Origin of the sequence: Pseudarthrobacter enclensis (genome assembly GCF_030811655.1) — a bacterium.
Taxonomy (GTDB): Bacteria; Actinomycetota; Actinomycetes; order Actinomycetales; family Micrococcaceae; genus Arthrobacter; species Arthrobacter enclensis_A.
The window spans coordinates 283,768-339,794 of sequence record NZ_JAUSRE010000001.1 but is presented as its reverse complement, the minus strand read 5'-3'; the positions used below and the strand labels follow the sequence as shown (position 1 = coordinate 339,794).

Annotated in this window: 56 protein-coding genes (2 of these 56 only partly in view); 10 read left to right on the top strand and 46 right to left on the bottom strand. The window is 66.5% G+C overall.

The genetic code is table 11. The annotated features are described in order from the left end of the window. The 6 genes from priA to J2X98_RS01515 all read right to left on the bottom strand — a co-directional run. Window positions 1–415, bottom strand: the 5' portion of a protein-coding gene (priA, locus tag J2X98_RS01540; protein WP_141940799.1) for a bifunctional 1-(5-phosphoribosyl)-5-((5-phosphoribosylamino)methylideneamino)imidazole-4-carboxamide isomerase/phosphoribosylanthranilate isomerase PriA. 332 nt of this gene lie to the left of the window's left edge; only the first 415 of its 747 coding nucleotides appear in the window; its start codon is at window positions 413–415; its stop codon lies off the left edge, out of view. Between the two features lie 58 nt (window positions 416–473). Further along, window positions 474–632 (bottom strand): hypothetical protein, encoded by a 159-nt coding sequence (locus J2X98_RS01535; RefSeq protein WP_174237484.1) that lies wholly within the window; start codon window positions 630–632, stop codon window positions 474–476. Then, complete coding sequence (gene hisH / locus J2X98_RS01530) at window positions 633–1,400, bottom strand: imidazole glycerol phosphate synthase subunit HisH (protein ID WP_307303647.1); 768 nt, start codon at window positions 1,398–1,400, stop codon at window positions 633–635. Next, window positions 1,397–2,023 carry an imidazoleglycerol-phosphate dehydratase HisB gene (hisB, locus tag J2X98_RS01525; protein ID WP_141940797.1) on the bottom strand — a complete coding sequence of 209 codons (627 nt, stop codon included), beginning with the start codon at window positions 2,021–2,023 and terminating at the stop codon, window positions 1,397–1,399. Before hisB ends, hisH begins: the two co-directional genes overlap by 4 nt. A 61-nt stretch (window positions 2,024–2,084) precedes the next feature. Beyond that, a complete protein-coding gene (locus J2X98_RS01520) occupies window positions 2,085–3,203 on the bottom strand; it encodes a histidinol-phosphate transaminase (protein ID WP_307303645.1) in 1,119 nt (372 codons plus the stop codon). 107 nt (window positions 3,204–3,310) lie between these two features. Further along, the gene (locus J2X98_RS01515; RefSeq protein ID WP_141940795.1) at window positions 3,311–3,661 is read right to left on the bottom strand and encodes a LysM peptidoglycan-binding domain-containing protein; all 351 of its coding nucleotides are present in this window, start codon (window positions 3,659–3,661) and stop codon (window positions 3,311–3,313) included. 351 nt (window positions 3,662–4,012) lie between these two features. On the opposite strand from J2X98_RS01515, the gene lexA reads away from it, so the two are divergent. Next, window positions 4,013–4,747 carry a transcriptional repressor LexA gene (lexA, locus tag J2X98_RS01510; protein ID WP_307303643.1) on the top strand — a complete coding sequence of 245 codons (735 nt, stop codon included), beginning with the start codon at window positions 4,013–4,015 and terminating at the stop codon, window positions 4,745–4,747. Window positions 4,748–4,818: 71 nt separating this feature from the next. Here the strand turns inward: lexA and J2X98_RS01505 are convergent, their stop codons facing one another. Next, complete coding sequence (locus J2X98_RS01505) at window positions 4,819–6,879, bottom strand: ATP-dependent DNA helicase (protein ID WP_307303642.1); 2,061 nt, start codon at window positions 6,877–6,879, stop codon at window positions 4,819–4,821. Then, entirely contained in the window at window positions 6,872–8,452 is a 1,581-nt protein-coding gene (gene hflX, locus J2X98_RS01500) for a GTPase HflX (protein WP_141940792.1), read from the bottom strand. Before hflX ends, J2X98_RS01505 begins: the two co-directional genes overlap by 8 nt. 434 nt (window positions 8,453–8,886) lie before the next feature. Between hflX and J2X98_RS01495 the strand changes: the two genes are divergently transcribed. After that, window positions 8,887–9,510 (top strand): class I SAM-dependent methyltransferase, encoded by a 624-nt coding sequence (locus tag J2X98_RS01495; RefSeq protein WP_307303639.1) that lies wholly within the window; start codon window positions 8,887–8,889, stop codon window positions 9,508–9,510. On the opposite strand, the gene dapF is transcribed toward J2X98_RS01495, so the two are convergent. The 6 genes from dapF to J2X98_RS01465 form a co-directional block, all read right to left on the bottom strand. Then, a complete protein-coding gene (dapF, locus tag J2X98_RS01490; RefSeq protein ID WP_307303638.1) occupies window positions 9,482–10,426 on the bottom strand; it encodes a diaminopimelate epimerase in 945 nt (314 codons plus the stop codon). The genes J2X98_RS01495 and dapF overlap by 29 nt on opposite strands. 50 nt (window positions 10,427–10,476) lie before the next feature. Next, window positions 10,477–11,373 carry a tRNA (adenosine(37)-N6)-dimethylallyltransferase MiaA gene (gene miaA / locus J2X98_RS01485; protein WP_141940789.1) on the bottom strand — a complete coding sequence of 299 codons (897 nt, stop codon included), beginning with the start codon at window positions 11,371–11,373 and terminating at the stop codon, window positions 10,477–10,479. A gap of 3 nt (window positions 11,374–11,376) precedes the next feature. Continuing rightward, entirely contained in the window at window positions 11,377–12,936 is a 1,560-nt protein-coding gene (miaB, locus tag J2X98_RS01480; protein WP_307303636.1) for a tRNA (N6-isopentenyl adenosine(37)-C2)-methylthiotransferase MiaB, read from the bottom strand. 3 nt (window positions 12,937–12,939) lie between these two features. After that, on the bottom strand, window positions 12,940–13,440 hold the full coding sequence (locus J2X98_RS01475) for a regulatory protein RecX (RefSeq protein ID WP_307303716.1): 501 nt from the start codon (window positions 13,438–13,440) through the stop codon (window positions 12,940–12,942). Window positions 13,441–13,560: 120 nt separating this feature from the next. Beyond that, window positions 13,561–14,616, bottom strand: coding sequence for a recombinase RecA (gene recA, locus J2X98_RS01470; protein ID WP_141946226.1), 1,056 nt, complete (start codon window positions 14,614–14,616; stop codon window positions 13,561–13,563). A 197-nt stretch (window positions 14,617–14,813) separates the two neighbouring features. Next, entirely contained in the window at window positions 14,814–15,038 is a 225-nt protein-coding gene (locus J2X98_RS01465) for a DUF3046 domain-containing protein (RefSeq protein ID WP_141940786.1), read from the bottom strand. A gap of 41 nt (window positions 15,039–15,079) precedes the next feature. Between J2X98_RS01465 and J2X98_RS01460 the strand changes: the two genes are divergently transcribed. Beyond that, window positions 15,080–15,610, top strand: a complete 531-nt coding sequence (locus tag J2X98_RS01460) for a MarR family winged helix-turn-helix transcriptional regulator (RefSeq protein ID WP_141940785.1) — start codon at window positions 15,080–15,082, stop codon at window positions 15,608–15,610. A gap of 108 nt (window positions 15,611–15,718) precedes the next feature. Here J2X98_RS01460 and J2X98_RS01455 read toward each other — a convergent pair whose 3' ends face one another. The 7 genes from J2X98_RS01455 to J2X98_RS01425 all read right to left on the bottom strand — a co-directional run bounded on the left by J2X98_RS01455 (window position 15,719) and on the right by J2X98_RS01425 (window position 23,639). Continuing rightward, on the bottom strand, window positions 15,719–16,171 hold the full coding sequence (locus J2X98_RS01455; protein WP_018771597.1) for a helix-turn-helix domain-containing protein: 453 nt from the start codon (window positions 16,169–16,171) through the stop codon (window positions 15,719–15,721). Between the two features lie 166 nt (window positions 16,172–16,337). After that, window positions 16,338–16,817 carry a CinA family protein gene (locus J2X98_RS01450; protein WP_141940784.1) on the bottom strand — a complete coding sequence of 160 codons (480 nt, stop codon included), beginning with the start codon at window positions 16,815–16,817 and terminating at the stop codon, window positions 16,338–16,340. Next, a complete protein-coding gene (pgsA, locus tag J2X98_RS01445; RefSeq protein ID WP_307303634.1) occupies window positions 16,814–17,455 on the bottom strand; it encodes a CDP-diacylglycerol--glycerol-3-phosphate 3-phosphatidyltransferase in 642 nt (213 codons plus the stop codon). The genes J2X98_RS01450 and pgsA overlap by 4 nt, the downstream gene beginning before the upstream one ends. 17 nt (window positions 17,456–17,472) lie before the next feature. Next, the gene (locus J2X98_RS01440) at window positions 17,473–20,364 is read right to left on the bottom strand and encodes an FtsK/SpoIIIE family DNA translocase (RefSeq protein ID WP_307303632.1); all 2,892 of its coding nucleotides are present in this window, start codon (window positions 20,362–20,364) and stop codon (window positions 17,473–17,475) included. A 144-nt stretch (window positions 20,365–20,508) separates the two neighbouring features. Continuing rightward, entirely contained in the window at window positions 20,509–22,200 is a 1,692-nt protein-coding gene (locus J2X98_RS01435; RefSeq protein WP_141940781.1) for a ribonuclease J, read from the bottom strand. 40 nt (window positions 22,201–22,240) lie between these two features. Beyond that, a complete protein-coding gene (gene dapA, locus J2X98_RS01430) occupies window positions 22,241–23,149 on the bottom strand; it encodes a 4-hydroxy-tetrahydrodipicolinate synthase (protein WP_141940780.1) in 909 nt (302 codons plus the stop codon). 58 nt (window positions 23,150–23,207) lie between these two features. Next, window positions 23,208–23,639 (bottom strand): hypothetical protein, encoded by a 432-nt coding sequence (locus J2X98_RS01425; protein WP_307303629.1) that lies wholly within the window; start codon window positions 23,637–23,639, stop codon window positions 23,208–23,210. Window positions 23,640–23,761: 122 nt separating this feature from the next. Between J2X98_RS01425 and J2X98_RS01420 the strand changes: the two genes are divergently transcribed. Continuing rightward, the gene (locus J2X98_RS01420; RefSeq protein ID WP_307303626.1) at window positions 23,762–24,997 is read left to right on the top strand and encodes a heparan-alpha-glucosaminide N-acetyltransferase domain-containing protein; all 1,236 of its coding nucleotides are present in this window, start codon (window positions 23,762–23,764) and stop codon (window positions 24,995–24,997) included. A gap of 82 nt (window positions 24,998–25,079) precedes the next feature. On the opposite strand, the gene J2X98_RS01415 is transcribed toward J2X98_RS01420, so the two are convergent. The 8 genes from J2X98_RS01415 to J2X98_RS01380 all read right to left on the bottom strand — a co-directional run bounded on the left by J2X98_RS01415 (window position 25,080) and on the right by J2X98_RS01380 (window position 31,810). After that, entirely contained in the window at window positions 25,080–26,033 is a 954-nt protein-coding gene (locus J2X98_RS01415; RefSeq protein ID WP_307303624.1) for a TM2 domain-containing protein, read from the bottom strand. 196 nt (window positions 26,034–26,229) lie between these two features. Next, window positions 26,230–26,703 carry a hypothetical protein gene (locus J2X98_RS01410; protein ID WP_141940777.1) on the bottom strand — a complete coding sequence of 158 codons (474 nt, stop codon included), beginning with the start codon at window positions 26,701–26,703 and terminating at the stop codon, window positions 26,230–26,232. 3 nt (window positions 26,704–26,706) lie between these two features. Beyond that, the gene (gene dapB, locus J2X98_RS01405; protein WP_307303622.1) at window positions 26,707–27,477 is read right to left on the bottom strand and encodes a 4-hydroxy-tetrahydrodipicolinate reductase; all 771 of its coding nucleotides are present in this window, start codon (window positions 27,475–27,477) and stop codon (window positions 26,707–26,709) included. Between the two features lie 90 nt (window positions 27,478–27,567). Beyond that, the gene (locus J2X98_RS01400) at window positions 27,568–28,032 is read right to left on the bottom strand and encodes a molybdenum cofactor biosynthesis protein MoaE (RefSeq protein ID WP_307303620.1); all 465 of its coding nucleotides are present in this window, start codon (window positions 28,030–28,032) and stop codon (window positions 27,568–27,570) included. Then, window positions 28,022–28,546 carry a MogA/MoaB family molybdenum cofactor biosynthesis protein gene (locus J2X98_RS01395; protein ID WP_141940774.1) on the bottom strand — a complete coding sequence of 175 codons (525 nt, stop codon included), beginning with the start codon at window positions 28,544–28,546 and terminating at the stop codon, window positions 28,022–28,024. Before J2X98_RS01395 ends, J2X98_RS01400 begins: the two co-directional genes overlap by 11 nt. Next, window positions 28,543–29,034 carry a cyclic pyranopterin monophosphate synthase MoaC gene (gene moaC, locus J2X98_RS01390; protein ID WP_141940773.1) on the bottom strand — a complete coding sequence of 164 codons (492 nt, stop codon included), beginning with the start codon at window positions 29,032–29,034 and terminating at the stop codon, window positions 28,543–28,545. The genes J2X98_RS01395 and moaC overlap by 4 nt, the downstream gene beginning before the upstream one ends. Beyond that, window positions 29,022–30,257 carry a molybdopterin molybdotransferase MoeA gene (locus tag J2X98_RS01385; RefSeq protein ID WP_307303617.1) on the bottom strand — a complete coding sequence of 412 codons (1,236 nt, stop codon included), beginning with the start codon at window positions 30,255–30,257 and terminating at the stop codon, window positions 29,022–29,024. The genes moaC and J2X98_RS01385 overlap by 13 nt, the downstream gene beginning before the upstream one ends. Before the next feature lie 23 nt (window positions 30,258–30,280). Continuing rightward, window positions 30,281–31,810: a molybdopterin-dependent oxidoreductase gene (locus tag J2X98_RS01380; RefSeq protein ID WP_307303714.1), complete on the bottom strand. Its 1,530-nt coding sequence runs from the start codon at window positions 31,808–31,810 to the stop codon at window positions 30,281–30,283. A gap of 219 nt (window positions 31,811–32,029) precedes the next feature. Between J2X98_RS01380 and moaA the strand changes: the two genes are divergently transcribed. The 3 genes from moaA to J2X98_RS01365 all read left to right on the top strand — a co-directional run bounded on the left by moaA (window position 32,030) and on the right by J2X98_RS01365 (window position 35,188). Next, entirely contained in the window at window positions 32,030–33,157 is a 1,128-nt protein-coding gene (gene moaA, locus J2X98_RS01375) for a GTP 3',8-cyclase MoaA (protein WP_307303615.1), read from the top strand. Between the two features lie 5 nt (window positions 33,158–33,162). Further along, a complete protein-coding gene (locus J2X98_RS01370; protein WP_141940771.1) occupies window positions 33,163–33,429 on the top strand; it encodes a MoaD/ThiS family protein in 267 nt (88 codons plus the stop codon). Between the two features lie 91 nt (window positions 33,430–33,520). Continuing rightward, window positions 33,521–35,188 (top strand): HNH endonuclease signature motif containing protein, encoded by a 1,668-nt coding sequence (locus J2X98_RS01365; RefSeq protein ID WP_307303612.1) that lies wholly within the window; start codon window positions 33,521–33,523, stop codon window positions 35,186–35,188. 63 nt (window positions 35,189–35,251) lie between these two features. Here J2X98_RS01365 and J2X98_RS01360 read toward each other — a convergent pair whose 3' ends face one another. The 10 genes from J2X98_RS01360 to truB form a co-directional block, all read right to left on the bottom strand. Continuing rightward, window positions 35,252–35,764 (bottom strand): DUF1579 family protein, encoded by a 513-nt coding sequence (locus J2X98_RS01360; RefSeq protein ID WP_307303609.1) that lies wholly within the window; start codon window positions 35,762–35,764, stop codon window positions 35,252–35,254. Between the two features lie 64 nt (window positions 35,765–35,828). Then, a complete protein-coding gene (locus J2X98_RS01355; RefSeq protein WP_141940768.1) occupies window positions 35,829–37,172 on the bottom strand; it encodes a M16 family metallopeptidase in 1,344 nt (447 codons plus the stop codon). A gap of 112 nt (window positions 37,173–37,284) precedes the next feature. Continuing rightward, entirely contained in the window at window positions 37,285–39,543 is a 2,259-nt protein-coding gene (locus J2X98_RS01350; RefSeq protein WP_141946218.1) for a polyribonucleotide nucleotidyltransferase, read from the bottom strand. A 242-nt stretch (window positions 39,544–39,785) separates the two neighbouring features. Next, complete coding sequence (gene rpsO / locus J2X98_RS01345; protein WP_043452786.1) at window positions 39,786–40,055, bottom strand: 30S ribosomal protein S15; 270 nt, start codon at window positions 40,053–40,055, stop codon at window positions 39,786–39,788. 199 nt (window positions 40,056–40,254) lie between these two features. Next, the gene (kynU, locus tag J2X98_RS01340; RefSeq protein ID WP_307303607.1) at window positions 40,255–41,514 is read right to left on the bottom strand and encodes a kynureninase; all 1,260 of its coding nucleotides are present in this window, start codon (window positions 41,512–41,514) and stop codon (window positions 40,255–40,257) included. Next, window positions 41,511–42,365 (bottom strand): tryptophan 2,3-dioxygenase, encoded by an 855-nt coding sequence (gene kynA, locus J2X98_RS01335; RefSeq protein ID WP_141946216.1) that lies wholly within the window; start codon window positions 42,363–42,365, stop codon window positions 41,511–41,513. The genes kynU and kynA overlap by 4 nt, the downstream gene beginning before the upstream one ends. 40 nt (window positions 42,366–42,405) lie before the next feature. Further along, a complete protein-coding gene (locus J2X98_RS01330; protein WP_307303605.1) occupies window positions 42,406–43,389 on the bottom strand; it encodes a bifunctional riboflavin kinase/FAD synthetase in 984 nt (327 codons plus the stop codon). Between the two features lie 100 nt (window positions 43,390–43,489). Then, window positions 43,490–43,957 carry a hypothetical protein gene (locus tag J2X98_RS01325; protein ID WP_307303603.1) on the bottom strand — a complete coding sequence of 156 codons (468 nt, stop codon included), beginning with the start codon at window positions 43,955–43,957 and terminating at the stop codon, window positions 43,490–43,492. Between the two features lie 19 nt (window positions 43,958–43,976). After that, complete coding sequence (locus J2X98_RS01320; protein ID WP_141940764.1) at window positions 43,977–44,330, bottom strand: hypothetical protein; 354 nt, start codon at window positions 44,328–44,330, stop codon at window positions 43,977–43,979. Window positions 44,331–44,332: 2 nt separating this feature from the next. Then, window positions 44,333–45,280, bottom strand: coding sequence for a tRNA pseudouridine(55) synthase TruB (gene truB, locus J2X98_RS01315; RefSeq protein WP_307303601.1), 948 nt, complete (start codon window positions 45,278–45,280; stop codon window positions 44,333–44,335). A gap of 157 nt (window positions 45,281–45,437) precedes the next feature. Between truB and J2X98_RS01310 the strand changes: the two genes are divergently transcribed. Beyond that, window positions 45,438–46,592, top strand: a complete 1,155-nt coding sequence (locus tag J2X98_RS01310; protein WP_307303599.1) for a pyridoxal phosphate-dependent aminotransferase — start codon at window positions 45,438–45,440, stop codon at window positions 46,590–46,592. A gap of 29 nt (window positions 46,593–46,621) precedes the next feature. Here J2X98_RS01310 and trxA read toward each other — a convergent pair whose 3' ends face one another. Next, entirely contained in the window at window positions 46,622–47,059 is a 438-nt protein-coding gene (trxA, locus tag J2X98_RS01305; RefSeq protein ID WP_307303597.1) for a thioredoxin, read from the bottom strand. Between the two features lie 2 nt (window positions 47,060–47,061). Next, window positions 47,062–47,601, bottom strand: a complete 540-nt coding sequence (locus J2X98_RS01300; RefSeq protein ID WP_307303596.1) for a nucleoside deaminase — start codon at window positions 47,599–47,601, stop codon at window positions 47,062–47,064. Window positions 47,602–47,776: 175 nt separating this feature from the next. Here J2X98_RS01300 and J2X98_RS01295 point away from each other — a divergent pair, with 175 nt between their 5' ends. Next, window positions 47,777–48,904 carry a ScyD/ScyE family protein gene (locus J2X98_RS01295; protein WP_307303595.1) on the top strand — a complete coding sequence of 376 codons (1,128 nt, stop codon included), beginning with the start codon at window positions 47,777–47,779 and terminating at the stop codon, window positions 48,902–48,904. An 87-nt stretch (window positions 48,905–48,991) separates the two neighbouring features. Here the strand turns inward: J2X98_RS01295 and rbfA are convergent, their stop codons facing one another. The 5 genes from rbfA to rimP all read right to left on the bottom strand — a co-directional run bounded on the left by rbfA (window position 48,992) and on the right by rimP (window position 54,947). Continuing rightward, entirely contained in the window at window positions 48,992–49,501 is a 510-nt protein-coding gene (gene rbfA, locus J2X98_RS01290; protein ID WP_141940759.1) for a 30S ribosome-binding factor RbfA, read from the bottom strand. A gap of 254 nt (window positions 49,502–49,755) precedes the next feature. Beyond that, window positions 49,756–52,671: a translation initiation factor IF-2 gene (gene infB, locus J2X98_RS01285; protein WP_307303592.1), complete on the bottom strand. Its 2,916-nt coding sequence runs from the start codon at window positions 52,669–52,671 to the stop codon at window positions 49,756–49,758. 152 nt (window positions 52,672–52,823) lie between these two features. Then, the gene (locus J2X98_RS01280; RefSeq protein WP_307303710.1) at window positions 52,824–53,156 is read right to left on the bottom strand and encodes a YlxR family protein; all 333 of its coding nucleotides are present in this window, start codon (window positions 53,154–53,156) and stop codon (window positions 52,824–52,826) included. A gap of 196 nt (window positions 53,157–53,352) precedes the next feature. Then, a complete protein-coding gene (gene nusA / locus J2X98_RS01275) occupies window positions 53,353–54,333 on the bottom strand; it encodes a transcription termination factor NusA (RefSeq protein ID WP_141940756.1) in 981 nt (326 codons plus the stop codon). Beyond that, window positions 54,333–54,947 (bottom strand): ribosome maturation factor RimP, encoded by a 615-nt coding sequence (rimP, locus tag J2X98_RS01270; protein ID WP_141940755.1) that lies wholly within the window; start codon window positions 54,945–54,947, stop codon window positions 54,333–54,335. The genes nusA and rimP overlap by 1 nt, the downstream gene beginning before the upstream one ends. Before the next feature lie 106 nt (window positions 54,948–55,053). Between rimP and J2X98_RS01265 the strand changes: the two genes are divergently transcribed. Beyond that, on the top strand, window positions 55,054–56,027 hold the 5' portion of the coding sequence (locus J2X98_RS01265; protein ID WP_307303587.1) for a DUF4439 domain-containing protein. 211 nt of this gene lie beyond the right edge of the window; only the first 974 of its 1,185 coding nucleotides appear in the window; it begins with the start codon at window positions 55,054–55,056; its stop codon lies beyond the right edge, outside the window.

Sequence of the window (56,027 nt, the reverse complement as noted above, 5' to 3'; positions counted from 1 at the left end):
CGCGGACGTCGAGGCCGACGGCGATCTTGTCACCGAAGCGGTCGATGGCCCTCGCCGTCCACTCCGGGTTCTCCAGTGCGGCGGTTCCCAGGTTCACCCTGGCCACGCCCAGGTCGAGGGCTGCTTCCAGGGTGTCGTCATCGCGGAGGCCTCCGGAGAGCTCCACCTTGATGTCCAGCCGGCCCACCACCTCGCGGAGCAGGTCGGCGTTGGATCCGCGCCCAAAAGCGGCGTCCAGGTCCACGAGATGGACCCACTCGGCGCCCTGCTGCTGCCAGTTGAGGGCAGCTTCAAGGGGCGTGCCATAGCTGGTCTCGCTGCCCGCCTCACCCTGGACCAGCCGGACGGCCTGCCCGTTGACGACGTCGACAGCTGGCAGAAGTTCAAGGACCGGCAGGTCGTGTGCGGTGGTCATACTCATCCTCGGTGTAGGTTCTTCAGTTCGGGCAAGGGCCGGTGTTCCGCCGGAGCGGTCAGCTGGCCGGCAGCGTCAGCAGGTAGGCGGCGAGCAGCGACATGGCCGCCAGGACGTAAAAGACAACCTGCGTCCACAGGGACTTCCGTTGCTGCCGGAACGAGATCCCGCCGCCGATCAGGATACCCGCGAGGCCCGTCAGGAGTACGGACCACATCTAGGCGCCGCTGCCGGCGTCGGTTGACGCTGCGCCGGAACCCGGCGCCGTGCCGGCCGGCCTGCGCAGCCCCTCCACCCAGTTGCGGAGCAGGCGTGCGCCGGCATCGCCGGACTTTTCCGGGTGGAACTGAGTGGCGCAAAGCGGGCCGTTCTCGACTGCGGCGATGAAAGGGGCGCCATGCTCGGACCAGGTGACCAGGGGCGGTGCCATCCGCGGCTGGATGACGTCGAAGTTCCATTCCTGCACGCCATACGAATGCACAAAATAGAACCGCTCGTTTTCGACGCCGGCAAAGAGCTTGGAGCCCTCGGGAACCTTCACTGTGTTCCAGCCCATGTGCGGAACGACTTCAGCGGGGAGGGCCTCCACTTTGCCGGGCCACTCGCCGATGCCCTCGGCTTCGGTCCCGTGTTCCACTCCGGCTTCGAAAAGGACCTGCAGGCCAACGCAGATGCCCAGGACGGGACGTCCCCCTGCAATACGCCTGCCAATGAGCCGGATGCCATCCACGGCCTTGAGTTCGCGCATCACCGTCTCGAAGGCGCCAACGCCGGGAACAACCACGCCGTCCGCGTTCAGCACGTCCTCCGGCTTGGCGCTCAGGATTACTTCAGCGCCTGCCCTTTCCAGGGCGCGCACTGCTGACCTGACGTTCCCCGAACCGTAATCCAGCACCGTGACGGTGGGCTTGCCCTCGGGGGAGGGCAGCTTTTGCGACGCCGTGGGGTCAATGATGGCCCCGTCCTTGAGGACCTGCCCGCTCACAGCGCGCCTTTGGTGGAAGGGATGCCCTCAACGCGCGGATCGGGCTCCACGGCGGCACGGAGAGCCCGGGCGAAGGCTTTGAACTGTGCCTCGACGATGTGGTGCGGGTCCCGGCCGGCCAGCACGTTCATGTGCAGGCAAATGCCGGCGTGCAGCGTGATGGCTTCGAAGACGTGGCGGGTCAGTGACCCCGTGAAGTGGCCGCCGATCAGGTGGTACTCCTGCCCGGCGGGTTCGCCGCCGTGAACAAGGTAGGGCCGGCCGGATACGTCCACGACCGCGTTCGCGAGGGCCTCATCCAGGGGCACGGTGGCCTCGCCGAACCGGCGGATTCCGGCCTTGTTGCCCAGGGCAGTCCGCAGGACTTCGCCGAAGGTGATGGCCACATCCTCCACCGTGTGGTGGACATCGATGTGGATGTCGCCGGTGGCCTTGACCGTCATGTCGATCAGGGAGTGCTTGCAGAGGGCTGTGAGCATGTGATCGTAAAACGGCACCGAGGTGTCGATGTCCGATACACCGGTTCCATCGAGGTTGATCTCCACGAGTACGGAGGACTCACTGGTGGCTCGCTCCATGCGGGCGGTCCGGGCCGCGGCCGTATTCGATCCGGTTGGACTCATGGTGAAGGATCCTTAGTGGGAGAAGAAGTGGTTCAGGGCGCCCAGCGCCGCAATATCAAGTCTAGGCGGGAAGCGCGGCCCGGCCCGCAAGGATGCGTTCCAGGGAGGTAAGGAAGGCTGTGGTTTCCGCCTCAGTACCTGCAGTGACCCTCAGGTGCCCGGGGATGCCGACATCCCGGATCAGCACCCCGGCATCCAGCAGTTCCTGCCACACCTGGTGCGGATTCTCCAGTCCGCCGAAGAACACGTAGTTCGAGTCGGACGCAGCCGGCGTGAGCCCCATCCTGGTCAGTTCGGCCACGATCCGGTCCCGCTGGGCCTTGATGTCCTGCACGTCGGCCATCAGGGCTTCGCGGTGTTCCAGGGCGGCAAGCGCGGTGGCCTGGGTGATGGCGGACAGGTGGTACGGGAGGCGTACCAGCCGCAGGGCATCGGTGACTTCGGGCGCAGCGGCCATGTAGCCAAGCCTGGCTCCCGCCAGGGCGAAGGCCTTGCTCATGGTGCGGGACACGATCAACCGCTCCCTGCCCGGCAGCAGGGTCAGGGCGCTTGGCGTTCCGTCATGGGCAAACTCGTGGTAGGCCTCATCCACGATCACGATGGCCTGGCTGTCCGTGCCGGCCTCGTAGACGGCTTCCACAACGTCCAGCCCCAGTCCGGTGCCGGTGGGGTTGTTGGGCGAGCAAAGGAAGACGATGTTCGGCTGCAGTTCCCTGACCTGGCGGGCAGCTGACTCTGCGCTGAGGTCGTAGCCCTCGCCGCGCTCGCCGGTGATGTACTGGGTGTCGGTTCCGCTCGCGAGCAGGGGGTACATGGAGTACGTGGGCGGGAAGCCCAGCGCGGTCCGGCCGGGACCGCCAAAAGCCTGGAGAATTTGCTGAAGCACTTCGTTGGAGCCGTTGGCTGCCCACACGTTGGATTCATCCAGGCCGTGTCCAAGGTATTCCGCCAGAGCCTTCCGAAGCTTGGTGAACTCGCGGTCCGGGTAGCGGTTGAGCCCTGCAGCGGCCTCCGTAACGGCGGCGCTGATGGCGGCGCGGACGTCAGCCGGAACACCATGGGTGTTCTCATTGACGTTCAGGAGGATGGGGACGTCCAGTTGGGGCGCCCCGTAGGGGGTGAGGCCGCGAAGGTTGCTGCGGAGGGGAAGCCGGTTCAGACGTTCTAGCTGGTCGTTCACCTGAACAGTTTAGTTGCCTCGGCGACGACCGGAAAATGTGACGGTTCTCCGCCCTCCCCGGCGCCCCACCGCGGCCCAGGCAGGCCTCGCCCGAAAAAGGCGCATACTCAACGGGTGGGGACGAACAACTGCTGGCCAGGCAGCACGGACCCGGCCCTGAGGTTGTTGAGCTGGACGATGTCCGCCACGACGTCCCTGGCGTCCCGGTCCGGTGCCACCGCACTGGCAATCGCCCACAGGGACTGTCCCGGCTGCACGGTCACGGTGAGCGTGGGCGTGACCGCCAGGTCTGAGGCCGAATCAGAGGCCTTGGCCGGCGAATGGAAGATGCCGGCCAGGGACAGCAATAGCACGGCAATGACAACAAGCGGGACCCCAATCAGGACGATCCTGCCCCGTCGCGTTAGCCGCAGGGGTGCTGACGGGAGTGAAACCTGGTGAAGAGATATAGCTGACATGAACTGAGCCCTCCTGGACCTGCCGTGCTGCCCGGGTGTTCTTCCGGCGCCTGGGGATCCGGGGTACGGGCGGAAACTTTTCCGGCCACATCTTCGAATAACTGGCGCATCGGTTAGAACACGTGTTCGAACTTGCTTGATTCAGTTTTAGCACTTATCAACGAACATTGTCGAGACTCGCTAGAACAAATGTTTGAAAAAGCAGTGTGGCTGGCCTAGCTTTGAACCAGAGAACAACCACCCCTGAAGTTGAACAGCAGGGTCTGACAATGACAGTGGGAGTCCTTCCGGGCGGCGCTGCAGCACAGCAAAAGCGGAAGAACCGGCGGCAAGCGAAAGGCATCGGCGAATATGGCAGCAGCAGCCGCCGGGGGCAGGACCGCCCCGCAATCCAAGAGGACCGCCAAGGGGCTGACACCCCGGCAGAAAAAGATCCTCGAAACCATCCAGCGCTCAGTGAATGAGAATGGGTATCCGCCCTCCATGCGGGAAATCGGCGATATCGTGGGATTGGCAAGCCTGTCGAGCGTCACCCACCAGCTCTCGCAATTGGAGAAGCTGGGTTACCTCCGGCGCGACCCCAAACGGCCGCGTGCCATGGAAGTACTGATGCCCCTCACCCTGGACGGCGGCGGCAAAGCGGCCGGCACGTCCCCCGCACCCCAGGCTGCATCGGGCGGCGCCACCGTGGCTGAACTACCCACCGCACTCGATACGGCGATGGTCCCGCTGGTGGGCCGGATTGCTGCCGGCGGACCGATCCTGGCTGAACAACTCGTTGAAGACGTCATGCCCCTTCCCCGCCAACTGGTTGGTCAAGGTGAACTCTTCATGCTGAGGGTGGCCGGTGACTCCATGGTGGACGCGGCCATTTGCGACGGTGACTGGGTGGTGGTCCGGCGGCAGGCTGACGCTGCCAACGGCGACATCGTTGCTGCACTGCTCGACGACGAAGCAACCGTCAAGACGTTCCGGCAGCGCGACGGCCACACGTGGCTGCTCCCCCAGAACACCCAGTACGAACCCATCCTGGGCGACCACGCCACCATCATGGGCAAGGTCGTCTCGGTCCTGCGCTCCCTCTGACTGTTCGGGGAGCCGGCTGTTCCTGCGACGCTCCACCGGGCACTGCAGGAACCGTCTCCGGGCTCCCGCAGCTACCTCGACGCGTCGGCGCCCAGCCGGCTGAGCGCCGCCAGCGCCTTGCTGCGGTCGTTAGTTGCCCAGAACGGCGGCAGGGCGCCCCGGAGAAAACCGGCATAGCGCTCGGTGGCCAGCCGCGAGTCCAGCACGGCCACCACACCTTTGTCCCCCGTTGACCGGATCAGCCGGCCGGCGCCCTGCGCCAGCCGGATCGCGGCGTGTGTGGCCGAAACAGACATGAACCCGTTCCCGCCCGCCTGCGCCACTGCCCGCGACCGTGCCGTCATCAGCGGATCATCCGGCCGCGGAAACGGAATTCGGTCGATTACCACAAGGCGGCAGGAGCCTCCGGGCACGTCGACTCCCTGCCACAGGGACATGGTCCCGAAAAGGCAGGTATCGGGCTCATCGGCGAACTGCTTGACCAGGGCGGTCATGGTTGACTCGCCTTGGCACAGGACCGTCACGTCCAGCCTCGGCCGCAGGGCGTCCGCTGCTTCTTCAGCCGCCCGGCGGGAGGAGAAGAGGCACAATGCGCCGCCGCCCGATGCCTTGATGAGCGCTTCCAGTTCCTCCAGCGCCTCCGGAGACACGCCGCGCCCGGGTTTGGGCAGGTGGCCGGCCACGTAGAGGATGCCCTGTTTGGGATAGTCGAAGGGCGACCCGACGTCCACGCCCTTCCAGCTTGGCGCCCCCTCACCCAGGAGGCCCAGTCCACCCGCCGCAGGTTCGAAGGCCGAGCCGATCGCGAGGGTAGCGGACGTCAACACCACGGTGTGCCCCGCAAAGAGCCCTTCCCGCAACCTTCCGGCCACGGACAACGGCGCGATGTTGACCAGCACCGGCGCGTTCTCGTCCGGCGGCGAGTATCCCTGTCCGGGATCGAAGGTGCTGGCGCGGGAAAACCAGACCACTTCCCGGTTTTCCCTGGCGGCGATAAGCCGCTCGCACAGTTCCAAAATAAGCATGAGGCGGGACCGCGCGAGCTGCCGCCCGCCGTCGGCTGTGCTGTTGCTGTCCCCCTTGGAATCGGACAGTGCGGCCCGGCACGCCTCGCGCAACTGGTCCACGCAGTCAAGCTGCTCATCGTTCAGGCCGTTGGGAAGCAAGCCGCTTGGCGCCCCGGCGAGTGCCAGCTCAAGATTGGCGGCGGCCGCGTTCAAGGCGTCAACGGTGATGGCGGTGTGCTTCCGGGCGCCGGCAGCGGCAGCGTGGACCATGGCGACCGAGAGTTGCCCCGAGACTGCGCCGGTCACCCGGTCCTGCAGTTCGTGCGCTTCGTCAACCACCACGACGTCGTATTCAGGCAGTACTGCGAGTCCCTCGAAAGCGCTGACGGCAAGCATGGCATGGTTGGTCACCACCACGTCCGCCTCGGCCGCGTCCTGCCGCGCCAGTTCACTGAAACACTCTGCGGCCAAGGGGCATTTCTGGGCGCCCAGGCATTCCATGGACGTCACGGAGACCTGGCGCCAGGCCCGGTCGGTCACACCAGGCAGGAGCTCGTCCCGGTCGCCGGTGGTTGTCTTCTCTGCCCACTCGCGGAGCCGCACCACTTCCCTGCCAAGCTGCGACGACGGGCCCCCAACGGCAGCGGCGAAGTGCGGAACGCTGGTGTCCTCACCCAGTGAGAAGAGCTGCCCTTCCGACGGCTCCTCGGAGGGGAAACCGCCTTCGAGCTTGTGGCGGCAAACGTAATTGGACCGCCCTTTGACCAAGGCAACCTTCACGGGCCGCTCCAGCGCCGGCGTGATGTTCTTCAACAGCCGCGGCAGGTCCCTGCCGACAATCTGCGTCTGCAGTGCCAGCGTGGCCGTGGACACCAGCGCCGGTTTGTTGCTTTCCAGGGCGTGGGCAATGAGCGGCACCAGGTAAGCCAGCGATTTGCCGGTGCCGGTGCCGGCCTGGACCAGCAGATGGTCTCCTGTTTCGATGGCCCGGGCCACCTGCCGCGCCATCTCATGTTGTCCGGCGCGGCTCTGTCCGCCCATGCCGGCAACAGCCCGGTCGAGCAGTTCGATGACGAACTGCTCGCCGGGCGTCCCTGCCGCGTCGCCCGCCGCGGCCTCAGTCATTGACGGCGAATGGTTCCAGTTCGGACGCCAGGCCCTCCCGGACCTTCACCGCAGTCCTGGTACCTGCCTCGATATGGTCCACGCTCAGAATCTCGGCATCGGACTGGTGGAGCTTGCTGATCAGGTCTCCGCGGTCGTACGGGATGAGCAGGTCCATCTGGACGGACGGCCGGGGAATCGATTCGCTGATGAGCTTCAGCAGTTCGGGGATCCCCTCACCCGTACGGGCTGAGACCACCACGTGCCGCTGTTCGCGCTGCTTCAGCCGCTCAACGACAAAGGGATCAGCTGCGTCGGCCTTGTTCAGGACGATGATCTCCGGCACCTTGCGGGCGTCAACTTCGCTGAAGACCTTACGGACCGCTGCGATCTGCCCCTCCGGATCAGGGTGCGAAACGTCCACCACGTGCAGGATCAGGTCCGCGTCCGCCACCTCCTCGAGGGTGGAGCGGAAGGCCTCCACCAGCTGGGTAGGCAGGGAACGGACGAATCCAACGGTGTCCGCCAGGGTGTAGCCCAGGCCGTCGGGAGTCTCCGCCTTTCGGACGGTGGGATCCAGCGTTGCGAACAGGGCGTTCTCCACAAGGACGCCGGCGTCCGTAAGCCGGTTGAGCAGGGAAGACTTGCCGGCGTTGGTGTATCCGGCGATGGCCACGGAAGGCACTTCATTACGACGGCGGTTGGCCCGCTTGGTCTCCCGTGCCGGCTTCATCGCGGCGATCTCGCGCCGCAGTTTGGCCATGCGGGTACGGATTCGTCGCCGGTCCAGTTCGATCTTGGTTTCACCGGGGCCGCGGGAACCCATGCCGGCAGCTGCGCTGCCCACCTGGCCACCAGCCTGGCGGGACATCGATTCGCCCCAGCCGCGGAGTCGGGGAAGCAGGTATTCCAGCTGCGCCAGCTCCACCTGGGCCTTGCCTTCGCGGCTCTTTGCGTGCTGCGCGAAGATATCCAGGATCAGGGCCGTCCGGTCGATGACCTTGACCTTGACGATGTCTTCAAGGGCACGCCGCTGGGAGGGGGCCAGTTCGGCATCCACGATGACGGTATCGGCGCCGGTGGACATGACAATGTCCTTGAGCTCCTGAGCCTTGCCCGAGCCCAGGAAGGTTCCGGGGTCCGGCTTGTCGCGGCGCTGCACCAGCCCGTCGAGGACTTCCGAGCCCGCGGTTTCGGCGAGGGCGGCCAGCTCACGCAGCGAGTTTTCGGCGTCGGCAAGGGTTCCCTCGGACCAGAGCCCGGCTAGCACCACCCGCTCAAGGCGCAGCTGGCGGTATTCGACCTCGGTGACGTCCTCCAGTTCTGTGGACAGCCCGGCCCGGCGGCGCAGGGCGCGCCGTTCCTCAAGGTCCTGCTGGTCGCCGTCGTACGTTGAATGTTCTTCGTCGAGGCGGGAAATGGCCTGGGCCCTGCCGAGCACCGCTTTTCCATCACCGCTGCCCTCACCCCGGGGCGTGCTGACATTCTTGGCCGGTACGTCCTTGGCGAGGATCCGGTCGATAACAGCCTGGATTTCCTGCGGACTCATGTCCTGGGCGGCTGGATCGGAACCGGTATTGGGCTGGCTGGTCATGGTCTCCTTTGAAGATTCGGCACTTCCAGAATAATGCCGATTGGTTGGAAGTTGGAATGAATTCGCGCTGGGCTGACGGCCTGCGGTCATGCAGTTCTCCTCTTTGATCTGCTGCCGGCTGCGATGCCGGGGCGGGGATGCCGCCGGACGACGGCGGCAGGGCTGGAAAAGGCCGGAGAATGGCGGAAATGCAGCGGGAAGCTGGCTTTCGAGTATTGTCCGGCGGCCGGGCAGACGGAGTGGTCTGGCCGGTGCGCAAGCGGAAGGCGTGGAAACCTGCGTCGCTGCGGGACGGGCTGTCGCTGGAGGACAGGCTGCGGGACGGGCGTGGCCCGTGCCGGCTACTCGAAGATCAGGAACATGCCTTTCAGCGTAGCAGAGGGCCTCCTGCGCGGTTTCCCTTTACGCTGCAAGGGGAACTACTCTGGCCAGTTATGGAGTCCGCACACTATTTCAGCACGTCCCCCGCCGGCCCCTTCACCCGAAAGCCGCTAACCGTCGACCTGGCCGGTGAGACGCGCAGGCTCCAGACCTCCACGGGCATCTTCAGCCCGGACGGAATCGACAAGGGAACCGCCGTCCTCCTGGCCGAGGTCCCGGACCCGGCTCCCCAGGGCAACCTGCTGGATATCGGGTGCGGCTGGGGTCCTATCGCCCTCACGATGGCACTGCGTGCACCGGGGTCGAAAGTCTATGCCGTGGACGTCAACGAGCGCTGCATCGCATTGACGAATGACAATGCGGCTGCGCTGGGATTGTCCAACGTGGTCGCCAGCACTCCCCAGGCCGTGGATCCGGGCCTCCGCTTCGATACCATCTGGTCCAATCCGCCCATCAGGATCGGCAAGGATGAGCTGCACGCCCTGCTGAAGCTGTGGCTTCCGAGGCTGGCTGACGGCGGCACGGCATGGCTGGTGGTGCAGAAGAACCTTGGCTCGGATTCCCTTCAGCGCTGGCTCGCCGCCGAGCTTGACGACTCCTACTCCGTAACCCGGGAGTCGACGTCCAAGTCCTTCCGGATCCTGAAGGTTATGAAAGCGTCCCGCTTGCCACAATGACAGCGGGACCGCTGAGTTCCACGTGCTCGTGACCGCCGGGGCCGGCAAAGAACTTCACGCCCACCACCCCGCCCGGAACATGGACGCGCCAAGCGTCGGGGGCTTCCGCGCCGGCCCAATGGCGGATGGCGACGGCGGCAGCGCAGGCACCTGTTCCACAGGACTGGGTCTCCCCCACCCCGCGCTCGTGCACCCGCATGGTCACCGATCCCACGCCGTCATGGACCAGCGGCTCGGCGGGAACCACGAACTCAACGTTGGTTCCGTTTGCGGGTACCGGATCGACTTTTGGCGCGGTGAAAAGCCGGGTGCCTGCGAGCTCGGACAGTTCGGCAAGAGCCACCACGGTGTGTGGATTGCCCATGCTGACGGACAGCGCGGGCCGGGCAACCTCCAGCCCTTCGGCCGTGACCAGCGAGTCCATGGCCTTGGCGCTGGCTTCGCCGGGGAAGATGAACTCCCAGGGGCCCATGTCCACCGCGTAACCGTCCCCGGTACGGACCACGGTCTTGACCCCGCCGCGGGTGCCGATGGTGAGCGATCCGCCGTCGGGCAGGTCGATCAGGCCCTCCGTGCGGAGGAAGTGAACGAAGACCCTCACACCATTGCCGCACATTTCGGACAGCGATCCGTCAGCGTTGCGGTAGTCCATGAACCATTCGGCGTCGGGAACGCCGGCGAGCAGTTCGCGGCCCTCCGGCAGGAAGCGGGACGGCACGGCCCGGATCAGGCCATCCGCGCCGATGCCACGGTGCCGGTCGCAGAGCGCGGCGGCCTGCTCTGCGCCGATAACGTGCGTCCCTTCCGGATCGGCTACCAGGACAAAGTCGTTGCCGGTGCCGTGCCCCTTGGAAAAGCGGAGCCCGCTCAACGTGTGCAGGGCGGATCCGGGAGTTTCTGCGGGGGTAGCATTCATGGTCCCAAGCGTAGCGGCGGATGCTCCGGGGGCCGAAACCGGCGTACGCCCTAGGCGCACAGCCGTGCCGCCTTTCCGGGCAGGTCCGGGTCCTGCCAGTCCAGCCAGGTGATGCGGGGGTCGGCGCGGAACCATGTCAGTTGGCGTCTGGCGAATTGCCGGGTGGCGACGATGGTTTCCTCCGCGGCGTCAGCAACCGTTGACAGGCCGTCCGCGACCCGCAGGAACTGTGAGTAGCCAAGTGCGCGGGAAGCTGTCTTGCCTTGGCGCAGGCCCCGGGCGTCGAGCCGCCGGACCTCGTCCAGCAGGCCGGCGTCAACCATCCGGTGCACGCGCGCTGCCAGCCGTTCCCGGAGTACCTCCCGGTCCACGGCAAGGCCCACCTGGGTGGCCGGCTGATAGTACTCCCGCCGCGGCATGAACGAGCTGAAAGGCCGGCCGGTGAGTTCCTGCACCTCCAAGGCCCTGATGATGCGGCGAGCGTCGGAAACCCTTTCCGCGGACACCGGGTCCACAGCCCTGAGCCTGTCCAGCAGCGCGGCGGTTCCACGTTCGGCGTGCTCCGCCTCCAGCCGGGCGCGCAGCCGGGGATCCGTGCCCGGGAACTCGAGGACGTCCAGGGCGGCCCGCACGTAGAGCCCTGAACCGCCCACCAGGATGGCCCGCTTGCCGCGCGCATGGATAGCCCCGATGGCTTCGCGGGCCTGCTGCTGGAAGTCCGAGACGCTCGCCTCCTGGGTCACGTCCAGGATGTCCAGCAGATGGTGCGGGATCCCCTTGCGTTCGGCCGGACTGATCTTGGCGGTGCCGATGTCCATTCCGCGGTAGAACTGCATGGCATCGGCATTGATGACCTCACCATCCAGTTCCAGGGCAAGATTAACGGCAAGGTCGGACTTTCCGGAGCCGGTAGGACCGACGACGGCGATGACGGGCGGGGCAGCCACCTGTCAGCGGGCGCGCAGCGGCAGTGAGGGCATGCCGAGGGACACGCCCTTGGCTCCGGCGCCCGAACCGGAAGCAGGGGCTCCGCAGGAGTCGGCCTGGGACCTGTCCCAGGCGTCTCCGGCGCGCGACCGGCGCAGGCTGTAATCCTCAAGCGTCGGGTCGGCCACCAGATGGAAGGCGGCGGCCTCCGTGACGGTCACGGTCACAAGGTCCCCGGGCCGGGGTGCGGGTGCTCCGTCAGGAACCGAGAAGTGCACCAGCCGCTGGTCCTGGGAGCGGCCGGACAACCGGTGGGTCTCCTCCGACTTCCGGCCGGACTGCGCCGTGACCATGACCTCGAGCCGGCGGCCGAGCTGCTTCCGGTTTTCCTCCGCCGCGATGCGGTCCTGCTGCGCAGTGAGCCGTTCGAACCGTTCCTGGACCACGGCCTTGGGCAGCTGGTCCGGCAGGTCGGCGGCGGGCGTACCGGGGCGCTTCGAATACTGGAAAGTAAAGGCGGTGGCAAAACGCGACTTTTCCACGACGTCCAGTGTTGCCTGGAAGTCCTCTTCGGTTTCGCCCGGGAACCCGACGATGATGTCGGTGGAGATGGCCGCATGCGGGATCTGCTCCCGGACCTTGTCCAGGATTCCAAGGAACTTGCTGGACCGGTAGGAGCGCTTCATGGCGCGGAGGATACGGTCCGAGCCGGACTGCAGCGGCATGTGCAGCTGCGGCATCACGTTGGGCGTTTCGGCCATGGCGGCGATGACATCATCGGTAAACGCGGCGGGGTGCGGGCTGGTGAAGCGGACGCGTTCCAGCCCCTGGATGTCCCCGCAGGCACGCAGGAGCTTGGAGAAGGCCTGGCGGTCGCCGAACTCAACACCATAGGAGTTGACGTTCTGTCCGAGCAGCGTGACTTCGATGGCGCCGTCGTCAACGAGCGCCTGGATCTCCGCAAGGATCTCCCCGGGCCGGCGGTCTTTTTCCTTGCCCCGAAGTGCCGGCACGATGCAGAAGGTGCAGGTGTTGTTGCAGCCCACGGAGATGGACACCCAGCCGGAGTAGACCGAATCACGCTTGGTGGGGAGTGTGGATGGGAAGACGTCCAGCGATTCCAGGATCTCCAGCTGGGCTTCGTTGTTGTGCCGCGCCCGGTCCAGGAGCGCGGGGAGGGCCCCGACGTTGTGGGTACCGAAAACGGCGTCCACCCAGGGGGCCTTCTTCAGGATGGTCTCGCGGTCCTTCTGGGCCAGGCATCCACCCACGGCGATCTGCATGCCGGGGTTGGCGGCCTTCACAGGGGCCAGGATGCCGAGGTTTCCGTACAGCTTGTTGTCGGCGTTTTCCCGGACAGCGCAGGTGTTGAACACCACGACGTCGGCATGTTCGCCTTCCGCGGGGACGTAGCCGGCGGCCTCGAGCATGCCGGACATCCGCTCCGAGTCGTGGACATTCATCTGGCAGCCAAAGGTGCGTACCTGGTAGGTGCGCGGCTGTTCGTCTCCGGAGCGCGGAACGGCCCCGGCTTCGACGGAGGGGGTGGCGCCGGATTGGGGGGAAGGAATGGTCAAACTCACCCGTTAAGGGTACCGGCTTTGGCCGCCCTGTTGGTCGGGGTCCAGTTGGGAATCGAGGACCTCGTTCACGATCCGGAACGCCTGGGACGGCTGGTAGCCCTTTCGTGCCAGCATGGAGGCCAACCGCCGGACGGCCTTGTCCCGTTCCGTGGGATCGGACAGGTCCGTCCCGGGCCGGAGCTTGCGCTCGACGAGGCCACGCGCCGCGGATGCCTCGTCGGCGTCGGTCAGTTGTTCCAGCGCTGACGCCGCGGTTTCCTGGTCGATGCCTTTTTCGGCGAGCTCGCGACGGAGGGCACCCTTGGCCAGCTTCCGCGACTGGGACCGGCTCCGGACCCACATGTCAGCGAATTCGGCATCGTCGATGAGGCGTACCTCCTGGAACTTGTCCAGCACCGCCTCTGCCACGTGCTCCGGAACATTCCGTTCGGCCAGTTTCCTGGCCAGCTGCAGCCTGCTTTTGGGCGACGCTGTGAGCTGCCGGTACACGATGGCCTGGGCCACAGTGTAGGGGTCCGGCTCCGCATCGACCACCTGCGGATCCTCGGGCGCGGAAAAGCCGTCCGCCGGCCCTGTCGGGAGGCCGGCGGAGCGGGCTTGCCGGGAGCGTGATCCAGCCAAGGGCTAGAACCCGTCGACGGCTTTCAGCTTCGGCGCATCCTTGGAGTCGTCTTCGGCGGGCTTTACGCCAACGCCGAGCTTTTCCTTGATGAGGCGTTCAAGTTCCGCGGCAAGCTCCGGGTTGTCGCGGAGGAACCGGCGGGAGTTTTCCATGCCCTGGCCGAGCTGGTCCCCGTCATAGGTGAACCAGGAGCCGGACTTCTTGATGATGCCGTGCTCGACGCCCATGTCGATGATGCCGCCTTCGCGGGAGATGCCCTGGCCGTAGATGATGTCGAACTCGGCGACCTTGAAGGGCGGGGCCATCTTGTTCTTGACGATCTTGGCTTTGGTCCGGTTGCCGACGGAATCGGCGCCCTCTTTGAGGGTCTGGATCCGGCGGACGTCGATGCGGACCGAAGCGTAGAACTTCAGCGCCTTACCACCGGTGGTGGTTTCGGGGGAACCGAAGAAGACGCCGATCTTTTCGCGGAGCTGGTTGATGAAGATGGCAGTGGTCTTGGTCTGGCTCAGGCGCCCCGTGATCTTACGCAGCGCCTGGCTCATGAGCCGCGCCTGGAGGCCAACGTGGCTGTCGCCCATGTCGCCTTCGATTTCAGCGCGGGGCACCAGGGCAGCAACGGAGTCGATGACGATAATGTCCAGCGAGCCCGAGCCCACCAGCATGTCCATGATTTCCAGGGCCTGTTCGCCTGTATCCGGCTGGGAGACCAGGAGGGCGTCCGTGTCCACGCCAAGCTTGGCGGCGTAATCCGGGTCAAGGGCGTGTTCGGCGTCGATGAAGGCGGCGATGCCGCCGGCGCGCTGCGCGTTTGCCACCGCGTGCAGGGCCACGGTGGTCTTACCGGAGGATTCAGGGCCGTAGATCTCGATGACGCGTCCGCGCGGGAGTCCGCCAATGCCAAGGGCGACATCCAGCGCGATGGAACCGGTGGGGATGGTTTCGATCGGGGCGCGGACTTCGTCACCCAGGCGCATGACCGAGCCCTTGCCGAACTGCTTGTCAATCTGGGCCAGCGCTGCTTCCAGCGCTTTTGCACGATCCGGGGCTGCCGCCATGGTTGACACCTCTAATGCTTTCTCGATGGTGGCCTTCGCGGCCGTTGTGTTGGTCATCTCTGACGCTAAGGGGACCCACTGACATTCCGGCCGGCGCACGACGGCTATGTGGATAAACCCAATGAAAAAAGCATAGCGTTATCCGAACAGGTATTCGAAGAGTCCAGGTCCTGCGGCGTGTCCGACCGGGGGCGCCGCTAGTCCCGCCGTGGTGCGATGTCCCGCCCCAGCCGCCGCTCCGCCGGCACGTCCTGGACATCGCAGACAGCAAGCCAGACCTTCCGCGGCTCGACGCCGGCGGCCAGTGCCTGGTCCGCGGTCCGCCCACCTACGCCGGCAAGGACCAGGGTGCTGCTCAGCACGCGGGAGTACCCCGCGCCGAACTCGTCATCCATCAGACGCCAGTACTCGCTGATTCGCATCGGTAAATCCTCTCATGATTGGGAACCATAGAATTGTTGCCATGAGTACTCCCCCGGATGTCCCGCCGCGGCAGGATGCGGACGGCGATGCCGCCGATACAGCACTGCAGAACGTCGAACACCAGATCAGCCTCTTCTGGCGCCGGGCTCGGGCCATTTCCAACCAGCTGTCACGCGAGGTCCACCCTGACATGGAGCCGGCAGCCTACGGCCTCCTGACGGTTATCCGCAGGGAGGGACCCATCCGCCTTACCGAGCTCGCCATGAACATCGGTGTGGGCAAGCCCTCAGTGAGCCGCCAGATCGCCTTCCTGGAGGGGCTGGGGCTGGTGTCCAAGGAAGCGGATCCGCTGGACCGCCGGGCCCAGTCCATCCGGCTGACGCCCAAAGGCGAGGAGAAGATGCACCAGGTCCAGGACGCCCGGCGCCAAGTGTTCCAGGAGCGCCTGCGCGAGTGGCCGGTGGAGGACCTGCAGGAGCTGGCCCGCTACATGGCAAAGCTGAACTCCACCTATGAACGTGACGGCTTCCTGCGGGAAGCCGCGCCCGCATCGCCGGCCCAGGAGGCATAGAAGAACAGCAGGAAAGCGTACAGCAGGAAGCCCCCGGGCTGGTGAGTTGCTCACCAGACCGGGGGCTTCGTGCATTGCAGGGACCGCCTGTGCGGCGGCTGCCTGCCTTTAGCGGGCTCCGGAGAGGAGGCCCGTGGAAAGTTCGTCGTTCAGTTCAGTGTTGAGGTCGCGTTCCAGGTCACGGCCGTAACGCTGGGAGAATTCCTGCGGGACGGTGTCCGGAACGGCCACGCCTTCGGCTACTGCCACGCGGTCGCTGACCTCGCGGAGCATGCTGGACAGTGGAACATCCAGTGCCGAGCAGATCGAGGACAGGAGCTCCGACGATGCTTCCTTCTGGCCGCGCTCCACCTCGCTGAGGTATCCCAGGGAGACGCGGGCGCTGTGCGAAACTTCACGGAGCGTACGCCCCTGACGCTGGCGGACATCGCGCAGGACATCACCGATTTCGTGACGAAGTACTACCATCTTGCGCTCCTTCTGTTCGCTCTTAGCCTGTTCGGCGAGGCCCACATCCTTCCAGCGGACAACGCCGTTTACGGATACGGGCTGCTTTACCATCTGTATCGCCTTGCTCCCTCATTGGTCAGGTCCGCCGCGGGGCGGACCGTCGTGGTCATTTCATCCTAGGCGCCCCCGCTCTCCGGAAGCGACACAATGTAATAACTAATCGGTACCGGCTTTTGTTCCCGCCAACTTTACGCGCGGTAACTTCGGCGCCGGAACGTCAGGAGGACAGGGCTTCGAGAAGCCGCTCCAGGGCTGCCGCGCAGGCACTGGCGCGGATGTCGGGCCTGGTGCCAGTGAAGGTATATTCAAAGCCTGCCGCTCCTGCGGCTGTGGCGACTCCGATGTAGACGCGTCCTACGGGCTTGCCGTCGTGGGCGTCAGGGCCGGCCACGCCGGTGGTGGAAATCCCGACGTCGGCGCCCAGGGCTGTGCGCGCACCCGCCGCCATGGCCCGGGCGACGTCGGGGTCGACTGAGCCCACGCGGGCCAGCAGCTCGGCGGGCACGTGGAGCACGGAATCCTTAACCGAGTTCTGGTAGGCCACCACTCCGCCCTGCAGCATGCCGGAGGCGCCGGGTGTGTCCGCAAGGACCGCGGACACCATTCCCGCCGTGAGCGACTCAGCAGTGGCAACAGTCTGCCCGGACTCCAGCGCCTTCCGGACAGCATCCCCGGCCAACTGGTGGAGGTTGCTCATGCCTGTTCCTGCCCTTCCGTGGTCCGGGCCTGCCTGCCCTTCGCGCGGAGGCGCAGGGCTTCAATAACGTATTCCACGCCTGTCCACAGCGTGATGGCCACGGCAGCCATCATGACTGCGAATGCCACCCAGGACATCCACGGGGCGAATGATCCAAACGGCAGAAGGTAGAGGAAGATTGCCGCGGTCTGCACCACGGTCTTAAGCTTGCCGCCGCGCGAGGCAGGAATGACCCCGTACCGGATCACGAAGAAGCGCAGGGCCGTGATGCCCCATTCCCGGACCAGGATAACCAGGGTGGCCCACCAGGGCAGCTCCCCCAGCAGGGACAGCATCACCAGCGCCGAGCCGGTGAGGAGCTTGTCCGCGATGGGGTCGGCAATCTTGCCGAAGTCGGTGACGAGGTTGCGGCTCCTGGCGATGTCGCCGTCGAGCTTGTCCGTATAAATGGCGACGGCGAAAGCCGCCACCGCGGCCCAGCGCCAGGGCCCGGAGGTGCTGTGCAGCCCCGGCGCGTCGGCCACGAGGAACCACACGAAGAACGGGACCAGCGCGATGCGGATCATGGTCAGGACATTGGGAAGGTTCCAGACCCCGGCACGGCCCTGGCCGGCGGCGGTTGCATCGGTGCTAGTCACGTTTCTAGGCTACCGGCCTAGCGCCCGGTGAGGGACCATGCGTCTTCGGAGCCGTCGCCGTCGTCGCCGTAGCCGCCGGGCGCTGAGTCGGAGCCGTCGTAATATTCGACGTTCTGCTTCCGCTGGTTCAGGTCGGCGGCCACCAGGTCTTCGGCGTAGCCGCCCTGGGCGATGTTGGCGTTGGCGTTGTCGCTGAGCGCGGCGGTCTGCGAGTCAGGCGCTGCCGGGGCTTCCTGGCCCTTCATGGCGGCGAGGACGGCGGCGAGGTCATCCGGTTTGACCAGCACGTCGCGGGCCTTTGAGCCTTCGGACGGACCCACCACGCCGCGGGATTCGAGCAGGTCCATGAGCCGGCCGGCCTTGGCGAACCCGACGCGGAGCTTGCGCTGGAGCATCGACGTGGAGCCAAACTGCGTGGTGACCACGAGTTCCGTGGCCTGCAGCAGCACGTCGAGGTCGTCCCCGATGTCGTCGTCGATCTGCTTCTTCTCAGCTTCGGGCGCCACGTCGTCGCGGTAGACGGCCTGGAGCTGTCCCTTGACGTGCTCCACCACCTTGTGGATCTCCGATTCCGAGACCCAGGCGCCCTGGACGCGCATGGCTTTGGAGGCGCCCATCGGCAGGAACAGGGCGTCACCCTGGCCGATGAGCTTCTCAGCACCGGGCTGGTCGAGCACCACGCGGGAGTCGGTCACGGAGGACGTGGCGAACGCCATGCGGGAGGGTACGTTGGCCTTGATCAGGCCGGTGACGACGTCCACGGACGGGCGCTGGGTGGCCAGCACCAGGTGGATGCCGGCGGCACGCGCGAGCTGGGTGATGCGGACGATCGAGTCTTCAACGTCGCGCGGTGCCACCATCATGAGGTCAGCGAGTTCGTCCACGATCACCAGCAGGTAGGGGTAGGGCCGGATGACGCGCTTGGAGTCCACGGGTGGGTGGACCTTGCCGGCACGGACCGCCTTGTTGAAGTCGTCGATGTGCTTGAAGCCGTAGTTGGCGAGGTCGTCGTACCTGGCGTCCATTTCCCGCACCACCCACTGCAGCGCCTCGGCGGCCTTCTTGGGATTGGTAATGATGGGTGTGATCAGGTGCGGGACGCCTTCATAGGCGGTCAGTTCCACGCGCTTGGGGTCCACCATGACCATTCGGACCTCGTCCGGGGTGGCGCGCATCAGGATGGAGGTGATCATCGAGTTTACGAAGGACGACTTACCGGCGCCGGTGGCACCGGCCACCAGCAGGTGGGGCATCTTGGCCAGGTTGGCCACCACGTAGCCGCCCTCCACGTCCTTGCCCACGCCCATCACCATGGGGTGGTCCGTGCGCCGGGCGTTCTGGCTGCGGAGGACGTCGCCCAGCGAGACGGTTTCGCGGTCCGTGTTGGGAATCTCGATGCCGATGGCGGACTTGCCTGGGATGGGGCTGAGGATACGCACGTCGCTGGAGGCCACGGCGTAGGAGATGTTCTTGGACAGGGCCGTGACCCGCTCCACCTTGGTGCCCGGTGAGAGTTCGATCTCGTAGCGGGTGACGGTGGGACCGCGGCTGAAGCCGGTCACGGTGGCGTCGACGTTGAATTGCTGCAGTGTATCGGTCAGGGCAGCGACGACGGCGTCATTGGCCTCCGTGCGCTCCTTCGGGATCGAGCCGGGAGTGAGATAGTCCGAGGCAGGGAGGGTGTACGTGACGTCGCCGGCGAGCGAGAGCTGCTCGGTGCGCTGCGGGATGGGGACGGGCGGTGGGGCGGGTGCCACGGGGTTGGAAGGAACAGTGGGCGCGGCCGCGGGCTTGCCGGGAGCAGCGGCACCGGGGATGACCAAGGGGATGGCCTCCGTGGCGTTCTCCGCGGGCGCGGACGCGCCGGCGCCCAGGCCCTGGGCGGCCTTGATCTTTTCGACGGCGATCTCCGCCTGGGTGGGCCGCCGCACGCCGGGAGCCGGCCGGGCAGGTTCCTGCTCGTCGTCGTCAATGACGGCGTGCTCGAAGGCCTCGTCCCCCACGTACCCGTCCAGGCCGGCGCCGGGCTCCTCATCCTTGCCGAAGAGCCTGCGCTTCTTTTTCTTCGGTGCAGCAGGCGGCGTCCGCTCCAGGTAGCTCCGGTCATGGGTTTCCCCGCGCCGTTCATCGTCATCCATCAGGTCGATGCCCATGAGGTGCTCGTAGGCCCCGCGGAGCCGCCGCGGGATGGCCGTGAACGGGGTGGCCGTGATGATCAGCAGCGAAACGAAGGCCAGCAGGGAATAGAGGGCCACGGGCACGGCGGGATGGATGGCGGCCAGCGGCGTGGCCGCCAGGAAGCCGAGCATGCCGCCTGCTTTGCGGAGTCCATCGAATCCGTCGGCCACGGTGGGCTGGCCGCCGAGGATGTGTGCCAGCCCGCAGCCGGCGAACGTCATGATCAGGAAGCCGATCCCTACCCTGTTGTTGCCGCGGCCGTCGGAGGGCTGCCGGAACAGCCGGAAGGCGCAGACGAAGAGCATGAGCGGCAGCAGCAGGGAGATCCAGCCGAAAGTGCCGTTCACCACGGCGTAGACGGCATCCGGGAACCAGCCTTTCAGGCCCCACCAGGCAAAGGTGGCGATGAAGACACCAAGGGCCAGGTTGAACAGGGCGGCACCGTCGCGGCGTTCGTCAGAGGGGAGGTCACTGACGTCATGGCCAATGCGGCGCACTCCCCCGCCCACCAGGTGCCCCACTCCCAGCCAGGCTCCGCCCACCACGCGCAGCAGCCAGGGCTGGTGGTGTTCGACGGCGGGAAGCTGGCGGGTGCGTGCGGTGGTTGATGACCCGCCACGACCTGCCTTGGCGGCGGTGGTCCCGGCTCCGCGGCCGGTGGAGCTCCCGGACCTGCTGCCGGAGCTGCCCCTGCCGGTACCTTTGGGCGCGGAAGTAGTACGTGTGGCCATAGTAGCCACGCTACCGGAAACACCCGGTGATTCCGGGGATATCGGGCTTCCCGGGCCAGCCCGGCGGGATGCGCGAAGGGCCCGGTTCGAGGAGAACCGGGCCCTTCGACAGAGCACGTTCCGGGATTACCGCGGGGAGGCCTGTCAGGCTTCCAGTACCACCGGGATGATCATGGGCTTGCGGCGCAGCTTGCGGTTGACCCACGTGCCTACCACGCGGCGCACCACCTGCTGGAGTTGGTGGCTGGTGTGGTCGGCGTGGTTCTGGACCGCTTCCTCCAGGGCCGCGTTGATCTTGGGGATGATGTCGTCGAAGACCGAGTCGTCCTCGGCAACACCGCGGGCATGGATTTCAGGGCCGGAGACCACCTTTCCGGTGGCGCGGTGGATGACCGTGATGATGGAGATGAAGCCTTCGTCGCCCAGGATGCGGCGGTCTTTGAGGTCGGCGTCGGTGATTTCGCCCACGCTGGAGCCGTCCACGTAGACGAAGCCCACTTCCACCTGGCCGACGATGTCTGCCTGGTGGTCCCGGAGGTCAATGACGGTTCCGTTGTCCGCAAGGATGACGCTCGCTTCCGGGACGCCGGACTCGATGGCGATCTTGCCGTTGGCGATCAGGTGCCGGGTTTCGCCGTGCACGGGCATCGCATTCAGCGGTTCGAGGATGTTGTAGCAGTAGAGCAGTTCACCGGCTGCGGCGTGGCCGGAAACATGGACCTTGGCGTTGCCCTTGTGGATCACGTCGGCGCCGAGCTTGAGGAGTCCGTTGATGATCCGGAACACCGCGTTTTCGTTGCCGGGGATGAGGCTGGAGGCCAGGATGACGGTGTCGCCGTCTCCCACCACCACCCTGTGGTCGCCGTTCGCCATCCGGGACAGGGCAGCCATGGGCTCGCCCTGGGAACCCGTGGACATCAGCACCACGCGGTTGTCCGGCAGGTTGTCGATGTTCTTGATGTCGACGATCAGCCCGGAAGGTACGTCCAGGTAGCCCAGCTTTTCGGCTATGGCCATGTTCCGGACCATGGAGCGGCCCACGAACGCAACCTTGCGGTTGTGCTTGGCAGCGGCATCGAGGACCTGCTGCACGCGGTGGACGTGGGAGGAGAAGGACGCCACGATGATGCGCTTGGTGGCCTGGCCGAAAAGCCGCTCCAGCGTTGGGCCGATTTCCTTCTCGGCAGTGGTGAATCCCGGGACGTCGGCATTGGTGGAATCGGACATGAAGAGGTCCACGCCTTCTTCGCCCAGCTTGGCGAAGTGGCGAAGGTCGGTGATGCGTCCGTCCAGCGGCAACTGGTCCATCTTGAAGTCGCCGGTGTGCAGGACCGTGCCGCCCGCAGTGCGGAGGAACACGGCCAGGGCGTCCGGGATGGAGTGGTTGACGGCCACGAACTCGCATTCGAAGGGCCCGAACTTCTCCACCTGGCCTTCCTCGACGGTCAGGGTGTAGGGGCGGATGCGGTGTTCCTGCAGTTTTGCCTCGATCAGGGCAAGGGTCAGCTGCGATCCCACCAGGGGGATGTCGTTGCGCAGCTTCAACAGGTATGGCACAGCGCCGATGTGGTCCTCATGCCCGTGGGTGAGGATTACGGCCACGACATCGTCCAGCCGGTCCTCGATGTAGGAGAAGTCGGGCAGGATCAGGTCAACGCCGGGCTGGGTTTCCTCGGGAAAGAGGACGCCGCAGTCCACGATCAGCAGTTTGCCGTCGATTTCGAACACGGACATGTTCCGGCCGATCTCCCCCAGTCCGCCAAGCGGAACGATCCGGAGCGTGCCCTGGGGCAGGCGCGGAGGGGTGACAAGGCCGGTAAGGGCAGTTTGGGTCATAGTGCACTACTTTCCAGGCGGAAGGGTGCCGGTCTTAGCCTCAGGAGAAGACCAGCCCCGCCTCCGCCAAATCCCCGCGGATGGTTTCGATCTCGGTTTCGTCCGGCTCCACGAGGGGCAAACGGACAATCGAGTTGGGCAGGACTCCCTGCCATTTAAGAATCTGTTTGGCCGCCACGGCCCCCTGGACACGGGTCATCGTTGCGCGGACCACGGGCTGCAGCTCGAAGTTGATCTTGCGGGCAGTCCCAAGGTCGTTGGCGTTGACGGCGTCGATAAGCTCGCGGAAGCGTCGGGTGGCCACATGCGTAGTGACACCCACCAGGCCGACAGCGCCCAGCGCCATCCAGGGAAGGGTCAGTCCGTCGTCGCCCGAGTAGAACAGGAGGTCGGTTTCGGCCATGACGCGCGTGGCGGCGGTGAGGTCGGCCTTGGCGTCCTTGACGGCGACGATGTTGGGGTGCTGCGCCAGGCGGATCATGGTGTCCGGTTCGATGGGAATGGAGGACCGGCCCGGGATGTCGTACAGCATGACGGGCACGTCCACGGCCGAGGCGATGGTCTCGAAGTGGGCGCGGACCCCGGCCTGGCTGGGCTTGTTGTAGTAGGGGGTCACCAGGAGGAGGCCGTCGACGCCGAGGGCAGCAGCCTGCTGGGAGAGGTGCACCGAGTGCGCGGTGTCGTTGGTGCCGGTGCCGGCAATGATGGCCGCCCGGCCGCCCACCGCATCCTTGACGGCGCGGAACATGCCCAGGTTTTCCTCGTCCGTCAGTGTGGAGGTTTCACCGGTGGTGCCGGTGACCACCAGGCCGTCACAGCCGTCGTCGACCAGCTTGCTGGCGAGCGCCGCCGCCTGGTCATAATCCACAGCGCCGTCCTTGGTGAACGGCGTGACCATGGCGGTCAGGAGGGTACCGAGGGCAGGGATGTGCGCGGAAGAGTCAGCCATGGAAAAAACGTTACCCTGTTCCCAGCTGGTTAGGACAATGCCACGGGCGTGACGAGCGTCAAATACGATGCTGCCGCGAGCCCGGCGGGTTGGTCCCGGCGTGGCAGTAGCGGCCGACGGCGGCCTGCCGGAGGTCCTCGGCCCAGGCCGCCAGGCGCTGGGCTGCCCGCACATAGTGGAACAGCTCCGTGGGAGTCAGCGCATCGATGTCCGTTTCCGACAGCCGGCGGGCGAGTTCCGCCCCCTCCGGCTGGGCGGCCAGGCTGATGCCCTCCCGTTCCCATTGGACGTCCTCGGCCGGACGGCCGGAGACGAGCTGGCGGAACAGATAGTCCACAACTCCAGGACTCATCGCTTTCAGCAGGCCGTCCCCGGTGCCGCATTGCTCCAGCGGCACGTGAACGGGACCGGGCAGCAGGTTCCCGGGCAGCGGACGACCCTGCGCGTGGGCCCCCTCGGATCCGGGGACTGCGGATGATGGCGTCTTCATGCCAGCAATGCTATTCGAACATATATTCGAATACAAGGGTCCTGTGCCGGGTCCCGGCCTTCGTGGCCGGCGGGGGACCTGGTTGACAACGGCGGCGCAGGCGCATGTGAGACGATCTGGTCATGACGTCCCGATCCCCGGCCACCCGGTCCCGGAAACTCCCGAGCCGGCAACAGCCGGGGCGCCTGCGGGGCATCGACGCCGCCCGGGGCCTGGCGCTACTGGGCATGATGGCCACCCATCTGCTGCCGACCTTCGAATCAAATGCCACTCTCACCCCCACCTGGGTTGGCCTGACATTCTCAGGACGCGCCGCTGCGCTCTTCGCAGTTCTCGCCGGGGTGGGACTGGCGCTGTCGACCGGAAAGAACAAGCCCGTGGAGGGCCCTGAACTTTCCGCCGCGCGCCGCGGGGTGGCCCTGCGCGCCCTGGTAATTGCCGTCGTCGGACTTACCCTGGGCGGCCTGGAAGTGAACGTGGCCATCATCCTGGTCCACTACGCCGTGCTGTTCCTCTGCGTCCTGCCATTCCTGGGACTGGGGGCGAAGCGCCTGTTCGCCTGGGCCGCAGGCTGGCTCCTGGCGTCGCCGGTGCTCGCTTACCTGCTGCGGCCCTGGCTCCTTGCGGCCGAGCCGCCCCTGAAGCTGGGCCACAATCCGAACTGGGAAGACCTGGGGACGCCATTCCGGCTGCTCGCGGACGTATTCCTGACCGGGTATTACCCGGCGCTGCAATGGCTGTCCTATCTCCTGGTGGGGCTGGCCATCGGACGCCTGGTCCTCACCAGGGCACTGGTTCCCGCACTGCTGCTGGTGGGCGGGACGGTGGTGGCCGTGGCCGCCAGGACGCTCGGTGTGGCGGCCATGGAGGATTGGGGTGGCCGGGCAGCGCTCGAGAAGGTCCTCAACTCGCCGGGGTATCCGCTGGCCAGCGTGCTGCAGGTCAACCTGGCCGGATTCCCCCAGGACGACTCGTGGTGGTGGCTGGCGTCGGCCGCACCCCACTCAGGCACCACGCTTGACCTCCTGCACACGTCCGCGGTTGCGGCTGCTGTCATTGGGGCATGCCTGCTCCTGGGACGGCTCGCCGAGTGGGTGGACCTGGACCTGCTGCTGCCGTTGCGGGGTCCGGGTGCCATGACGCTCACGCTGTATGCCGTTCACGTCTGGGTGGTCTCCGGCTTCTACCTCAAGCCCCTGCCTGCAGGCTGGACCGAGGACGGCATGTACTTTGCCCACGCCGCAGCTGCCATCATGATTGGCATGCTGTTCGTGGTGCTGAAACGGCGAGGGCCCCTTGAATGGCTGGGCCACTCGGCGAGCCTGGTGGGACGGGGCGGGCTCAAAGCATTGCAGTGATTCATGGACCAGCACGGGGAAGAGGGCCAGCCCCCGGCCCTGGCAGACTGGCGGTAGTGACCGGTTGCCAGCGTGGGTCCGGCTACTTCGCAGTCAGGGTGAAAGCGGACGCCTGATCTCCATAGTCGTCGTTGATAACCACCTTGACCGGACCCTTCTTTACGTCGAACGCAATGACGCCCTGGCGGGCATCACCGGCGCCTACTTCATCCGTGGGCAGGGCTCCCAGCCCGTTATCGAGGTAAACCAGTTCGCCTTCCTTGCCGTCGGCGTCGTAGACCATAAAATTCGAGGGGCTGGAAAAACTGGTGCCGGTCAGCGTCTCCCAGGAGACCTGGATGGCGAGGAAGCCGCCGTTCTTCGGCTGCAGGTAGTCCATGCCCGGAATCTGCGCCGTGTAGATCGAGTCGAGGACGCCGATCTTCACCGTGTTGCCCTCCGAGACGGTAGCCACCACGGAGTTGGCACCGGCGGCGGATCCACCGGACGGAGCAGGTGCGGCCTGCGAGGCCGAAGGAGGCTCCGGCGCAACAGGGGTCTTGCGGGCATCGATGGCCGCGCCAACCATGGCGAGGGATGCCATGGCCAGCAGGATTCCGGTGATGATGCTCACCAGCCACAGGACGGCGGTGATGATCCAGGCTTTCTTTTTGTTTTCCTGGTAGCCCTCCAGCGGACGGCCGTCTTTGTCCCGGGTGTTTCCGGTCAGGGTCATGATCAGGTCCACAATGGCCCAGATGCCCGCGCCTCCGCCGGTCAGCAGCTTGGCAACGGCCGTACCGGTCTTGCCCAGGTAGAAGCGGTCTGCACCAAAAGAGCCGAGGAGGAGGGACAGGAGCCAGGTGGTCATGAAGGACTTGCCCGGTTCCCCTGGGTAGGGGCCCTGGTTGTACGGGCCGGGCTGGTACTCCCCCTGCGGGCCTGCCTGGTACTGCCCTTCATAGGGTGCCTGCCCCTGGAAGGTTGACGGCGCCGGCGGAATCGGCGGTGCCGACGGTCCGCTGTGTGGCGCGTTGGGATAGTTCGGGTGGCTCATTGATCGTCCTTCACGGAGGTGCGGGTGCGGGTGCGCAAGCGAGGTTCGGGGGACGATCGTGGCGGCATGGCCGCCAACCCCATTTCCGCCCCCAAACCGGAAAGTATTGCCTACCGAACATACCGTGGACGGCAAAGAACCGCGATGGGCAGAAATGCCCATCGCGGTTCCCAAGCTGCACCTCCTGCAGCGGCGGCTAGGACGCGGCGGTGAAAAGCCTCACGGCGTCACGCATGGATGCGCGGGCACGCTTGCGGTCCCCTGCGGCGTCATAGGCGCAGCTCAGCCGGAACCAGGAACGCCAGTCGTCGGGAGCGGCCTCGGCTTCGGCGCGGTATTTCTCAAACTCTGCGTCTGCCGCCGCCCGGACGATCCGGCCGCCGGGGGTGCGAGGGAGCTCGTCCACGGGCAGGCCGCCTTCGGCCTCCAGGACCTTGGCCATCTGCTCCGTGCGGGCGCCGAACATCAGCTCCCGGATCAACGCCCACGCCCCGATGATGGGCAGCACGAGGTAGGCGGCGCCAATGGCTTTGGCTGTCAGGTTGCTGTCCGACAGCAACAGGAGGGAACGCTGGAAAGAGACCACCAGGTAGAAGACCAGCAGCAGAGTCACCGCCCCCACCCAGATTTTGGTGCGGTTCTTCCGGAAACCGGCGGCGAGCCCGTTCACGGCCTAAAGCCCCAGGTCCAGGTAGCCGTCCAAACCAACGGTGAGGCCGGGGTGCGCGGCGACGTTGCGGATGCCCAGGAGCACGCCCGGCATGAAGGAGGCGCGGTCAAAGGAATCGTGCCGCAAGGTCAGCTGCTCGCCCGGACCGCCCAGGAGCACCTCCTGGTGGGCCACCAGGCCGCGGAGCCGGACGCTGTGCACCCGGACGCCATCCACTTCGCAGCCGCGGGCGCCGGCACGCTCGGTGGTGGTGGCGTCAGGACTGGGCGGCACATCCGCCGCTTTGCGTTCCGCGGCGATCAGCTGCGCGGTGCGGACGGCCGTGCCGGAAGGGGCATCCACCTTGTCCGGGTGATGGAGTTCGATGATTTCCACGGACTCGAAGTATTTGGACGCCTTCGCGGCGAACGCAGAGGCCAGGACGGAGCCCAGGGCAAAATTCGGTGCGATGAGGACGCCCGTCTCCGGGTGCTCCGCCAGCAGCGATTCCAGCCCGGACAGGCGCGCTGCGTCCCAGCCGGTGGTGCCCACTACGGCGTGGATGCCATGCTCGACGGCGAAGCGGACGTTCGCTTCGGTGCTTTCGGGAACCGTCAGGTCCACCAGGTATCGGGCACCCGATCCGGTCAGCTGCTCCAGCGAATCACCCCGCCCCAGGGCTGCGACGAGCTTCATGTCGGGCGCGGCATCGATGGCCTTGACGGCCTCGGCGCCCATGCGTCCATTGGCGCCCAGGACGGCCACCAGCTTGGGTGCGGGGTGTTGTTCGGTCATGCCGTTAAGCCTACCGGCGGGACGGGCGCGGGCAGGAACCGTGGGCTGTGCGTTACCTCGCAGGCGACATCCGGCGCGTGCCGCGAAGAATCAGCCGCCTGCGCCGACCCATTCCACTGTGCCGTCCGAAAAGAACTGTTCCTTCCAGATGGGCACTTGTTCCTTGATGCGGTCCACCAGTTCGGAGCAGACGGCGAACGCCTGCCCGCGGTGCGCCGCAGACACCGCGCACACCAGCGCCGGGTCTCCGATCTCCAGCATCCCGATCCGGTGCGCTGCCCAGATCCGCACAGGCTGGCCGGCCCCGGCACCGTTTGCGGCGTCCTGCTCGGCAACCAGGCGCGCGACGACGTCGGCCATCACCTGGTGCGCCGTGGGATGCGCACTGTAGCTGAGGCGCTCGACTGCCTTGCCGCCGTCGTGGTTGCGCACCACCCCGCTGAAGCTGACTACCGCTCCCGCGGTGTCGCTCTCCACGGCGTCGATCGCCTGGTCCACGGAAATCGGTTCCGCACTCAGGACTGCCCTGACAACCTCGAATGCTTCAGTGCCCATGTCCGCCTTCCAGCTGGTCGCACAGATGGCCGATCAAAGGGTCCAGGACGCTGAGCCCGTCCATGACACCCTTGGGCGAGCCGGGCAGGTTCACAATGAAGGTGTGCCCATGGGCGCCGGCGTAACCCCGGCTCAGGGCAGCCAGCGGGGTCTTGGCAGCCCCGGCATGGCGGATTGCTTCCATGATCCCGGGGATTTCCCGGTCCAGCAGCGGCAGCGTGACGTCGGGCGTGCGGTCATCCGGGCTGAGGCCGGTTCCCCCGCTGGTGATCACGACGGCGGGATGCTGGGTGAGGAGGGCGCGGATGGCGGCACCGACCGGCTCGCCGTCCGGGACCACCATGGCCGGAAACACCTCGAAGCCGTGCTCAGTGAGCCAGTCGGTGATGACCGGGCCGGTTTCATCGTCGTAGATGCCGGCGGCGGCGCGGGTGGAGGCGATCACGACGCCGGCCTTCCGCCCCTGCACGTCTCCGTGCACGTGCGGCTCAGCCGCGTTGAAAAGTGAGGTCACAGTGCCCAGTCTCCGCTCTTGCCGCCGCTCTTGGCCAGCACCTTGATGTCCGTGAGGACGGCATGCTTGTCCACGGCCTTGATCATGTCGTAAACGCTGAGCGCCGCCACGGAAGCCGCGGTCAGGGCCTCCATTTCCACCCCGGTGACGCCCCGGGTCTTGACGGTGGAGCTGATGGTGACGGCGGCCGGACCCAGCTCAAAGTCCACTGTGACCTTGGACAGCGGCAAAGGATGGCAGAGGGGGATCAAATCCGGCGTCCGTTTGGCGGCCATGATCCCGGCCACACGGGCAACGGCCAGCGCGTCGCCCTTGGGGAGTCCGCCGGTGCCCAGGAGCTGCATGACCTCGGTGGTGGTTTGGACGGTGGCCGTCGCGGTGGCCTCCCGGGTGGTCTCGGCCTTGGCGGAGACATCCACCATCTGGGCACTGCCGTCCTGGCGCAGGTGCGTCAGCGCAGGGGTATGTTCTGCATTCACAGCATCCATACTTCCACCTCATCGCCGGCCGCGAGCTCCGTTACGCCCGCAGGGACGTGGACCAGGACGTTGGAGCCGGCGAGTGCGTGCATCAGGTGCGAGCCCTCGCCCCCCTCAAGCTGCACCGTCCCGCCGGGCCGCAGGGTTCCGCGGCGGACCTGGTGCTTGTGCGCGGGGGACGTGAGGGGCCCGGCCAGGCGGGCGCGCAGCGGCAGCCGGGCCGCGGGAGCCCCCAACAGCGCCGAGAGTGCCGGGCGGAGGAACATTTCGAAGGACACCAGGCAGCTGACCGGGTTGCCGGGAAACCCAAGGAAAGGGACGCCGTCGAACGTTCCCACTCCCTGGGGACCGCCCGGCTGCATGGCCACATGCAGGAATTCAACGGGCTGGTCCGCCATGGCCTGCCGCACCACTTCATAGGCGCCCTTGCTGACCCCGCCCGTCGTAAGGATCAGGTCGGCGCCCTGGCCTTGCGTCCGCAGGAGCGCCCGCAGGTCTTCCGGGCTGTCGGTGGAAATGCCCGCACGGCGGACATTGAGCCCGGCCTGCTTCATGGCCGCTTCCAAAAGGGTTCCGTTGGAGTCGTAGATCTTCCCTGGCGGGAGCTGGGAGCCCGGTTCCACCACTTCGTCCCCCGTGGTGACCAGCAGGACGGTCACTGCCTTGTACACCCGCACCTCCGGGATGCCCAGGGCGGCGAGCAGGCCCAGCTGGGCCGGACCAAGGCAGGTGCCTGCAACCAGGGCGTGCTCCCCTGCTGCGATGTCGCTGCCGGCGGAACGCACGAAGGTGCCAGCGGCGGCGGGCGGCAGTTTCACTGTGCCTGCGTGGCCCGGCTCCAGGAAGCGGTCCGGTACGGCCCGTTCGATGGGCACGACGGCGTCGGCCCCCGCCGGGATCATGGCACCGGTCATGATGGGCGCGGCGGTCCCCGGCTCAAGCGGCTGCGGGCTGGACCCGGCCGGTACAGGTGGCACGATCCGCAGTTCGGCACCGGCGTCGGGGATGTCTCCGGAACGTACCGCGTACCCGTCCATTTGGGAGTTGGCGAACGGAGGGAGGCTGATGGGCGCGGCGACGTCGCCAGCCAGGCCCCGGCCCAGTGCCTGGGTCAGCGGCAGGCTTTCGGTGCGGTCCGCCGAACGCAACGGGCGGAGAAGCTGTGCGACGGCCGCGGCGTGGTCTGCGACAGACCGCGCACGTGCAGCACTGCTGTGGGGGTGGCTGGTCATGAATACGCCTTTGGTCGCGGCCGTCAGGATTTCACGTCAACTCTAACCGTGTGGAATCCCGTGGCCCCGTCAGGTGCGGGGGGCCGTGACGTTTCGTCCTGGGGCCGGCCGTCCAGGCCCGTGGCGCGGACCTGTACCTCGTACTGGCCCGGGGTGAGGTCAACCGCCAGCTTCCACTGGTACCAGGTGTCCACCGAGATGCCGGAAGCGAGCTCCGCCTCCTTCCAGGGTCCCCTGTTGATCCGCAGCTCAACAGCCCTGATGCCGGTGTGCTGGGCCCAGGCGACACCTGCGAACACCACGCTTCCCGGGTTGGCGGGACGCCCGCTGCGGGGAACGTCGATGCGGGATGAGATCTTGATGGGGCCGCGCTCGGACCACCCGCGCGGAGTCCAGTACCCGGCGTCGTCCGCGAACCGGGTGACCTTGAGTTCTGTCAGCCATTTGGTGGCAGAGACGTAGCCGTAAAGTCCGGGCACAACCAGCCGGACCGGGAAACCGTGCTCAAGCGGCAGGGGTTCACCATTCATGGCGACGGCGAGCAGGGCATCCCGGTTGTCGGTGAGGACTTCCAGGGGCGTCCCGGCGGTCCAACCGTCGGTGCTGCGGGAGAGGACCATGTCCGCGCCCGGCTGCGGAACGGCCTGGGCGAGGAGGTCGCGGACCGGCCACCCGAGCCAGCGGGCGTTGCCGATCAGGTCCCCGCCAACGCCGTTGGAAACGCAGGCGATGGTGATGTGGCGTTCCGTCAGGGGTTTCGCCAGCAGGTCGGAGAAGGAAAGCTGGACTTCCCGGGCCACCATCCCTGTCACTTTGAGGACCCAGGTGTCCGGGTTCACCGCCGGAACGGAGAGTGCCGTGTCGATCCGGTAAAAGTCGCGGTTTGGCGTGACGATCGGGGTTACGCCTGCCACGCCTGACTCGGCACCGGCCGGGATGGACGGCGCCGGTGATGCCGGTACCGGGAGGCCTATGCGCGCCCTGGCTTCGCTGACGGCAGCAGCGGCGCCGCGCCAGATTCCTGCCACCACGCCGCCTGCAGCGGAAGCCGCTGCGGTAATGGCAAAGGCCTGGAGGAAGATCCGGCGGGAACCCGCGGCCGCGACGCTTTCCCCGTCCTCTGCGTCTTCCCACCCGTGCAGCCTGCCCACCAGGAACCGCAGGAGTGCGACTGCGACCACCGCAGCCACGAGCGGGGAGATCAGGGCCGGCAGGGTCATTTGGGAACGCGTCAGGACCGCGGCCGCGCCCGCCAGGCCGAAGATGGCCACCACCGAGGAACCGGCGAACCGTCTTCGGAACTCAAGGACTCCGGCAAGTGCGGCCAGTGCGGCGATGACCAACGCCATGCCCGCCAGGAGGGCTGCCTTGTCTGCCGTCCCGAAGAGCGAGACCGCCCAGTCTTTAACGCCCGGCGGGACTGCATCGATGACGGCCCCGCCAACAGCGGTCAGGGGTGAAAGGGACGGGCTGGCGAACCCGGCCACCAGCTCTCCCGCTGCGACGCCCCCGCCGGCTGCGACTATCCCGGCGGCGGCGGCCCAACCGCCCACGCCGCGCCGGACTGCCTGTTGCCGAACGGGACTGTCCGCCCGCTCCCCAAGCCGTGCGCCGTCGTCGTCCGACCCCTGCTTTTGCCGGGAAATGTTCACACCTTCAGCATAGGTTCGCCGGCGGTCCCCGGGGCGGATCGGGGCCCTTGGCCGGGACTCGGCCGGATCTGCGGAAGTCACGGCTGTGATGGGCGGCTCAACGTGGCGTAGCCTGAATTTATGAGTGTCCAGCTAGGCATGCCCCAGCCGCGGGAGGAAGCAGCATCGGCGCTGCCCGCCGTTCCCGCGCGCCGGCCTGCGGATGCGCCTGCTGGACTGGTGGACCGCTATGGACGCCGGGCCACAGACATGCGGTTGTCCCTGACCGATAAGTGCAACCTCCGCTGCACGTACTGCATGCCGGCTGAAGGCCTGGAATGGCTGGCAAAGCAGGCGGTGATGTCGGCTGCGGAAATCATTCGGATAGTGCGCGTCGGCGTGGACCAGCTGGGTGTCCGCGAACTGCGGCTGACGGGCGGGGAGCCGCTGGTCAGGCATGACCTGGTGGAGATCATCGCTGCCCTGCGGGCCAACCACCCGGACCTCCCGATTTCCATGACTACCAACGCTGTTGGGCTGGCGAAGAAGGCGGCGGCGCTCAAGGACGCCGGCCTGACGCGCATCAACGTCTCCCTGGATTCGCTGCATGAGGAAACGTTCACCAAGCTGACCCGCCGACCTTTCCTGGACCAGGTCCTGGCCGGCGTTGACGCCGCCTGGGCTGCGGGCCTTGGCCCGGTCAAATTGAACGCCGTTCTGATGAGGGGCATCAATGATGCCGAGTCGCCGCAGCTGCTGGCCTGGGCCCTGGAGCGAGGGTACGAACTGCGGTTCATCGAGCAGATGCCGCTCGATGCCGACCACGGCTGGACGCGCCGCAACATGATCACCGCGGCTGAAATCCGCGGATTGCTGTCCCGCGACTTCGTCCTTAGCCCCGATCCCCGCGAACGTGACGGTGCCCCGGCGGAACGTTTTGAGGTACGACGGCGGGCGGAAGGTTCGCTGGACGCCGACGGACCGGTTTTGGGAACAGTGGGCATCATTGCCTCCGTGACTGAGCCGTTCTGCTCCGACTGCCGGCGCACCAGGATCACCGCCGAGGGCAAGATCATGAGCTGCCTGTTCTCGCGGGAGGAGTTCGATTTGCTGGGCCTGCTTCGCTCCGGTGCCAGCGATGATGAGCTGGCCCAGCGGTGGCAGGACGCCATGTGGATCAAACCTAAAGCCCACGGCATGGACCATGTGGGCCTGGACGCTCCGGACTTCGTCCAGCCGGACCGCAGCATGAGTGCCATCGGGGGCTGACAGAGATGTTGGTACGTTACTTTGCTGCCGCACGCGCTGCCGCAGGCTTTGAGGACGAGAAGTTCGACCTGCCTGCCGGAGCCACGGTGGCTGACCTGCTGGCAGCCGTAGCAGCGGTGGAACGGCCCGAGCCCCCCGCCGGGACCCCGCCACTCCCCCGCCTCCTCTCCCGCAGCAGCTTCCTGCTCAATGAGGTGGCCGTGCGGGACCAGGCGACGGTGCTGGGTCCCGACGACGTGGTGGACGTACTGCCGCCGTTCGCGGGGGGCTAGCCAGCACAGGGCAGCCGGAGCCATGCGGGTTTTGACTGTCCGGGCTCTGCGGGCGGGCTCGATTGTCAGACCCTGGTTGGATGATGTGGGTATGGGAATCAACGGTGGTTTTGGGGCGGTGCTGGAGGGCGTTCGTGCCTCTGTCGCTGCCCTTGATGCGCTGGTTCTTGAGGACCGGAACCTCGAACATCCTGCGCTGACTGCTTCGGCTGGAGATATCGACGTGCTGCAGCGCCGATATGAGCTGTGCCTGGAGCGGTTGGAGGTTGTTGCCCGGTTGGAGGCGCAGCTTGCGGCGGTGAAGGCGCGGGACGTGACGGAGTGCGTCCGGTTGCAGCAGGCCATGACCGGGCCGGATGCCTCCCTGCAGGACCGCACCTATGCGGAGATGTCTGTCGTGGAGGAGATCGCCGGGGTCCTGACCATCAGCTCCGCGGCCGCGGGCGCGTTGGTGGACCAGTCACGGCGGCCCTGTTCCCTGCCACCGGTGCTCGAGGCCCTGTCCGCCGGTGCCGTGTCCTGGCAGCACGCCCGCATCATTGCCGACGAAACCGAAGAACTCACCCCCGAAGGCGCCATGGAGTTGGTGGCGCATTTCTTCGACCCCGACGCCCCCAACCCCGCACGCGGCGCAGCCCCCGGTGAGCTTGTCCCGTTCCGGTTCCGGGCGAAAGTCCGTGGGTGGCGGGAACGCCACCACCCCGACTCCATTGAGAAACGCCACGCCAAAGGTGTGACGGACCGGCGGATGGAATACAGCCCCGACCGGGACGGCATGGCCTGGCTCTCCCTCTACCTCCCCGGCGACACCGCGTGCGCCATCAGGAACCGCACCACCGCCACCGCCCGCGGCCTCCAAAGCCCGGACGAGGCCCGCACCCTCACCCAACTCCGCCCCGACATCGCCGCCTCCCTGCTGCTCGGTGCCGGAAACCCTGCCGGGCCCATCAAGACACCCACCCCCAAGGCCGACGTCCTGGTCACCGTGCCGGTGTTCTCCCTCCTCGGCAGCACCGACGAACCCGCCACGCTCGACGGCCTCGGCCCAATCCCCGCGTCCACGGCCCGCAAACTCGTCGCTGACGGGGCGCATTCGTTCTACCGGGTCCTGGTCGACCCCCGCGACGGGGCACCACTGGAAATCGGCAGGACAAACTACCGGCTCACCGAAACCATCAAACAATGGATCAGGATGCGCGACGGCAAGTGCACCTTCCCCGGCTGCACCAACCGCACCCCCGACAACGAAATCGACCATGGCACAGCTTGGGAACACGGTGGAAGCACCGGGATCAGCAATCTCGGACAACTTTGCCCGAAACACCACCACCTGAAGCACGCCCGGGCATGGGTACCTGATGCCGCAACCCAACATGAGCCACCCGGTTGGACCTCACCCAGCGGCCGCCACTACAAACCCGAACACCCAGACCGAGAACCAACGCACTGGCCACCGGGAATTTTGCCGTGGAGTAATTTCACCGCTGCGCTGGAAACCGCACCGCACACGGCAGCCCCGCCCACTGCCACAGCTGAATCAGATGCAACCAGGCCGCTGGAGGATTTGCCTAACAAGGAAGTGCTTGCCGAGGTCCCAGCGTGGCCGGAGCTGGAAATGGAGGAACCCGACGGGGACAACCTGCTGGATCCGGACGACCTCTGCGCTACCGATGCCCTCTGGGACGACTTCTACGCGAAACCCTTTATGTTGCCGCCAGACCCACAAACAGACTGGGAGCTACTGCTCTCGCTGACGTGACAGTGGAGACACCTCGCTGCCTTCTTAACGCTGTCCTGTAGCCACTACCGCGATCAATTGCTGTCACGCCCGTTGAAATACCGAGCGCATGAACGGCCGGTAGGGCGAAGCCTTGCCGTCGATCCCAGCCTCGGGTGAGTCGCCGCCGTCGTGCGTGTCGGGGGACCGGAGGTCGGTGACATGGGTCAGGACATCGTCTTCCACCCAGATTGAATGGCGCGTCCAGCCGCCGTCGCCGTGGCGTTCAATGCGCAGGACGCCGTCGTGCCAGGTGCAGCGCGCGGCTGTACCCGGGCCGCCACCAGGGCTGTCCACGTAGTACCAAAGCACATCCGGATGGACGGGGTCGAGGGTGAAGATGCCGTGCCCTTCGAAGTGGCCCCCGTCCGGCTCAACGTGCCGGTAGCTCTGTACCGTCCCAAGGCCACCGGCCACCCGGGTATACGAAACTTCAGCTTCCACGTCGCTGGCGGGCCCCCAAGGCCCCGCAGCCACGCGGGTGCTTCCCCGCCAATGGCCAAGGAGGGCTGACAGGGCAGGATGCACCTGCACCTGCGCCGGCTGGTTCGCTGTCACGCCGCCCCTCCCAAGAATCGCTGCTACCTCAGGATGGACTCTTGGCGGCCGCCGCGCCAGCGTCTTACAGCCCGAACGTCTCCGACTCTTCAAAAGGGCCCACTACTGTGATGGTCCGCGGTGCGGCAGCGAGTTCTGCGGCCAGTTCCTGCACCTGCTCTGCCGTGACGGCTTTGATCAGGCGAAGGGTTTCGTCGATGTCCTGGTATTCGCCGGAGACCAGCTCGGCCCGGCCCAGCCGGGACATGCGGGAGCCGGTGTCCTCCAGCGCCAGGACGATTCCGCCGCCCAGCTGGCCCACTGCCTTGCGGAGTTCATCGTCCGAAATGCCGTGCTCGGCGAGCTTGTCCAACTCCACGCCCAGCAGGTCCACCACCTGGCGTACCTTGGATGGCGTGCAGCCGGCGTACATGCCGAAGTAGCCGGCGTCGGCGTATGACGAAGCGAAGGAGTAGGTGGAGTACACCAAGCCCCGCTTCTCGCGGACTTCCTGGAACAGCCGGGAGGACATGCCTCCGCCCAGGACTGCGTTCAGGACGCTCATGACGTAGCGGCGTTCGTCGGTGGCGACGATCGTGGGGCATCCCATGATGATGTTCGCCTGCTCCACGGCTCGCTTGACCACGTGCAGGCCGGCGGTGCCGGTGATCAGGGCCCGCTCCGTTGACCGCCGCTGCACGGGGGCCGCGTCAGGCTCCAGCGACCACCCCGAGGACTCAAGGGCCTCCACCACGAGTCCGCAGACGACGTCGTGGTCGAGGCCGCCCGCGGCGGTGATGACGAGTTCCTGCGGCTTGTAGTACCTGCGGTAGTGCTCCCAGACGGAGTCGCGGGCAACGGCCTTGATGGCCGTGGGTGTACCGCCGATGGGGCGGCCGAGAGGATGGCTGCCCAGGACCGCGGCGACAAAGTGTTCGTGGGCAACGTCGGTGGGGTCATCGCTGTCCATCGCGATTTCCTCGAGGATGACGTCCCGTTCCTGCTCCATCTCATCGGGGTCCAGCACAGCACCGGTGATCATGTCCGCAATCACGTCAATTGCCATGGGAAGGTCCGAATCGAGGACCCGGGCAAAGTAGCAGGTGCTTTCCTTGGCTGTTGCCGCGTTCGACTCGCCGCCCACCTCGTCGAACGCCGAAGCAATCTCCAAGGCAGTACGGCGCTTGGTGCCCTTGAACAGCAGGTGCTCCAGGAAGTGGGTGGACCCGTGCTGGCCGGGCGCCTCGTCCCGGGAACCCACGCCAACCCAAAACCCGATGGTGGCGGACCGCTGCCCCGGCATCGCTTCCGTCAGTACCCGCACTCCCCCCGGCAGCACGGAACGCCGGACCTCGGACCCGCCGTCGGAGCCGTGGACCAGGGTGTCGCCGGCGTGGTTCTGCTCAAGCGGCAGGGGTACAACAGTCATTGATGCCTTTCAGGACGGGCAGCCGGATCTGGCTGCCATCGTAACAGCGGCGGGACCGGTGGATCATCCACCGGTCCCGCCGATTCATGCTGATGCCCGGAAGCCCGGACTGTTAGACGTCAGCGCCTTCAGCGGGCTCCGTGGCGTGGACGCGCTCGGAGTCGGCCGGAGCCTCTTCCTCGGCAACCACCGGGGCGAGCGAGAGCTTTCCGCGGTCATCGATCTTGGTGATTTCCACCTGGATCTTCTGTCCGACGGAGACCACGTCCTCCACGTTGTCCACGCGCTTGCCGTTGGCCAGCTTGCGGAGCTCGGAGATGTGCAGGAGGCCGTCCTTGCCCGGGGTCAGCGACACGAAAGCACCGAAGGTGGTGGTCTTGACGACCGTACCCAGGTAACGCTCGCCGATTTCCGGGACCTGCGGGTTCGCGATGGCGTTGATGGCGGAGCGTGCTGCGTCGGCAGACGGGCCGTTGGTGGCGCCAATGTAGACCGTGCCGTCGTCCTCGATGGAGATGTCGGCGCCGGTGTCTTCCTGGATCTGGTTGATCATCTTGCCCTTGGGGCCGATGACCTCGCCGATCTTGTCCACGGGGATCTTCACGGCGATGACGCGCGGAGCGAACTCGGAGAGCTCGTCCGGGGTGTCGATGGCCGAGTTGATGACCTCGAGGATGTGCAGGCGTGCTTCGCGGGCCTGCTTCAGGGCCGCCGCCAGAACGGATGCGGGGATGCCGTCGAGCTTGGTGTCCAGCTGGATGGCCGTGACGAACTCGGAGGTACCGGCAACCTTGAAGTCCATGTCACCGAAGGCGTCTTCGGCGCCGAGGATGTCGGTCAGGGCTGCGTAGCGGGTCTGGCCGTCAACCTGGTCGGAGACCAGGCCCATGGCGATGCCGGCGACGGCGGCCTTCAGGGGCACACCGGCGTTCAGCAGGGACAGGGTGGAGGCGCAGACGGAACCCATCGACGTCGAACCGTTGGATCCGAGGGCCTCGGACACCTGGCGGATGGCGTACGGGAACTCTTCGCGGGACGGCAGGACGGGCACGAGTGCGCGCTCTGCCAGGGCGCCGTGGCCGATTTCGCGGCGCTTGGGCGAGCCCACGCGGCCGGTCTCACCGGTGGAGTACGGCGGGAAGTTGTAGTTGTGCATGTAGCGCTTGCGCGTGACCGGAGACAGCGAGTCGATCTGCTGTTCCATCTTCAGCATGTTCAGCGTGGTGACACCCATGATCTGGGTCTCGCCGCGTTCGAAGATGGCCGAGCCGTGGACGCGGGGCAGGACCTCAACCTCGGCGGTAAGCTGGCGGATGTCCGTCAGGCCACGGCCGTCGATGCGGATCTGGTCCTTGAGGATGCGCTGGCGCACAACGTGCTTGGTGACCGAGCGGAAGGCTGCGGACAGTTCCTTCTCGCGGCCTTCGAACTGGCCGGCCAGGTTGGCCAGGACCTCGTCCTTGAGAGCGTCGGAAGCGTTGTCGCGCTCCTGCTTGTCGGCGATCTGGAAGACAGCGGCGAGCTTGTCGGCTGCAGCGGACTCGACGGCGGCGTAAACGTCGTCCTCGTAGTCCAGGAAGACCGGGAACTCGACCGTGGGCTTGGCAGCGCGGGCGGCGAGGTCGGCCTGGGCGTCGCACAGTGCCTTGATGAACGGCTTGGCAGCCTCAAGGCCCTCGGCCACAACCTCTTCGGTGGGAGCGGTTGCGCCCTGTTCCTTGATGAGGTTCCAGGAGTTGTCCGTGGCTTCGGCCTCAACCATCATGATGGCGACGTCGTCACCGGCAACGCGGCCGGCGACAACCATGTTGAAGACCGAGTTCTCCAGCTGGGAGTGCTTGGGGAACGCGACCCACTGGGAACCGTTCTCGTCGTTTACCAGGGCAACGCGGACGCCGCCGATGGGGCCGGAGAACGGCAGGCCGGACAGCTGGGTGGACATCGAGGAGGCGTTGATGGCCACAACGTCGTAGAGCTCGTCCGGGTTGATGGCCAGGACGGTCACCACGATCTGGACCTCGTTGCGCAGGCCCTTGATGAAGGCGGGGCGCAGCGGGCGGTCCATCAGGCGGCAGGCCAGGATGGCTTCGGTGGACGGGCGGCCTTCGCGGCGGAAGAACGAACCCGGGATGCGGCCGGCAGCGTACATGCGCTCTTCGACGTCGACGGTCAGCGGGAAGAAGTCGAAGCCTTCACGCGGGTGCTTGCCGGCGGTGGTGGCGGACAGCAGCGCGGTGTCATCGTCGATGTACACCATGGCTGCGCCGGCTGCCTGCTTGGCAAGGCGGCCGGTTTCGAAGCGGATTACGCGCTTGCCGAAACGGCCATTGTCAATGACTGCTTCCGAGAACTGGATTTCGGGACCCTCCAAGAGAGTCACCTCCGTTTCTTTCTTACGGAAGTCCAGCCGCATCAACCCAGCCAGCATCTGTCTACTGGCCCTGCACCCGGTCATCGATCGAGACCCACGGGCCGCCGGCTTCAGTCAACGAAGCCGTTCCCGGAGATCACTACCGAGGACCGCGAATGCGTGATGCGGTTGATCCTCCTGTTTAGTTTTTCATTTGAAGAAGGCGGCCCGTTCCGCGTGGAAAGGGCCGCCCCAAAGCCAGACTAGCGGCGCAGGCCGAGGCGCTCGATGAGCGAACGGTAGCGGGCGATGTCAGTCTTCTTGAGGTAGCTCAGCATACGCTTGCGACGACCAACCATGGCCAGCAGACCGCGCTGGGTGTGGTAGTCGTGCTTGTGCTCCTTCATGTGCTCAGTCAGATCCTTGATCCGCTGGGTCAGGACGGCAACCTGGACCTCCGGTGAACCGGTGTCGCCTTCGGCGGTTGCGTATTCCTTGATGATGGACTGCTTTACAGCGGCGTCAAGTGCCACAATTACTCCTTGGGAATGTGCCGTGAGGGCCCAGGTCAGTAACTCACTGCCGGGTCTGCCGCGTCCGTCCCACTCCGATCATCGAAGGTGGGCGCCTGCAACAGGAACCAGCCGCCACGGACTGCAGCCGGATCCGTCGTCCAGTTTACCGGCCCGGGCCTAACCTTGTCGAAACACGGGCGGCAGGAACCCTGAGGGGTCAGCCCTGCAGCCGGTCCCGGATGGCCGCCATGCCCTGCAGCACTTCGGCGAAGCTGGTGCTCAGCGGTGACAATCCGACGCGGATGCCGTGCGGCGAGCGGAAATCCGGAATGACGTCCCCGTCCCAGAGCGCTTCCACGGTGGCCTTGGTGAAGTCCGGGTGGTCCACCGTGATGTGGCCGCCCCGTTCCCCCGGCTCCCGTGGCGAGGCCAGTTCCGCGCCCAACGGCGCCAGCCAGGCATCGAAGAGCTCCACGGCGAAGGCCGTCAATGCCACGGACTTTTCCCGAATGGCGCCCATCGATGCTTCCTCAATGAGGTCCAGTGTGCCCTGCATGGCGATCATTCCGAAGATGGCGGGGGTGCCGCTGAGGAAACCGCGGATGCCCGCAGCCGGTTCATAGCCTGCAGCCATTTCGAAGGCGTCCTTCCGGCCCATCCAGCCCCAGATGGGCTGGTTCAGGGACGCGAGGTGCCGGGCATTGACATAGGCGAAGGCCGGCGACCCGGGACCTCCGTTGAGGTACTTGTAGGTGCACCCGGCAGCGAAGTCCACGTCCGCGCCGTCCAGGTCGATCTCCACCGACCCCGCGGAATGGCAAAGGTCCCACACCACCAGGGCGCCGGCGTCGTGCACTGCCGCGGTGATTCCGGGCAGGTCGGCAAGGTGCCCTGAGCGGTAGGCGATCTGGCTGAGGAGGACGACGGCGGTGCGGGGCCCGGTAACCTGCCTCACCTGGTCAAGGGTCACCCCGGCGGCGGGGTCCGGCTCGATCCAGCGGAGGGTCAGGCCTTCCTCAAGCGCGATGCCTTCCACAAGGTAGCGGTCCGTGGGGAAGTTCTCGGTGTCGAGCACGAGTTCGTTGCGGTCCGGGTCCTGCACTGCCGCAAGTGCTGCCCGGATCAGCTTGTACAGCACCACGGTGGTGGAGTCCGCGATGATGGTCTGTCCCGGTGCCGCGCCCAGGACGGCACGGCCCATCTGGTCACCGATGGCCTGCGGCATGGCGAGCCATTTCTCGTCCCAGCCGCGGATGAGGCGTCCACCCCACTCGTCACGGACGAAGGCAGCGACGTCGTCGGCGGTCCGCTTCAACGGCCTGCCCAGCGAGTTGCCGTCAAGGTAGGACAGCGGCGTGTCGGTGCCGATGAAGTGATCCCGGAAGTGGGCCAGGGGATCGTTCCGGTCCAGCTCAGCGGCATGCTGCCTGAGCTCCTCCGAGGACACACCGGTGGGGTTTTCCTGATGGATGCTCATTGTCCGATCTCCGTCCTGACAGCGAATAGTTCCGGGAAGAACGTCAGTTCAAGGGCCTTCTGCAGGAAGGTCACACCGCTGGACCCGCCCGTGCCCGTCTTCATGCCGATGGTCCGCTGCACCGTGCGCAGGTGCCGGAACCGCCACAGCTGGAAGTTGTCCTCCAGGTCAACCAGTTCCTCGCAGGCCTCGTACGCCGCCCAGTTGTCCGCCGCATTCTCGTAGATGTGCTTGAAGAGTGGCACCAGTTCCGGAGCGAACTCGTGGGCGCGGGTCACGTCGCGGTCAAGGACTGAGACGGGGACATTGAAGCCCTGCCGGGAGAGGTAAGCCAGGAACTCGTCATAGATGCTGGGGGCGGCAAGCAGTTCCTCCAGCATGGCGTGGGCCTGGGGATCGGACTCGAAGACCGGGAGCATCTTCCGGTTCTTGTTCCCCAGGACGAATTCCACCGCCCGGTACTGGGCGGACTGGAACCCTGAGGAGTTGCCCAGGAAGCCTCGGAACTGCGAATACTCCGTGGGCGTCAGGGTGGCCAGGACGGACCACTGCTCGGTGAGGGTCTTCTGGATGTGCTTGACCCGGGCGATGCCCTTGAGCGCCGAGCCGAGGTCGTCTTCGCGAAGCCACACGGCGGCGCTGCGCAGTTCATGCAGGACCAGCTTCAGCCACAGCTCCGTGGTCTGGTGCTGGATGATGAACAGCAGTTCGTCATGATGTTCGGGCTGGCTGACCGGCTGTTGCGCGCTGAGCAGCGTGGGAAGCTGCAGGTAGGAGGCATAGCTCATCCGCGAGCTGAAGTCGCGGACTATCCCCTTGTCCAGCTTGCGGGTGTTCTTCTCGACGGACACGTCCAGCCTTTCGTTGTTGTCAGCCTGGTGAAGGCTGCAGTCAGCGGCCAGCCAGGAGCTGATGCGCCTGGTCGACATCCAGCCGCATTTGTTCCACGAGGGCCTCAGGGCCACGGTAAGCCACCATGCCCCGGAGCCGCTGCACGAATTCCACGATGACTGTCTGGCCGTAGAGATCGAAGTCCTCCACGGCTTCCTTTGGCCTGTCGATCACGTGTGCTTCGACTTGGCGGCTGACGCCGTCGAACGTGGGGTTGGAGCCTACGGAAATGGCGGCCGGCCAACGCTTGCCGGCCTGGTCCACCAGCCAGCCGGCGTAGATGCCGTCGGCCGGGACCAGGCCCGTGGCGTCCGGGGAAAGGTTTGCCGTGGGGAATCCCAGCGCCCTGCCGCGGGCGGCGCCGTGCACCACTTCGCCGCGCATGCGGTGGGGGCGGCCCAGGACGGAGGCGGCTGTGGCGACGTCGCCTTCCTGCAGGGCCTCGCGCACCCAGGTGGAAGAACAGCGGCGGTCCGTGCCGCCGTCGTCATGCAGGGGGTAGCCCTCGGACCCGAACTCGCTGATGACCTGGACGTCGAAACCGAACTTTTCGCCCAGCGCCTTCATGGTCTCCAGGTCGCCGGAGTTGCCCCGTCCAAAGCGGGCGTCGTGGCCGATGACCACGTGGCTGGCATGCAGGCAGTGCACCAGGTACTGCTCCACGAATTCCTCGGCCGTGAGGCTGGCAAGATCCAGGGAGTATTTGACTACCAGGATGGCATCCAGGCCAAGCTCCCCCAGCGCCTCCAGCTTGTCATCCAGGCCCATGATCAGCTCCGGGGCCGATTCGGGCCGGTGGATGACTGCCGGGTGGGGGTCGAAAGTGATGGCCACGGCCTTCGCCTGTGCGAGGCGGGCCGAACGGATCAGTTGGGACAGCACCTGCTGGTGGCCGCGGTGAACGCCGTCGAAGTTGCCGAAAGTGACAACAGATGGGCCGAAGTCCGCCGGGACATCGGACGGATCGTTCCAGATGTAAACCATCACCCTCGCCTTAAGCTGCCTGAAAGCATCGACGTTCCGTCAACCATGCCGGCCGCGGAACTCTTCAAGGTTACCCGGATTCACGGCGCAGCTTTTGCGCCTACTCCGCGGCGTTGCCCGGGGCCGCCGCCACCTTGGACGGACGGCGCCGGTACAGCCACACCAGGCCCAGGATGGGCAGCAGCAGGGGGATGAAACCGTAGCCGCGGCCAAAGAGGGACCATACGGTCTCGTGCGGGAACTGGACGGAGTCAAGGATGCTGAGTGTTCCCACCACCAGCACACCCACCAGTTCCACCAGCACTGCCGCCACGGAAACTTTGAACCAGGTGGTTCCCGCCTTCGCCAGCGAAATCGTCGCCACGATATACACCACGGCGGCGAAGGCGGAGAGCAGGTACGCCAGCGGGGCCTCGGAGAACTTGGTGAGGATCTGGTAGCCGGCGCGGGCAGTAGCCGAAATGGCGAAAACGCCGTACACCGCGATCAGCAGGCGGCCGGGCCCGGTGTTGCGGGTGTTGCGGACAGGGGTCTTGCCGGTGGCCGCCTGGGCCTGCTGGTTCTTCATTCTTGCTGCTTCTTCCACTTCAGTACCAGATCTGGTTCATTCGGGCAGCCATGACCAGCGCCGTGACGCCGACGGCGGCCAGGACAAAGTTGCTCCACCGGGTTCGTTCCAGGATGGACCAGTAGATTGCTGCCGGTGGCAGCAGCATGGCCGTGGCCATGTAGCCCCAGAACTCCCAGGCTTCCCCGGCGATGTGTTCGCCGGCGATGACCCGCACGATCGAACCCACCAGGTAGACCACCAGGGCTGCTTCCACGGCCACCACGGACAGGAGGGTGACGTCGTTCGGCGCCTTCTTGAGGATTCCGGCGCCCAGGCACAGCAGGGTGGACACGAGGCCGACGACGAGGATGATCCAAAAGTATCCGTCCATACTCAGGCCTCCGCTGCAGCGGTTGCCGCAGTCCCGCTGCCGTTTCCGGTGCCGGGGGCAAAGACAAGCACAGGTTTGGCGTAGCTGCCTGCGTCCGCGAGGAGGGCCACCAGGGAACCATCAGGGGCGAAGGCAGCCGCCGGGTGCTCGGCTGTGGCGGCCTCGGGGGTGCCGGCTGCCGCGCCGGCTGCGATCCGCCGGCCGAAGGAAATCTCTGCGGTCTCCGCCGCGGTCAGTTCACGGTTGGGCATCAGGGCCCGGGCTGCCTGGGACATCTCCAGGACGGTGAGCTCATCGGCGAGCTGTTCGAGGGTCCGCGCCTGGTCCAGCGTGTAGGGCCCCACCTGGGTCCGCCGGAGGGCGGTGAGGTGGCCTCCGACGCCCAGGGCGGTGCCGAGGTCCCGGGCCAGTGCCCGGATGTACGTGCCGGAAGAGCACTCAACGGTCACGTCCAGGTCCAGGACACCGGCGTCGCCGTCCCGCCGGATCGAATGCACCTCAAACCGGTGGATGGTGACCGGCCGCGCGGCGAGCTTGACGTCCTCGCCGGAACGCACCCGTGCGTAGGCGCGTTCGCCGTTGACCTTGATGGCGCTGACGCTGCTGGGCACCTGCTGGATGTCGCCCGTGAGCGCTGCAACGGCGTCGTGGATTTGTTCGTCGGCGACGCCGGCGGCGCTGGTGGTGGCAGTGACCTCGCCCTCCGCATCATCCGTGACGGTCGACTGGCCAAGCCGGATGGTGGCGGTGTAGGTCTTGGATGTGCCCACGATGTAGGTCAGCAGGCGGGTGGCTTTGTTGATGCCCAGCACCAGCACGCCCGTGGCCATGGGATCCAGGGTTCCTGCGTGCCCCACTTTCCGGGTCCCTGCGAGGCGCCGCATCCGGCCAACCACATCGTGGCTGGTCCATCCCTGCGGCTTGTCCACTATCACCAGTCCAGAAAGCACGCCTCCCAGTATATCGGCGCAGGTTGGGGCGCCCGTGCAGGCGTACAGCGGCAGGCGTGGGGCCCAGCGGCGAGGGGCGTACGACGGCGGCGGGCAGCCGTCCCTTTCCCTCACCGGCCGTCGTGGGGCGGAAGCCGCGGCGGCTAGGATGGCTGGCATGCCTGAGCTTGCCGCCCATGTCCGCGACGTCCCCGTCAACCAGATCCGGGAGATTACCGAGGCAGCATGGCGCACGCCGGGCGCCGTGGTACTTAGCATCGGGGAACCAGGGTTCGCGCTTCCCCGGCATGTCCTGGACGCGGGTATTGCCTGCCTTGACCGGGACGAGACAAACTACACGCCCAATGCCGGCATCCCTGCTCTTCGCGAGGCGTTCGCCGCCAGGTTCCGGGAAGAACAGGGCGTAGACGTCGGCGCTGAGCGCGTGTACGTGGTGTCGGGCGCGCAGCAGGGACTGCACTTCGCCATGAGCCTGCTGCTCTCCCCCGGCGACGAAATCCTGATTCCCAACCCGGGCTACCCCACGTTCGCCATGACCAGCCGGCTGCTAAACGCCGTTCCCGTGGGCTATCCCCTGCGCCCGGAGCATGGTTTCCAGCCCCGGGTGGCCGACGTGGAAGCCCTCATCACCAGCCGCACCCGGGTGCTGGTGCTCAACTCTCCCTCCAATCCGCTGGGCGCCGTGCTCGACGCGGAACTTGTCCGTGAGCTGGTGGAACTGGCCCGCCGCCACGATATCTGGGTCATTTCAGACGAGTGCTACGAGGCGTTCACCTACGAAGTGCCGCACGTCAGCCCGGCCCGGTTCGATGGCAGCACGCCCAGCGATGCCCGCATCTTCACCTCGCTGACGCTGTCGAAGACCTACGGACTGACGGGCCTGCGGATCGGCGCCCTGGTCTGTCCGCCGGGGCTCGAACAGAAGATGGACAACGTCATGGAATCGATCGTGTCCTGCGTGGCATCGGCACCGCAATACGCAGCGCTTGCAGCGCTCACGGGCCCGCAGGACTATGTCCGGCACGCACACCAGCACTACCGCGAGAACCGGGACGCGGCGTCGGCGGTCCTGGCGGCGAAGGGAATCCGCTACCTGCCGGCACAGGGCGCGTTCTACCTCTGGGCGGATATGTCCCACGTGACCGGTGGCGATGTGCGGTCCTGGGTACGGCGCTTCCTTGCGGATTCGGGCGTGGCGCTGGCTCCCGGTACGGCGTTCGGCTCCATTGGCGAGGGCTGGGTCCGGATCGCACTGTGCGGCCGGAAGCAGGATTTGCTGGAAGGGTTGTCGCGGCTTCCTGCAGCATCCTGACCCCGGGACGCTTCAACAGAGAGTCCCCGCTAGCCTCGGGCGCCGGCCAGCGCTTTGTCGAGCCAGGAACGCAGCACCTCTGCCGGGGCGGCGCCGGCCTGCCGGGCGGCAACCTTCCCGTCCACGATCACCATCAACGTGGGAATGGCCTGCACGTCGAACCGCCGGGACAGGTTGGGCGACTTGTCCTCGTCCACCTTGACCAGCTTGATTTTCCCGGGCCGTTCCCGGGCCAGCTTGTCCAGGACCGGGCTGACCATGCGGCAGGGTCCGCACCAGGCAGCCCAGAAATCGACCAGCACCGGAACTGGCGACTGCTCGGCCACGGCCGCGAAGTCGGTGTCGCCTGCGGAAACGATCCATGGCAGGTCCGTCTTGCAGTTGCCGCAGCGCGGGTGGCCGGCGGCCTGGGCCGGCACCCTGTTGGTCTTCCCGCAGGCGGGGCAGGCCACAAGCGTTGGTTCCATGGCTAGTATTCCTTCCTGGCGTCAAAGGCGCGCCATGTTTGGAAGGGAACATCCGATGTAGGGATGTCACCCCTGGTGACCGGCATGAGTTCCGGCGCGCCCCCGCTGAAGTAGTCGTAGAAGAGGGCGTCGTCAAAGCCGGCGGCCGCGGCGCCGTGGCGGTCGGCCGCGAAGTAGACGTGGCCGATCCGGGCCCAGAGGGCCGACGCCAGGCACATCGGGCACGGCTCGCAGCTCGCGTAGAGGATGGAGCCAGTGAGGTCGAAGTCCGCGGTTGCAGCAGCAGCCGCCCGGATGGCCACCACCTCTGCGTGGGCAGTGGGATCGTTGTCCCGGGTGACCCTGTTGACGCCGGCATGGACGCGCCCGTCCCGCGTCACCACCACCGCCCCGAACGGGCCACCGCCCTGGCCGACGTTTTGGGTGGCCAGGTCCACTGCGTGGGCAAGGTATTTGGCCAGGTCAGGGTGGAAATCCTGGCCGGGGTTTCGCCCCTGGCCGAGGTTCCGGGAGGGGCTGCCGCCATGGTCCGCAGAGGTCATAGCACGATCCTAGCCACCGGCGCCCCGTTGGGGGATGGAAAGGGGGACAACGAGGGGGCATTCCACCTGCCCCTACCGGCCGGTAGGGGCCTACGCTTGCGCCCGGGGGACACATTCAGCCTCTGCGGAGGCTTCCATACCAAGCCCGCAAGGGCCTCGCACCCCGGAGTACCCAATGAAGAAAAGACTCGCACTCTTAGCTTGTATCGCCGCCTCGGCCGCTGCCATAGCGTCCGCAGGCCCCGCCGCCGCCTCCGCCGGCGCACCGAATTATCAGGTTCTTGCAGACGGGCTCGTCTCCCCACTGCACGTCTCGGCAGGAACCGGAAAATCAGTCCTGGTTTCCCAGGACTTCGTCGGGAAGCTGACCCGCATCAACCGTGACGGCTCCACGGCCGACCTGGACACGCACACGGCCAAAGGCTGGGAGGTGGCGGGTTCCGATACCCGGGGCAGCACCACGTATTACCTTGAGAGCGTGGGCGCAGGCCAGGGCGACCCGGCAGCACTGCACGGCTACCTCAAGTCCATCGACTCAAAGGGCCATGTGGAGACCATCGCAAACATTGCCGCCTACGAGCGGCGCCACAACCCGGACGGTGACCAGCGTTACGGATTCGGCGACGACGTCAGCGCCCAGTGCCTCGCCAACTGGCCCAAGTTCCCGCCTCCCGCGTACAAGGGCATGGTTGATTCGCATCCCTACGCGCTGGCAGTCCGCGATGACACAGCTTATGTCGCAGATGCGGGCATGAACGCCGTCCTCAAGGTCAACCTGAAGAACGGCGACATAGACACCGTTGCCGTCCTCCCCCCGAGGCCGGCCGTCATTCCGGCGGGTTTGAAAATCCCGGTAGACATGCAGGGGAACACCATGACGGTTCCGGACTGCGTGGTGGGGCATAAGTACGCGTTTGAACCCGTGCCCACGGACATCGGGATCGGTCCCGACGGCATGCTCTACGTGACGTCGCTGCCAGGCGGCCCTGAAGGACCCGAACTGGGTGCGCGGGGAGCCGTCTTCAAGGTCAACCCGTGGAACGGTGACACCGACGTCTGGGCAGACCACATCCTCAGCCCCACCGGCCTGGCTGTGGCGGGCAACGGAGACGTGTATGTTGCCTCCCTCTTTGGCGGGCAGATCCTGAAATTCACCTGCGGAGGTGACCGCTCGAAGTTCCTGGCCGTTAACCTGCCGGCCGACGTCGACATCAAGGGAGACAACCTCTACGCCACGATCGACGCCTTGGGCGACCCGTCCCAGCCACCTGCCGGCAAGGTCATCAAGGTGGACCTCAAGTAGCACCGGACATGTGGCCGGACGTCATGGCACGCACGGGTTAAAAGCACCAGGGGCCCGGAATTACTTCCGGGCCCCTGGTGTGGGGTGCTACTTGTTGCTGTCCTCGTCGAGATCCTCATCGTCGGCGAGGTCCTGGTCCTCTTCGTCGAAGTCGTCCTCGTCGATGTCCACGTCGGCGGATGCATCAGACTTGTAGGGATCGGCGTCGCCCGCGTGCTTGGCTTTGGCAGCCAGTGCGGCCACCTCGGCGTCGCGCTTCTTGGCCTCGCGGAGCAGCTCTTCGAGGTTTGACGCGACCACCGGAATCTGGTCAGCCACAAACTCAAGGGTGGGGGTCAGGCGCACGGTGATGTTGCGTCCAACCTCCTGCCGAAGCACACCCTTGGCCTTCTCAAGCCCCTTGGCAGCATCAGCCTGGACAGCCTGGTCGCCAAGGACGGTGTAGTAAACAGTGGCATGCTGAAGATCATTGGTCACGCGGGCATCAGTGACAGTAATGCCCTCCACCCGCGGATCCTTGATCCTCCGGCCCAGGGCCTCAGCAACAACAACCTTAATCCGCTGCGCCAACTTGGCAGCGCGTGCCGGATCAGCCATGAACAACTCCTATAAGAAGAAAAAATTAGGGACGTACGACGGCGGCACAGAGGCTGCATCGAACGTTTCAGTTATGTGCCACGCACCTAAGGCGAGTCTACGACGGGACTACCGTCGGGATTTTCCGGCGGCCTGGGAGTGGCATCGGGCCTGCCGAAGCTGGGTGGCCGACGTCGTCAGACGTAGGCCACCCAGCGAAGGGGCGGGGCCGCCGGAAAATCCCGACGGCCCCGCACCGGTAAGGCTGAGACAGCTTAGACGCGCGGCTTCTCGCGCATCTCGAAGGTCTCGATGATGTCACCTTCGATGATGTCGTTGTACGACCCAAGACCGATACCACATTCGAAGTCCGTGCGGACCTCGGTGGCGTCGTCCTTGAAGCGCTTGAGCGACTCGACCGTGAGGTTGTCACCGATGATCTTGCCGTCGCGGCTGACGCGTGCCTTGGCGTTGCGTCGGATGATGCCCGAGCGGACGATGGAGCCGGCGATGTTTCCGAACTTGGAGGAGCGGAAGACTTCGCGGACCTCGGCGGTGCCGAGCTGGACTTCTTCGTATTCCGGCTTGAGCATGCCCTTGAGCGCCATCTCGATGTCATCGATTGCTGCGTAGATGACGGAGTAGAAGCGCATGTCGACGCCTTCGCGGTCTGCCAGTTCGGCAACCCGCTCGGCGGGCTTGACGTTGAAGCCGATGATGACGGCGGAGTCGACCGTTGCCAGGTTGACGTCGTTCTGGGTGATGGCACCCACACCGCGGTGGATGACGCGCAGCTGCACGCCTTCGCCGACGTCGATCTTGAGCAGGGCGTCCTCGAGGGCTTCCACGGCACCGGACACGTCACCCTTGAGGATGAGGTTGAGGGTGTCGATCTTGCCTTCGGCGACGGCCTGGTCGAAGTCTTCCAGGCTGATGCGCTTGCGGCGCTTGGCCAGGGCGGCGTTGCGGTCGGCGGCTTCGCGCTTCTCGGCGATCTGGCGGGCGGTGCGCTCGTCAGCAGTCACGAAGAAGGTGTCACCGGCGCGCGGGACGTTGGACAGACCCAGCACCTGGACGGGGCGGGACGGGCCTGCCTCGGTCAGGGCGCTGCCGTCGTCGTCGAACATCGCACGGACGCGGCCGTGGGCCGTGCCTGCCACGATGGTGTCGCCGACACGCAGGGTGCCGGACTGTACCAGGACGGTGGCTACCGCACCGCGGCCCTTGTCAAGGTTCGCTTCGATGGCGATGCCGCGGGCGTCCTTGTTCGGGTTGGCGCGCATGTCCAGGGCGGCGTCTGCGGTGAGCAGGACGGCCTCGAGCAGCTCGTCGATGTGCAGGTTCTGGCGGGCAGAGACCTCCACGAACATGGTGTCGCCACCGTATTCCTCGGGAACCAGGCCGTACTCGGTCAGCTGGCCACGGACCTTGTCCGGGTTGGCGCCTTCCTTGTCGATCTTGTTCACGGCCACGACGATCGGCACGTTGGCCGCCTGGGCGTGGTTGAGGGCTTCAACGGTCTGGGGCATTACGCCGTCATCCGCTGCGACCACCAGGATGGCGATGTCGGTGACCTTCGCACCGCGGGCACGCATGGCGGTGAACGCCTCGTGGCCCGGGGTGTCGATGAAGGTGATCTTCCGGTCTTCGCCTTCGTGGGTGTGCGTGACCTGGTAGGCACCAATGTGCTGGGTGATGCCGCCGTGCTCGCCCGCCATGACGTCGGACTTGCGGATGGCATCGAGCAGCCGGGTCTTACCGTGGTCGACGTGGCCCATGACGGTGACTACTGGAGGACGTGCCTCGAGTTCCTCGTCGCCTTCGGCTTCGAGTTCGGCGTCAAAGTCGATGTCGAAGCTGGACAGGAGTTCGCGCTCCTCGTCCTCCGGGGAGACGACCTGGAGCTTGTAGCCCAGTTCCTCACCGAGCAGGGCGAAGGTGTCTTCATCCAGCGACTGGGTGGCGGTTGCCATTTCACCGAGGTGGAACAGCACGGTCACCAGCGCGGCGGGGTTTGCCTCGATCTTGTCGGCGAAGTCCGTGATGGACGAGCCCCGGCGAAGCCGGATAACGGTGTTGCCGTCGCCGCGGGGTACGCTCACGCCACCCAGCGACGGGGCACTCATCTGCTCAAGTTCCTGGCGCTTTGCGCGCTTGGACTTGCGCTGCTTGCCACGGCCTGCGCCGCCCTTGCCGAAGGCACCCTGGGTGCCGCCGCGGCCGCGTCCGCCCTTGCCGAAGCCACCGCCGGCCGGAGCACCGCCGCCGCCACCGGGACCGCCGGTGCCGGGAGCGCCACCGGGACGTCCGGGACCGCGGCCGCCACCGGGACGGCCTGCACCTGCGGGTGCGGGACGCTCGGTGCGGTTGGGCATCATGCCGGGAGTGGGACGGGGACCACCGGGACGCGGGGCGCCGGGACGGGGTCCACCTGCACCGGCTGCGGGACGAGGTCCACCCGCACCGGCCGCGGGACGCGGACCACCGGGGCGGGGCCCACCTGCACCGGCCGCGGGACGCGGACCACCGGGACGGTCGCCGTCAGTGCGGCTGCCGCCCGGGCGGGGCATGCCCTGGGACGTGGCGAACGGGTTGTTGCCGGGACGGGGAGCGCGTTCACCGTCTCCGCCGCGGCCGCGGGGCATGCCCTGCGAGGTGGCGAAGGGGTTGTTGCCGGGACGCGGACCGCCTGGACGGGGACCGGAGGCACCGGGCGTTGACCCACCGGGACGTGCCGACGGCGCCGGGGTCTCGGCCTTGGGAGCCGGACGTGCACCGGGCTTGGCGCCGGTGGACGGAGCGGCAGGCGCGGACGCAGCGGGCGCTGCAGGCGCGGAGGCAGCGGGCGCAGCCGGGGCTGCCGCCTGTGCGGGGGCAGCGGGCGCAGCCGGAGCCGGTGCCTGCGCCTTGGCGGCCGGAGCCTTGGGCGCAGCGGGGCCGGGAGCCGGAGCTGAAGGACGTGATTCCGCTGCGGGAGCGGGTGCCTTGGGCGCGGCGGCGGGCGCTGCGGACGGTGCAGCCGACTTGGCGGCAGCGTCGGGGAAGGCGTTGCGCAGTTTCCGCACAACGGGGGCCTCAATGGTTGAAGAGGCGGAGCGAACGAATTCGCCCAGTTCCTGCAGTTTTGTCACTGCATCTTTGGAAGTTATACCGAGCTCTTTGGCGAGCTCATGTACGCGGACCTTGGCCACATTTCTCCTGTCTCGGTCCGCACCGAGCCAGGCACGAACCGTCTACTTCTTACTGCGGACCCCAGCCGCTGTTGATGCGAAGGGGCCCATTGCAGAGCGCAACAAAGTTGTCATCGTTACGCACTCATCGCTGGGAACTCATCGGGTTTCCATCAGATTTCTGACCCGCTTTCAGGTTGGACGGTTGGTGTTGCAGCCACCGGGGCGGCGTCAACTTTCGGGCCCGACGTGATCCGGTGTTCAACGGCTGCGGTCCCGGTTGCGCCGTGAAGGGCACGTCCGAATGCTCGCCGCTTGATCGCCAGAGCCAGGCACGATTCGCTGGGATGCAGCCATGCACCCCGGCCAGCCATCCGGCGTCGTTCATCCACCAGGACAGCGGTTGACCCGCTGCCTTCGGCGACGAGCCGGAGCAACTGTGACCGCGGGCCCTTCTTCCGGCATCCGATGCAGGTACGTTCGGGCTGATTCCCTGTGGAAAGCATTTCTGCCACGGTCATCGTCCTGACGTTCTTTCTGCTGGCCGCGGGTTTTACCGTCTCCGCAGTCACGGAAACGAGCACGCCCAAGGCACACGGCTACCGGCCGTTAGGCGCGGTCTTATCTATTCTAGCCCCTTTGGGCCGTTCTGCCCGAAACCGGGCGGCTGCCGCGGCGCAGCAGCCGCCCTTGTCCGGGACGCTATTTGTCGCGGGCAGCAGCGGCGTCGGAGACGATGTCGATGCGCCATCCGGTCAGCTTTGCCGCGAGGCGGGCATTCTGGCCTTCCTTGCCGATGGCCAGGGACAGTTGGTAGTCGGGAACCACAACCCGGGCCGAACGCGTGGCTTCGTCGGTGATGGTGACCGAATTCACGCGCGACGGCGACAGGGCGCTGGCTATGAACGTCGCCGGGTTCTCACTGAAGTCGACGATGTCGATCTTTTCGTCGTTCAACTCGTTCATCACAGCGCGCACCCGGGAGCCCATTTCGCCGATGCAGGCACCCTTGGCGTTGATGCCCGGAGTGTTCGCTTTTACGGCGATCTTGGTGCGGTGCCCGGCCTCACGGGCAAGGGCGACGATCTCCACTGAGTGGTCGGCGATTTCGGGGACTTCGAGTTCGAAGAGCTTCCGGACCAGGCCAGGGTGCGACCGGGACAGCGTCACGGAGGGACCCTTGGTACCGCGGTGCACGTCGATGACCAGGGCGCGCAGGCGGTTGCCGTGGATGTACTTTTCCCCGGGAACCTGCTCGGGCGGCGGCAGCAGGGCCTCGATGGAGCCGAGGTTGACCTGGATCATGTGCGGGTTGTTGCCCTGCTGGATGGTGCCGGAGACCAGTTCACCTTCGCGGCCCTTGAATTCGCCCAGGACATTGTCGTCCTCCACGTCCCGCAGGCGCTGCAGGATGATTTGGCGGGCCGTGCTGGCCGCGATCCGTCCGAACCCCTCCGGGGTGTGCTCGAACTCACCGATGGGGGCGCCGTCGTCGTCCAACTCCACTGCCCAGATGGTGACGTGCCCGCTCTTGCGGTCCAGCTCGGCCCGCGCTTTCTCGAAAGCTCCCGGCGACTTGTGGTACGCCACCAGGAGCGCCTGCTCAATGGTGGGGATCAGGAGGTCCAGCGGAATTTCACGCTCACGCTCCAAAAGTCTCAGTGCGCTCATGTCAATATCCATCAGGCCTCCTCAGAAGGTCCATTGTGTTCAGGTTCCAGACCGTCCTCCGGGAGGTGGCTGAATTCGATCTCGACTTTTCCGTTGCGGATCCTGTCGAAAGGAAGCTTTACGGGTTCACCCTGGCGGGGCTTCATGCCCTTCTTGACGGCGACCTCGGGGACCAGGGTCACTCCGCCGTCGTCCACCGACTGGATCCGACCGGTGATGTTTTCACCCTGGACAACGTTCACCTTGGCCATCCGCCCCCGGGCCCTGTGCCAGTGGCGGGGTTCGGTCAGCGGACGCCCCACGCCGGGCGATGACACTTCGAGGTCGTACGGACGGGTGTCAGCCTGGGGGTCGCTGTCGAGAACGTCGGAAAGCTCCTTCGAGATGTCCGCGATCACGTCCAGGCTCACGCCGCCGGTCTCCTCCTGGGGCAGGTCCACCACAACGTGGACCACCCGGTGGGAGCCGGCAATGTTGATGGCAACATCCTCAAGGTACAGGCGGTTGGCCTGGACAACGGGTTCCAGGAGGGCCCGGAGGCGGGCGGCCTCGGGGTTATGGGCCGACGCGGACCCGCTTCCCGCACCGGTGTGGTCTGGTGAAGCCTTAGCTTCTGCATTGCTCACGATGCCGGCCGCCTCCCTATAGATGATGTGGTGTTTACTAGCGTAGCTATTTTACCGGCCCGGCGGGGCACCCGGGTTCCCTTGCAACGTGACACCATGGTCTGTTGTGAAAGACCCCCGCCAGGACCGCCACCCGCGCGCGCGCCCGTTCCGATACGCTGTCTTGGCCCTCGCTGCCCTGGTGGTCCTGAGCCTTGGTTTCGCCCTGATTCCCGCGGAAAAGCCCGCGCCGGCAGAGCCGCCGTTCTCCGAGCGGGCCAGGGCCGCGGCCCTGGCTGAGGCACTGGCCCTGCGGGCAGCCGGAATGCAGTTGGCGTCCACCGGCGCGGCGGACCCGGCCGTCCTGGACCCGGTTGTGACCTTGCTGACCATCCAGGCCAGGGCCCTGCTGTCCCCTGCCGCCGGGTCAGCGCCTGCCACTGCCCTGGCGTGGGCATCGCCGTCGTCCACGGCCCGGCCCATAAGCGCTGCCGGGTTCGTGCAGGCCATGGCCGGCAGTGGGACCGCCCGCGTCAGGGATGCTGAAACGGCCGACGGCGGCATGGCGCGCCTTCTCGCGGGAACAGGCACCGCCCAACTCCTCGCGGCCGGACGCCTCGCCACCGCCCTCGGGGTTCCTGCGCCGCAGCCGGCCGCCAATTCGGAGATGACTTCCGCCGGACCGGCAACAACCATCCCCTGTCCGGCACCGTCCGGGCAGGCTGCGGGGCCCGCCACCGCCCCCGTAGGCAGCGGAGCGGGCTTGGCCGCAGATACGCGCCACGCCCTGGCGTCCGCGGTCAGCGCTGAGCAGCAGGCGGTCTACGGCTACCAGGCAGCGCTCCCCCGGCTCGCTCCCGCCCAGGCCGGCCCGGCGTCGGAATTCCTGGCCCGGCACAAGGAACTGGCCGCTGCGGCGGAGGAACGGCTCCGCCTCGCTTGCGGTACGTCAGTGCCACAGCAACCGGGGTATGTCCTGGATCCAGGGTTCCTGGCCGCCCCGGCGATGAACCTTGGCCGGCTGGAAGCGGCGACCGCCACCTCCTACGGCGATCTGGTGGCGGTAAGCCAGGGCCAGGACCGGGCGTGGGCGGTCTCTGC

Bases quoted from the DNA above. Each gene is read 5' to 3' on its own strand.
- J2X98_RS01535 (WP_174237484.1), bottom strand. From the start codon at position 632: ATGTGGTCCGTACTCCTGACGGGCCTCGCGGGTATCCTGATCGGCGGC.
- hisB (WP_141940797.1), bottom strand. From the start codon at position 2,023: ATGAGTCCAACCGGATCGAATACGGCCGCGGCCCGGACCGCCCGCATG.
- J2X98_RS01515 (WP_141940795.1), bottom strand. From the start codon at position 3,661: ATGTCAGCTATATCTCTTCACCAGGTTTCACTCCCGTCAGCACCCCTG.
- lexA (WP_307303643.1), top strand. From the start codon at position 4,013: ATGGCAGCAGCAGCCGCCGGGGGCAGGACCGCCCCGCAATCCAAGAGG.
- J2X98_RS01505 (WP_307303642.1), bottom strand. From the start codon at position 6,879: ATGACTGAGGCCGCGGCGGGCGACGCGGCAGGGACGCCCGGCGAGCAG.
- hflX (WP_141940792.1), bottom strand. From the start codon at position 8,452: ATGACCAGCCAGCCCAATACCGGTTCCGATCCAGCCGCCCAGGACATG.
- J2X98_RS01495 (WP_307303639.1), top strand. From the start codon at position 8,887: ATGGAGTCCGCACACTATTTCAGCACGTCCCCCGCCGGCCCCTTCACC.
- dapF (WP_307303638.1), bottom strand. From the start codon at position 10,426: ATGAATGCTACCCCCGCAGAAACTCCCGGATCCGCCCTGCACACGTTG.
- recA (WP_141946226.1), bottom strand. From the start codon at position 14,616: ATGGCGGCAGCCCCGGATCGTGCAAAAGCGCTGGAAGCAGCGCTGGCC.
- J2X98_RS01465 (WP_141940786.1), bottom strand. From the start codon at position 15,038: ATGCGAATCAGCGAGTACTGGCGTCTGATGGATGACGAGTTCGGCGCG.
- J2X98_RS01460 (WP_141940785.1), top strand. From the start codon at position 15,080: ATGAGTACTCCCCCGGATGTCCCGCCGCGGCAGGATGCGGACGGCGAT.
- J2X98_RS01455 (WP_018771597.1), bottom strand. From the start codon at position 16,171: ATGGTAAAGCAGCCCGTATCCGTAAACGGCGTTGTCCGCTGGAAGGAT.
- J2X98_RS01450 (WP_141940784.1), bottom strand. From the start codon at position 16,817: ATGAGCAACCTCCACCAGTTGGCCGGGGATGCTGTCCGGAAGGCGCTG.
- J2X98_RS01440 (WP_307303632.1), bottom strand. From the start codon at position 20,364: ATGGCCACACGTACTACTTCCGCGCCCAAAGGTACCGGCAGGGGCAGC.
- J2X98_RS01435 (WP_141940781.1), bottom strand. From the start codon at position 22,200: ATGACCCAAACTGCCCTTACCGGCCTTGTCACCCCTCCGCGCCTGCCC.
- dapA (WP_141940780.1), bottom strand. From the start codon at position 23,149: ATGGCTGACTCTTCCGCGCACATCCCTGCCCTCGGTACCCTCCTGACC.
- J2X98_RS01425 (WP_307303629.1), bottom strand. From the start codon at position 23,639: ATGAAGACGCCATCATCCGCAGTCCCCGGATCCGAGGGGGCCCACGCG.
- J2X98_RS01420 (WP_307303626.1), top strand. From the start codon at position 23,762: ATGACGTCCCGATCCCCGGCCACCCGGTCCCGGAAACTCCCGAGCCGG.
- J2X98_RS01415 (WP_307303624.1), bottom strand. From the start codon at position 26,033: ATGAGCCACCCGAACTATCCCAACGCGCCACACAGCGGACCGTCGGCA.
- dapB (WP_307303622.1), bottom strand. From the start codon at position 27,477: ATGACCGAACAACACCCCGCACCCAAGCTGGTGGCCGTCCTGGGCGCC.
- J2X98_RS01400 (WP_307303620.1), bottom strand. From the start codon at position 28,032: ATGGGCACTGAAGCATTCGAGGTTGTCAGGGCAGTCCTGAGTGCGGAA.
- moaC (WP_141940773.1), bottom strand. From the start codon at position 29,034: ATGGATGCTGTGAATGCAGAACATACCCCTGCGCTGACGCACCTGCGC.
- J2X98_RS01385 (WP_307303617.1), bottom strand. From the start codon at position 30,257: ATGACCAGCCACCCCCACAGCAGTGCTGCACGTGCGCGGTCTGTCGCA.
- moaA (WP_307303615.1), top strand. From the start codon at position 32,030: ATGAGTGTCCAGCTAGGCATGCCCCAGCCGCGGGAGGAAGCAGCATCG.
- J2X98_RS01370 (WP_141940771.1), top strand. From the start codon at position 33,163: ATGTTGGTACGTTACTTTGCTGCCGCACGCGCTGCCGCAGGCTTTGAG.
- J2X98_RS01365 (WP_307303612.1), top strand. From the start codon at position 33,521: ATGGGAATCAACGGTGGTTTTGGGGCGGTGCTGGAGGGCGTTCGTGCC.
- J2X98_RS01355 (WP_141940768.1), bottom strand. From the start codon at position 37,172: ATGACTGTTGTACCCCTGCCGCTTGAGCAGAACCACGCCGGCGACACC.
- kynU (WP_307303607.1), bottom strand. From the start codon at position 41,514: ATGAGCATCCATCAGGAAAACCCCACCGGTGTGTCCTCGGAGGAGCTC.
- J2X98_RS01330 (WP_307303605.1), bottom strand. From the start codon at position 43,389: ATGGTTTACATCTGGAACGATCCGTCCGATGTCCCGGCGGACTTCGGC.
- J2X98_RS01325 (WP_307303603.1), bottom strand. From the start codon at position 43,957: ATGAAGAACCAGCAGGCCCAGGCGGCCACCGGCAAGACCCCTGTCCGC.
- J2X98_RS01320 (WP_141940764.1), bottom strand. From the start codon at position 44,330: ATGGACGGATACTTTTGGATCATCCTCGTCGTCGGCCTCGTGTCCACC.
- J2X98_RS01310 (WP_307303599.1), top strand. From the start codon at position 45,438: ATGCCTGAGCTTGCCGCCCATGTCCGCGACGTCCCCGTCAACCAGATC.
- trxA (WP_307303597.1), bottom strand. From the start codon at position 47,059: ATGGAACCAACGCTTGTGGCCTGCCCCGCCTGCGGGAAGACCAACAGG.
- J2X98_RS01300 (WP_307303596.1), bottom strand. From the start codon at position 47,601: ATGACCTCTGCGGACCATGGCGGCAGCCCCTCCCGGAACCTCGGCCAG.
- J2X98_RS01295 (WP_307303595.1), top strand. From the start codon at position 47,777: ATGAAGAAAAGACTCGCACTCTTAGCTTGTATCGCCGCCTCGGCCGCT.
- rbfA (WP_141940759.1), bottom strand. From the start codon at position 49,501: ATGGCTGATCCGGCACGCGCTGCCAAGTTGGCGCAGCGGATTAAGGTT.
- J2X98_RS01280 (WP_307303710.1), bottom strand. From the start codon at position 53,156: ATGCTTTCCACAGGGAATCAGCCCGAACGTACCTGCATCGGATGCCGG.
- nusA (WP_141940756.1), bottom strand. From the start codon at position 54,333: ATGGATATTGACATGAGCGCACTGAGACTTTTGGAGCGTGAGCGTGAA.